Annotated in this window: 50 protein-coding genes and 1 pseudogene (1 of these 51 only partly in view); 31 read left to right on the forward strand and 20 right to left on the reverse strand. The window is 67.3% G+C overall.

The genetic code is table 11. The annotated features are described in order from the left end of the window. Window positions 1–730, reverse strand: the 5' portion of a protein-coding gene (locus tag GOALK_RS07645; RefSeq protein WP_006358228.1) for a YhjD/YihY/BrkB family envelope integrity protein. The gene continues 173 nt to the left of window position 1, outside the view; 730 of the gene's 903 nt are visible here — the first part of the coding sequence; it begins with the start codon at window positions 728–730; the stop codon falls past the left edge of the window. A 48-nt stretch (window positions 731–778) separates the two neighbouring features. On the opposite strand from GOALK_RS07645, the gene GOALK_RS07650 reads away from it, so the two are divergent. Next, the gene (locus GOALK_RS07650; RefSeq protein WP_006358229.1) at window positions 779–1,297 is read left to right on the forward strand and encodes a TIGR04338 family metallohydrolase; all 519 of its coding nucleotides are present in this window, start codon (window positions 779–781) and stop codon (window positions 1,295–1,297) included. Window positions 1,298–1,305: 8 nt separating this feature from the next. On the opposite strand, the gene GOALK_RS07655 is transcribed toward GOALK_RS07650, so the two are convergent. The 3 genes from GOALK_RS07655 to GOALK_RS07665 all read right to left on the reverse strand — a co-directional run bounded on the left by GOALK_RS07655 (window position 1,306) and on the right by GOALK_RS07665 (window position 6,156). Beyond that, window positions 1,306–2,565 (reverse strand): oxygenase MpaB family protein, encoded by a 1,260-nt coding sequence (locus tag GOALK_RS07655; protein WP_006358230.1) that lies wholly within the window; start codon window positions 2,563–2,565, stop codon window positions 1,306–1,308. 127 nt (window positions 2,566–2,692) lie between these two features. After that, window positions 2,693–4,744 (reverse strand): CocE/NonD family hydrolase, encoded by a 2,052-nt coding sequence (locus GOALK_RS07660; protein WP_006358231.1) that lies wholly within the window; start codon window positions 4,742–4,744, stop codon window positions 2,693–2,695. 224 nt (window positions 4,745–4,968) lie between these two features. Continuing rightward, a complete protein-coding gene (locus tag GOALK_RS07665; RefSeq protein WP_006358232.1) occupies window positions 4,969–6,156 on the reverse strand; it encodes a glycoside hydrolase family 76 protein in 1,188 nt (395 codons plus the stop codon). Between the two features lie 273 nt (window positions 6,157–6,429). On the opposite strand from GOALK_RS07665, the gene rplJ reads away from it, so the two are divergent. Then, a complete protein-coding gene (gene rplJ, locus GOALK_RS07670; protein ID WP_006358233.1) occupies window positions 6,430–6,954 on the forward strand; it encodes a 50S ribosomal protein L10 in 525 nt (174 codons plus the stop codon). 80 nt (window positions 6,955–7,034) lie between these two features. Next, window positions 7,035–7,424 (forward strand): 50S ribosomal protein L7/L12, encoded by a 390-nt coding sequence (rplL, locus tag GOALK_RS07675; RefSeq protein WP_006358234.1) that lies wholly within the window; start codon window positions 7,035–7,037, stop codon window positions 7,422–7,424. 163 nt (window positions 7,425–7,587) lie between these two features. Here the strand turns inward: rplL and GOALK_RS07680 are convergent, their stop codons facing one another. Beyond that, window positions 7,588–8,514: a type IV toxin-antitoxin system AbiEi family antitoxin gene (locus GOALK_RS07680; RefSeq protein ID WP_035753266.1), complete on the reverse strand. Its 927-nt coding sequence runs from the start codon at window positions 8,512–8,514 to the stop codon at window positions 7,588–7,590. Between the two features lie 317 nt (window positions 8,515–8,831). Here GOALK_RS07680 and GOALK_RS07685 point away from each other — a divergent pair, with 317 nt between their 5' ends. The 13 genes from GOALK_RS07685 to GOALK_RS07745 all read left to right on the forward strand — a co-directional run bounded on the left by GOALK_RS07685 (window position 8,832) and on the right by GOALK_RS07745 (window position 28,710). Further along, entirely contained in the window at window positions 8,832–10,070 is a 1,239-nt protein-coding gene (locus tag GOALK_RS07685) for an ABC transporter ATP-binding protein (protein ID WP_035753406.1), read from the forward strand. Beyond that, window positions 10,067–10,873 (forward strand): MlaE family ABC transporter permease, encoded by an 807-nt coding sequence (locus tag GOALK_RS07690; protein ID WP_006358237.1) that lies wholly within the window; start codon window positions 10,067–10,069, stop codon window positions 10,871–10,873. The genes GOALK_RS07685 and GOALK_RS07690 overlap by 4 nt, the downstream gene beginning before the upstream one ends. A gap of 1 nt (window position 10,874) precedes the next feature. Then, window positions 10,875–11,756, forward strand: coding sequence for an MlaE family ABC transporter permease (locus tag GOALK_RS07695; RefSeq protein ID WP_006358238.1), 882 nt, complete (start codon window positions 10,875–10,877; stop codon window positions 11,754–11,756). Window positions 11,757–11,759: 3 nt separating this feature from the next. Next, complete coding sequence (locus tag GOALK_RS07700) at window positions 11,760–13,091, forward strand: MCE family protein (protein ID WP_006358239.1); 1,332 nt, start codon at window positions 11,760–11,762, stop codon at window positions 13,089–13,091. Next, a complete protein-coding gene (locus GOALK_RS07705; RefSeq protein WP_006358240.1) occupies window positions 13,088–14,170 on the forward strand; it encodes an MCE family protein in 1,083 nt (360 codons plus the stop codon). The genes GOALK_RS07700 and GOALK_RS07705 overlap by 4 nt, the downstream gene beginning before the upstream one ends. Before the next feature lie 5 nt (window positions 14,171–14,175). After that, complete coding sequence (locus GOALK_RS07710) at window positions 14,176–15,261, forward strand: MCE family protein (protein WP_006358241.1); 1,086 nt, start codon at window positions 14,176–14,178, stop codon at window positions 15,259–15,261. Continuing rightward, window positions 15,261–16,625 (forward strand): MCE family protein, encoded by a 1,365-nt coding sequence (locus tag GOALK_RS07715; protein ID WP_006358242.1) that lies wholly within the window; start codon window positions 15,261–15,263, stop codon window positions 16,623–16,625. The genes GOALK_RS07710 and GOALK_RS07715 overlap by 1 nt, the downstream gene beginning before the upstream one ends. Continuing rightward, the gene (locus GOALK_RS07720; protein ID WP_006358243.1) at window positions 16,625–17,962 is read left to right on the forward strand and encodes an MCE family protein; all 1,338 of its coding nucleotides are present in this window, start codon (window positions 16,625–16,627) and stop codon (window positions 17,960–17,962) included. The genes GOALK_RS07715 and GOALK_RS07720 overlap by 1 nt, the downstream gene beginning before the upstream one ends. After that, window positions 17,959–19,200 (forward strand): MCE family protein, encoded by a 1,242-nt coding sequence (locus GOALK_RS07725; protein ID WP_006358244.1) that lies wholly within the window; start codon window positions 17,959–17,961, stop codon window positions 19,198–19,200. The genes GOALK_RS07720 and GOALK_RS07725 overlap by 4 nt, the downstream gene beginning before the upstream one ends. Window positions 19,201–19,293: 93 nt before the next feature. Continuing rightward, the gene (locus tag GOALK_RS07730; RefSeq protein WP_006358245.1) at window positions 19,294–19,977 is read left to right on the forward strand and encodes a hypothetical protein; all 684 of its coding nucleotides are present in this window, start codon (window positions 19,294–19,296) and stop codon (window positions 19,975–19,977) included. Continuing rightward, window positions 19,977–20,879, forward strand: coding sequence for a hypothetical protein (locus GOALK_RS07735; RefSeq protein WP_006358246.1), 903 nt, complete (start codon window positions 19,977–19,979; stop codon window positions 20,877–20,879). Before GOALK_RS07730 ends, GOALK_RS07735 begins: the two co-directional genes overlap by 1 nt. A 347-nt stretch (window positions 20,880–21,226) precedes the next feature. Beyond that, a complete protein-coding gene (rpoB, locus tag GOALK_RS07740; protein WP_006358247.1) occupies window positions 21,227–24,715 on the forward strand; it encodes a DNA-directed RNA polymerase subunit beta in 3,489 nt (1,162 codons plus the stop codon). Window positions 24,716–24,753: 38 nt separating this feature from the next. Further along, a complete protein-coding gene (locus tag GOALK_RS07745) occupies window positions 24,754–28,710 on the forward strand; it encodes a DNA-directed RNA polymerase subunit beta' (RefSeq protein ID WP_006358248.1) in 3,957 nt (1,318 codons plus the stop codon). A 66-nt stretch (window positions 28,711–28,776) separates the two neighbouring features. Here the strand turns inward: GOALK_RS07745 and GOALK_RS07750 are convergent, their stop codons facing one another. The 8 genes from GOALK_RS07750 to GOALK_RS07785 form a co-directional block, all read right to left on the reverse strand. Then, entirely contained in the window at window positions 28,777–29,766 is a 990-nt protein-coding gene (locus GOALK_RS07750) for an alpha/beta hydrolase family protein (protein WP_006358249.1), read from the reverse strand. Next, on the reverse strand, window positions 29,766–30,989 hold the full coding sequence (glsA, locus tag GOALK_RS07755) for a glutaminase A (protein ID WP_006358250.1): 1,224 nt from the start codon (window positions 30,987–30,989) through the stop codon (window positions 29,766–29,768). Before glsA ends, GOALK_RS07750 begins: the two co-directional genes overlap by 1 nt. Before the next feature lie 26 nt (window positions 30,990–31,015). Then, the gene (locus tag GOALK_RS07760) at window positions 31,016–31,393 is read right to left on the reverse strand and encodes a VOC family protein (RefSeq protein WP_006358251.1); all 378 of its coding nucleotides are present in this window, start codon (window positions 31,391–31,393) and stop codon (window positions 31,016–31,018) included. Between the two features lie 183 nt (window positions 31,394–31,576). Beyond that, window positions 31,577–32,458, reverse strand: coding sequence for an endonuclease domain-containing protein (locus GOALK_RS07765; RefSeq protein ID WP_006358252.1), 882 nt, complete (start codon window positions 32,456–32,458; stop codon window positions 31,577–31,579). Between the two features lie 140 nt (window positions 32,459–32,598). Further along, window positions 32,599–33,540 carry an AlbA family DNA-binding domain-containing protein gene (locus GOALK_RS07770; RefSeq protein WP_006358253.1) on the reverse strand — a complete coding sequence of 314 codons (942 nt, stop codon included), beginning with the start codon at window positions 33,538–33,540 and terminating at the stop codon, window positions 32,599–32,601. 69 nt (window positions 33,541–33,609) lie between these two features. Then, on the reverse strand, window positions 33,610–33,933 hold the full coding sequence (locus tag GOALK_RS07775; RefSeq protein WP_006358254.1) for a hypothetical protein: 324 nt from the start codon (window positions 33,931–33,933) through the stop codon (window positions 33,610–33,612). A gap of 230 nt (window positions 33,934–34,163) precedes the next feature. Beyond that, window positions 34,164–34,718, reverse strand: a complete 555-nt coding sequence (locus tag GOALK_RS07780; RefSeq protein WP_006358255.1) for an RNA polymerase sigma factor — start codon at window positions 34,716–34,718, stop codon at window positions 34,164–34,166. 2 nt (window positions 34,719–34,720) lie between these two features. Beyond that, window positions 34,721–35,092, reverse strand: a complete 372-nt coding sequence (locus GOALK_RS07785) for a hypothetical protein (RefSeq protein WP_006358256.1) — start codon at window positions 35,090–35,092, stop codon at window positions 34,721–34,723. 228 nt (window positions 35,093–35,320) lie between these two features. Between GOALK_RS07785 and GOALK_RS07790 the strand changes: the two genes are divergently transcribed. From GOALK_RS07790 to GOALK_RS07815, 6 genes are all read left to right on the forward strand, one after another. Next, window positions 35,321–36,703, forward strand: a complete 1,383-nt coding sequence (locus tag GOALK_RS07790; RefSeq protein ID WP_230461901.1) for a dynamin family protein — start codon at window positions 35,321–35,323, stop codon at window positions 36,701–36,703. 34 nt (window positions 36,704–36,737) lie between these two features. Beyond that, complete coding sequence (locus tag GOALK_RS07795; protein WP_006358258.1) at window positions 36,738–38,573, forward strand: dynamin family protein; 1,836 nt, start codon at window positions 36,738–36,740, stop codon at window positions 38,571–38,573. 55 nt (window positions 38,574–38,628) lie between these two features. Continuing rightward, window positions 38,629–40,419: an Hsp70 family protein gene (locus tag GOALK_RS07800; RefSeq protein ID WP_006358259.1), complete on the forward strand. Its 1,791-nt coding sequence runs from the start codon at window positions 38,629–38,631 to the stop codon at window positions 40,417–40,419. Window positions 40,420–40,544: 125 nt separating this feature from the next. Continuing rightward, window positions 40,545–40,988, forward strand: a complete 444-nt coding sequence (locus GOALK_RS07805; protein WP_006358260.1) for a hypothetical protein — start codon at window positions 40,545–40,547, stop codon at window positions 40,986–40,988. Then, complete coding sequence (locus GOALK_RS07810; RefSeq protein WP_006358261.1) at window positions 40,985–41,878, forward strand: universal stress protein; 894 nt, start codon at window positions 40,985–40,987, stop codon at window positions 41,876–41,878. The genes GOALK_RS07805 and GOALK_RS07810 overlap by 4 nt, the downstream gene beginning before the upstream one ends. Further along, window positions 41,875–42,414 carry a flavodoxin domain-containing protein gene (locus GOALK_RS07815; RefSeq protein WP_006358262.1) on the forward strand — a complete coding sequence of 180 codons (540 nt, stop codon included), beginning with the start codon at window positions 41,875–41,877 and terminating at the stop codon, window positions 42,412–42,414. Before GOALK_RS07810 ends, GOALK_RS07815 begins: the two co-directional genes overlap by 4 nt. 11 nt (window positions 42,415–42,425) lie before the next feature. Here GOALK_RS07815 and GOALK_RS07820 read toward each other — a convergent pair whose 3' ends face one another. Beyond that, window positions 42,426–42,971: a hypothetical protein gene (locus tag GOALK_RS07820; RefSeq protein ID WP_230461902.1), complete on the reverse strand. Its 546-nt coding sequence runs from the start codon at window positions 42,969–42,971 to the stop codon at window positions 42,426–42,428. Window positions 42,972–43,121: 150 nt separating this feature from the next. Here GOALK_RS07820 and ppsA point away from each other — a divergent pair, with 150 nt between their 5' ends. After that, window positions 43,122–45,419 carry a phosphoenolpyruvate synthase gene (ppsA, locus tag GOALK_RS07825; RefSeq protein ID WP_006358264.1) on the forward strand — a complete coding sequence of 766 codons (2,298 nt, stop codon included), beginning with the start codon at window positions 43,122–43,124 and terminating at the stop codon, window positions 45,417–45,419. Between the two features lie 62 nt (window positions 45,420–45,481). Next, on the forward strand, window positions 45,482–45,865 hold the full coding sequence (locus GOALK_RS07830) for a hypothetical protein (protein WP_006358265.1): 384 nt from the start codon (window positions 45,482–45,484) through the stop codon (window positions 45,863–45,865). 20 nt (window positions 45,866–45,885) lie between these two features. Here the strand turns inward: GOALK_RS07830 and GOALK_RS07835 are convergent, their stop codons facing one another. Both GOALK_RS07835 and GOALK_RS07840 read right to left on the reverse strand, forming a co-directional pair. Beyond that, entirely contained in the window at window positions 45,886–46,446 is a 561-nt protein-coding gene (locus tag GOALK_RS07835) for an Rv1733c family protein (protein ID WP_040004057.1), read from the reverse strand. Further along, window positions 46,424–47,110, reverse strand: a pseudogene (locus GOALK_RS07840) (DUF4389 domain-containing protein); the annotation flags it as partial. The gene GOALK_RS07835 and the pseudogene GOALK_RS07840, both read right to left, overlap by 23 nt. Before the next feature lie 337 nt (window positions 47,111–47,447). Between GOALK_RS07840 and GOALK_RS07845 the strand changes: the two are divergent. After that, window positions 47,448–48,185 (forward strand): hypothetical protein, encoded by a 738-nt coding sequence (locus GOALK_RS07845; RefSeq protein ID WP_006358268.1) that lies wholly within the window; start codon window positions 47,448–47,450, stop codon window positions 48,183–48,185. Between the two features lie 40 nt (window positions 48,186–48,225). Beyond that, window positions 48,226–49,350, forward strand: a complete 1,125-nt coding sequence (locus GOALK_RS07850) for a DNA polymerase IV (RefSeq protein WP_006358269.1) — start codon at window positions 48,226–48,228, stop codon at window positions 49,348–49,350. Between the two features lie 4 nt (window positions 49,351–49,354). Here GOALK_RS07850 and GOALK_RS07855 read toward each other — a convergent pair whose 3' ends face one another. Both GOALK_RS07855 and GOALK_RS07860 read right to left on the reverse strand, forming a co-directional pair. Beyond that, window positions 49,355–50,545, reverse strand: coding sequence for an alkaline phosphatase family protein (locus tag GOALK_RS07855; protein WP_006358270.1), 1,191 nt, complete (start codon window positions 50,543–50,545; stop codon window positions 49,355–49,357). Further along, window positions 50,542–51,402, reverse strand: coding sequence for a GNAT family N-acetyltransferase (locus GOALK_RS07860; protein WP_006358271.1), 861 nt, complete (start codon window positions 51,400–51,402; stop codon window positions 50,542–50,544). Before GOALK_RS07860 ends, GOALK_RS07855 begins: the two co-directional genes overlap by 4 nt. Window positions 51,403–51,489: 87 nt before the next feature. Between GOALK_RS07860 and GOALK_RS07865 the strand changes: the two genes are divergently transcribed. From GOALK_RS07865 to GOALK_RS07880, 4 genes are all read left to right on the forward strand, one after another. Next, complete coding sequence (locus tag GOALK_RS07865; RefSeq protein WP_006358272.1) at window positions 51,490–52,011, forward strand: hypothetical protein; 522 nt, start codon at window positions 51,490–51,492, stop codon at window positions 52,009–52,011. A gap of 91 nt (window positions 52,012–52,102) precedes the next feature. Continuing rightward, complete coding sequence (locus GOALK_RS07870; protein ID WP_006358273.1) at window positions 52,103–52,819, forward strand: YcnI family copper-binding membrane protein; 717 nt, start codon at window positions 52,103–52,105, stop codon at window positions 52,817–52,819. Beyond that, window positions 52,812–53,360: a copper resistance CopC family protein gene (locus tag GOALK_RS07875; protein ID WP_006358274.1), complete on the forward strand. Its 549-nt coding sequence runs from the start codon at window positions 52,812–52,814 to the stop codon at window positions 53,358–53,360. The genes GOALK_RS07870 and GOALK_RS07875 overlap by 8 nt, the downstream gene beginning before the upstream one ends. Before the next feature lie 3 nt (window positions 53,361–53,363). Further along, window positions 53,364–54,251, forward strand: a complete 888-nt coding sequence (locus GOALK_RS07880) for a CopD family protein (protein ID WP_040004058.1) — start codon at window positions 53,364–53,366, stop codon at window positions 54,249–54,251. Window positions 54,252–54,317: 66 nt separating this feature from the next. On the opposite strand, the gene GOALK_RS07885 is transcribed toward GOALK_RS07880, so the two are convergent. Next, on the reverse strand, window positions 54,318–55,235 hold the full coding sequence (locus GOALK_RS07885; RefSeq protein ID WP_006358276.1) for an alpha/beta fold hydrolase: 918 nt from the start codon (window positions 55,233–55,235) through the stop codon (window positions 54,318–54,320). A 30-nt stretch (window positions 55,236–55,265) separates the two neighbouring features. Between GOALK_RS07885 and GOALK_RS07890 the strand changes: the two genes are divergently transcribed. After that, window positions 55,266–56,165 carry an alpha/beta fold hydrolase gene (locus GOALK_RS07890; protein WP_006358277.1) on the forward strand — a complete coding sequence of 300 codons (900 nt, stop codon included), beginning with the start codon at window positions 55,266–55,268 and terminating at the stop codon, window positions 56,163–56,165. A gap of 231 nt (window positions 56,166–56,396) precedes the next feature. Here GOALK_RS07890 and GOALK_RS07895 read toward each other — a convergent pair whose 3' ends face one another. Then, window positions 56,397–57,635, reverse strand: a complete 1,239-nt coding sequence (locus tag GOALK_RS07895; protein ID WP_006358278.1) for an HNH endonuclease — start codon at window positions 57,633–57,635, stop codon at window positions 56,397–56,399. Window positions 57,636–57,671: the final 36 nt, after the last annotated feature.

Genomic DNA, 57,671 nt, shown 5'->3' on the forward strand with positions numbered 1-57,671 from the left:
CGAACACGATGCCGAGAGTGCCGAAATAGCGGATCGTTCCCGACGCCAACGTGGGCAGCACGAGCCGGCTGCCGGCCAGCAGGGCAGTGATCAGCAGCCCCGTGACCACACCGTTGAGGGCGAGAAGACGCAGCGGGACCTGGGTGGACACCAGCAAGCGCGGGATGGCGGTGAAGGTGCCCGACCAGATCGTCACCGTCACTCCGAAGACCAGCACGATGCCGAGGAGGCCGCTGCCGCCGAGGTGGAGGCCGAACAGTGTCTCGGCGTGCAGGCCGGTCGACAGCCCCTGCGCGGTGACCGCGGTCGGGATGAGGAACAGCACGATCACCCAGCGCCAGAAAGCTCGCCACGGCAGTTTGGTGACGCCCCAGATCGCGACATACATTCGGCCGAGTGCACGTGACAGGGAGGTGGCGCCGGCGATGGTCATGAGTGCGCCGATGATCCCGAAGGTGGCGAACGACTGCGGGTTGTCCACCGAGTTGTGGTCGAGCTTGCTCACCGGGATGCCGAGCCCGCTCAGGGCGTCGTCGACGACGTCGCTGCCCGGGAGCGTGAGCAGCAGGATGACGATGGGCAGGATCGAGGTGAAGGCCTGCGCGGCGAGGGTCATCGCGCGGTCGGTGATGTCGCCGCGCGCGATGTCGGTGAGGATGCGCAGGCTCAGCGTCGCGCCCGGCAGTCGCAGCACACGTTCGCCGATCGCGTGCAGGTCGGGACGGCGCATGAGGACTCCCATCGGGTACGGCGGACCCTCATCATCATTGGCGATGCCATGAGTCCGCGTGACACCGGGCGTGCCCGGTACTACGACGCCGAGCGACTCGTCTTCCGACTCTTCGACACCGCGTCCTCCTCGCGCACCGTGCAGCTGGCCGGAACCGAACTCACGCTGCCCGCCGAGGCCCGGTTCGCCTCGATCGACGCGGTGCGCGACTACGTGGGACTGGTGCTGGAGTTGCCGAGCGTACGGTCGCGGTTCCCACGCGCCGCCGAGCCGGTGTCGGTGCGCGAGCGGCGCGGCCAGAGCTCGGCACACTACGCCCGGTCGACGACGATCTCCGGTGACAAGTTGCTCAGCGCGGAGATCGCGATCCCGTCGTCGGCGGAGGGCCGGTGGGCGCTACGCGAGCTCGTGGTGCTGCACGAGCTCGCCCATCACCTCGACGACTCCAAGGGGCCGGGGCACGGACGCGGCTTCGTGCTCACCTTCATCGAACTCGTGGGCCTCGTCCTCGGCCCCGAGGCGGCCTTCGTGTTCCGCGTGGTGCTGGCCGATTCCGGGATCGGCTGATCGGGCGCCTAGTGCCCGGTGATCTCCTTCGCGGCATGGCCGACGGTGGCCTCACCGCCGGTCATGATCCGCATGAACTCGCGCTGTTCGGCGGCGCCGCGGATCGCTGCACGTTCGCGTCCGCCGGGGCGTTGCGCCTGCACCGAACGGATGATGTTCACCGGGAACCGGATCGCCGGATACCACGGTGGGACGAACGGCAGTCCGAGTGTGCGCATCGCCGCGGGTCCCAGGAAGCCGCTGGTGACCGAGAGGTGTTGTGCGCGAGCGATCTTGCGACGTAACTTCGGGAACCGCGAGTAGTTCCACTGCAGCGGATCGTCGGCCATGGGCACCGAGAGCTGTTTGGTCGTCTCGTCGGGGGTGGAGAGGACGTACGAGGTCTGGAGCAGCACGCGGATCGCGTCGCGAAAGCCCGTGGGCAGGAACTCGTCCTGCACGCCGAGTAGCCATCCCGCGTACCGGGTGAGGTGCGCGACGGCGTCATATTCACTGGGGCGGTTGACGAGTCCCATCATGACCACGCCCAGGCTGGGCGAGACGAGTGCTCCGACGAGCGTCGCGGCCATGTCCGTCTGATTGATGGGGAGCCCCCAGGTATCGGAATCCCAGTCGGGTAGTGCCGCGACGTGGCGCCGGACCATCGCGTGGATCAGGCGGACGCGCAGCGTCGACCGGTAACCGATTCCCTGTGGCAGCAAACCGTTTTCGGTGATGACGTCGGTGGCCCACTGGGTGGTCTCGGCGAACCGTGTGTTCGAGCCCTTCTCGAGGGCGCCGGTGCGCAGCAGCGTCTGGTTGAAACCGGCGAACTGGTAGCCGCCGAGTAGGGCGACGTCACGCGCCACGTACAGGCCGTCGGCGCCTCCGCTGCGCATGACCCGCGCGCCCTTCTCGATCAGGTCGCGGTCGACCCAGGTGGGTACGGTTTCCACCTCGGTGAAGAACTCGCGCAGCGGGGCCGGGGCGTCGTCGATCGAGTCGATGCCGTTGACGAGTGCCCGCTCGAACAGCGGACGGGACCGGGCCATTCCGGCGGTGTGCATCCACTCGACCAGGCGATCCGCCGGCTCGTCGCCGATCGTCAGGAGTTCACCGAGATGACGGAACAGTTCGCGGTCGGGTTTGCGCAGACCCAGCAGGGGTCCGACGAGCCGCAGGCCGATCGGGATCTTGCAGGGTCCGTCCGGGTGGCGGGACGGGATAGTCGGTGCGGGGGTGCTCGGCGGCGCCTGCGGCGGCGTGGTGGCAACCCGTGCGGTGGTCATCGGACGTGCACTCCGATCGGAGGTTCTGGGTAACGGCTGTCACCCAAAACGTAGGTCGGAGGTACGACGGTGTCAATGGGACGAACAAAAAGAACCGTCCCAAATTGCAGGTAGGGGCGCTGCGCAGCTAGAGCTGCACCGCCTCGGGTGCGTCGGCGCACAGTCCCTCACCCGCGAGCAACGTGAGGTAGCTCGGATGGTCGGGGTCGAGGACCAGGCGCTGCCTGCGGCCGCGTGCCTTGATCAGGTCGGGCACCACCGTGAGGTAGCGGGGCAGGCTCGCCGCGTAGACGTCGACGCGTAGGCGGTGCCCCGGCTGCAGGACCGCGTCGGTCGGGACCAGGTCGACGTCGATGCGGACCGGCTCGTCGGCGGGCACCGGCAGCTTGCGCTTGTGCGACAGGTAGTGGTGCGCCGAGAGCAGGCTGCCGTCGGCCGCGTAGGTCGACTTGCTGCGGTCCAGTGCGCGATTCGACGCGGAGAGGGCGCCGTTGGTGAGCACCGTCGACGTGCCGTCGGGCGCAACGTCGTTCACGGTCACCGCCCAGATCGCCTCGTGGGCGGTGGTTGCGACGTTGAGTCGCAGGTTCATCGCGCCGCTGATCGGGGTGGCCTCGAGAACCGGGCCGGTGGTGAACGACAACGCGCCCCGCTCCTGGAAGCGTGCGTCCTTGGCGTAATCGGCGCCGAGGACCATCGTGGCGCCGGCGGTCACCTGGGTCATGTCGCGCGATCGGAGACCGCGGATGTCGGGGCGGATGTGCAACGACGAGACACCCTGTGCGGGAGTCGAACCCAGCGAGCCGTCGTGTACCGCATGGTCGGCGGTCGACGAGGCATCGGCCGTCAGGTACAACCGCTTCGGCTCGACGCCCGGGCGGGGGAAGTTCTGTCCGGCGGTCCACGCACCTCCCTGCTGCAGCATCGTGACCGGCCCGTAGTGCTCGACGCCGTTGCGGTGCCCCTTGAGCCAGCGGTCGAACCAGGCGCGTTCGAGGACGTCCAGACGCGGTGGCGCGAACTTGCCGCCGTATCCCGAACCGACGTCGAGGTGATAGCCGTCGCCGACGATCATCTGCTTGCGGCCCGGTTCCATGTTCAGCCGCTCGTAGACGCCGGTTGCACTGCGGCCGAACAGGTCATGCCAGGCGCCGACGGTGAACGTGGGTGCCTCGATGCGGTCGACGATCGGGTCGCGTTCGTCGAAATACGGGTCGTCGAAGATGCGCGGGTCGCGGGCGGTGAGGAAACCCCAGAGCAGCGAGGGGATCTCGGTGGCCGGCGACTTCACCCGGTCGATGGCCCACCTCAACGCGTGACCGCTGGTGATGTCCCGAATGATGTTGGCGGGGTTGGGCACCCACTTGAGCATGTTCACCGCCGACAGCCACACCGGGATGAACGCCGAAGGCATGCCGCCGGTGATGTAGATGTCGCGGACGATGTCGTCGCAACCCTCCACTGCGAAGACGGCTTTCAGCTGCGGCGGGCGCTTGTCCGCGGCCTGTAGCGAGTTGATCGCCGAATACGACCAGCCGGCCAGGCCGACGGTGCCGTCGCACCAGTCCTGCTCGCTGACCCAGTCGATGATCTCGACGGAGTCCTCCTGCTCGCGCGGGCCGAGGATCTGCCACTTGCCGTGGCTCGCACCGGTGCCGCGGACGTCGACGACGACCTGTACGTAGCCGCTGCGCACCAGGTTGCGGTTGATGCCGAAGACGTCGAAGACGCCCCCCGACAGCGTCTGGGTGAGGGTGGTGAGGCCCTCGAGTGCGGTACCGGCCGCATCGATCGACGCCGACGCGGTGTGCAACGCCTTGCCGAGGACGGGAGCGTGCAGCGCCTGGTCGACGAAGTCGATGGCGGCCCGGTTGTACGGGTTGATGTTGATGATCGCGGGGTACGGGGTGAGGACCGTCTGGCCGAACCGGTTGGCCGGACGGATCACGGTGGCACGCAGGACGACCCCGTCGCTCATGGTGATCGAGACGTCGCGGTCGATGACGACGCGCGGGTACAGCTGCTTGCCGTCGACCTGTTCACGCCAGCGGATGCCGTCGGCTCCTCCGGTGGGGTCGCCGAGGGGGAGGGTACCGAAATGGGGTGCTTCCGTGGGACGTCGCGAAGGCGAAGGGGCCGGCCGCGCACGGCGTTCCGCGGGATCCAACTGATACGTCATGGTGCACCACCCTGCCTGGGGTGAGAGGTGTCGCACCGCGAGTGCTGCTGGTCGAGATGGCCGGGTGGACACCGACACCCCTTCGTGTCGGTCGTGGGCGCCGGACCCGCTCCGCTGGCGGCGGATGTCAGTGTGTTCCAGGTCACCTCACGCGTTCGCTGAAGAATAGCTCAGCGCCGGTATCGGATGGCTAACCAGGTGGCCTCGGTTTGGCCATCGGAGGTCTACGGCCGGTCACATTCCGGTAGCGACAGGTCGATCGCGGCCGCCGCCTCGAGGACCATCCACGCCGACAGCTGCACCGACAGATCGCGTTCGGGGACCTCCGAGGGCATCACCGCACCCGCCACGAACTGGGCTTTCTTGCCGGCGGCCGTAGGGATGACGGCCCTGCTGCGCCAGTCGCTGCCGAACACGACGCGGCCGCGGACCTCGGTGCGGTTCGCCCACGCCGCATCGGCACTCGAGGCCACGATTCGGGCTGCCCGGGCACGCAATTCATCCGATCCGTCGACATCCGGGAGGTCGGTGGCGATGAGCCCGAGATAACGGGCGAGCACCCCGTGGAACAGGCCGCCGTCGCCACCGCCGCCGCCCTTGATCACCCCGTCGGTGCAGGAGTGCTTCTCGACGGCACCGAGGAGGCGGGCCAGACGGTCCAGATGGCGCTGTCCGCCGGTCGCGCGGAAGGCCTCGAGTTCGGCGCCGAGGACGACGCCCTGACAGTAGGTATAGGTGCCGGTCTCGGCCTTCAGCGAACCGTCGGGCTGCTTCTTCAGGCCGTCGATGACGAGGTGCGTCTTCGGGTCGATGAGGTTGGCGTCCATCCAGTCACACATCGCGACCGCGCGTTCGACGTGACCGGTACGGGCGACCAGGATGGCCGCGGGGCCGTTCGCCGGGGCGTTGAAGAACTGGTCGGTGGTGCGCCAGGGGATACCGCCCCCGTCCTCGGGAACCCAGGCGTCGAGCATGCGCCGGGTCAGGACCTCCAGGCCGCGTCGATGGTCGAGGTCGAGGTGACGGTCGGCGCGTTCGATCGCCAGTCCCAGCCACGCCATGTCGTCGTAGTAGTTGTTCGTCCACCGTCCGAGGTTGCGCACCTTGATCCCGCGCAACACCCGGTTGGCGTCGTCGGCGACATCGGGGTCGAAGGAGCGGTCTCCGTGTGCGGAACCTTCGGGTCTGTGGATCGCGGCGTCGACGAGGAGGTCGACGAGATGTGCGTGCCACCAGTAGTGCCAGGATCCGAGATGCGCCGCGACGAACCCGATCGGCCAGGCGACCGCCGCCGTCCGCGTCGCCGGCAGCCAGAAGGCGCGCTGCAGATGCCGCGCCGCGACGGCGTCCATGGCGGCCTGCGCGCGCTCGTTGGCGTCGTGCGCGTCGGTCGATTTGGTTTGTTCCCCCACAAGGACGTAGCCTAGTCGTCGGTGTGATGCACAACCGTGCGTCGTATCGGTTCAACCAGAGACCGTTGGTCGTCGGGAACTCCCGAACGAAGGCGCGACGAAGTCGCCGGCCCACGCAGGATGAACGAGGAATGTGGTCCCACACATCAGTGTGCGTCTTCACGCCCCGTGCCTGCGTGCCGGGGCGTTTGTCATTTCCGCCCTCGATCGCCTCCACGGCCCGTCGCTCAGTTGAACCCGACCAACTCAAGTGACGAGGAGAGGAGGCGAAGTATGGCCAAGTCCGAAAAGGTCGCCGCTGTTGCGGAGATCGCAGAGCAGTTCAAGGGCTCCTCGGCGGCAGTGGTCACGGAATACCGTGGACTCACCGTCACCCAGATCTCCCAGCTGCGACGTTCCCTCGGCGAGGGTGCAACCTACTCCGTCGCCAAGAACACCCTGGTGAAGCGTGCCGCAGCTGATGCGGGCGTGGAAGGGCTCGACGAGCTGTTCACCGGTCCGACCGCCATCGCCTTCATCGAAGGTGAGCCGGTTGTGGCCGCGAAGGCGATCAAGACGTTCGCCAAGGACAACAAGGCTCTGGTCATCAAGGGCGGGTACATGGACGGCCGCGCGCTGTCCGTTGCCGAGATCGAGCAGATCGCCGACCTTGAGACCCGTGAGGTCTTGCTGGCCAAGCTCGCCGGCGCCATGAAGGGCAACTTGGCTAAGGCAGCCGGTCTGTTCAACCAGCCGGCATCGCAGGTCGCGCGTCTCGCAGCGGCCCTGCAGGAGAAGAAGAACGAAGCCGGCGAATAACTCGCCGCACCAAGCCAATCCCCGGACCGTACGGGGATGCACACCAACCCCGTACGGGGACTTACAGGAAGGACGCCACCATGGCGAAGCTCACCGCTGACGAGCTCATCGAGCAGTTCAAGGAACTGACCCTGCTGGAGCTCAGCGATTTCGTGAAGAAGTTCGAAGAGGTCTTCGAGGTCACCGCGGCCGCTCCGGTCGCCGTTGCCGCTGCCGGTGCCCCGGCTGCTGCCGGTGGCGAGGCCGCTGCCGAGCAGGACGAGTTCGACGTCATCCTCGAGGGTGCCGGCGACAAGAAGATCCAGGTCATCAAGGTCGTCCGCGAGGTCGTCTCGGGTCTGGGCCTGAAGGAAGCCAAGGACCTCGTCGAGGGTGCTCCGAAGGCTCTCCTGGAGAAGGTCGACAAGGACGCCGCCGAGGCTGCCAAGGCCAAGCTCGAAGAGGCCGGCGCCAAGGTTTCCGTCAAGTAAGACTCTTCTTACGCGACTCACGAGCCCGGGACAGCATTGCTGTCCCGGGCTTGTTGCTGTTTGGGCACTCGACTCTCGTGGCGGCCTGACTTCCAGACCTCATTTCGACGTTGCGACCTCGATCGAAGTCGCAGCGTCGAAATGAAGTCTGAGAGTGGCTCGCTCAGGCGGCCGCGAGCCCCAACTTCACGAGCCAGGGTCTCAGGAGGCCGACCAGCTCTCCTCGTTCGAGCTCGGCCCACGTCCAGCGGACCACCATGATCCCCATGGCTCGCAGGGCGTCCTCGCGCCGCTTCTCGCGTAGCAGTGCCTCTCGTGGGGTCTCTCCGGGGCGCATTCCGTACTTCTGGAGTCCGTCGAACTCGCCGACGAGCCGACCGTCCCAGTCGAAGTCCGCCCGCGCCTCGCCCTGTGATGTCCGGAACCTGTGCTGCAGGCGTGGGACGGGGAGTCCGGCTGCGATCATCTGGGCGCGGCTCCACGATTCACCTACGCTCTCCGACGACGAGTCGGCGAACGACAGGGCGCGTCGTGCGATTCTGGTCCCGGGCCGCCGTGATCGTGCGTCGAGGATGGCTGTCATGGCCGATGGATCGGCCTTCATCGCCAGCGCTCGGTCGAAGGCCACGAGTGCTTGCGCGAAGTCGCCGTTCGTCGCGACGTCGACCGCAGTGCGCTCGAGTGTCGTCACCTCGATCCCGTCGACGATCTTGATCTCGGCGGATGTCAGCGGACCGTTGTGCACATGTCGGTGGCCGCGCACGAAACCGCCCGCGTTCGACTTCTTGGTGAGATGGACAGCTTCGCGGTCGGGGTGGAGGAGTTCCAGGCCGAGGATGGCTGCGGCCGAATCATGACTCAGCGTCGTCGTGCCGCGATCGCGCGCCGAGGTCGCCACCGCGATGGACCGCAGGCGATGGGCCGCGGTGGGATCGGCAGTGTCGGGGGTGGCTTCCACGTAGACCCCTGGCGCCAGTCGGATCAAGTCGCCCCCGTCCACCGCCGCTGCGACGGTGTCGTCGGTGATGCCGACCCGCAGCGTCGATTCGCGCCGTATGAGTCCGTGTCGATCGGTCGGGAACCAAGTCATGAGGATTGGACGCACGAGGCGCCTTCTCGGTTCAATTTCCATCGCCGAAACGGACACTTCCCGAGTGACCTGGGACTCTGCGTCCGGCATCACATCCGGCGCTGATGTCCGACTTCCCTCACTTCGTTCCATCGGCTAATGTCATCGACGCAGCGAGAGTTACCGGCTGGTAGCTTTCGCGGGCGCAAGCTGAGTGACTCCGGTCGCATGGTTGGTGGTCCCTGGTCGGTTACAGTGACCCCAACCACAAATGCCACCGGTGGGTGTGCGGTCACACCGTGGCCGCCTTCGGGGGCAGCGATCGTCTGGAGGAAGTTGTGGGTGTAGAGGTCAGTGTCGAGGGGCTCACCAAGTCGTTCGGTTCTCAGAACATTTGGCGTGATGTCACTCTGACCCTCCCGGAGGGGGAAGTCTCCGCGCTGCTCGGTCCGTCGGGTACCGGTAAGTCGGTGTTCCTGAAGACCTTGATCGGTCTGCTGCATCCCGAGCAGGGTTCGGTGATCATCGACGGCACCGACATCACGCAGTGTTCGGCCAAGGAACTCTATGAGATCCGCAAGCTGTTCGGTGTGCTGTTCCAGGACGGTGCGCTGTTCGGTTCGATGAGCCTGTTCGACAACATCGCGTTCCCGCTTCGTGAGCACACGAAGAAGAAGGAGAACGAGGTCCGCGACATCGTGATGGAGAAGATCGACCTGGTCGGTTTGACCGGTGCCGAGGACAAGCTCCCCGGTGAGATCTCCGGTGGTATGCGCAAGCGTGCCGGTCTGGCCCGCGCGCTGGTGCTGGATCCGCAGATCATCCTGTGCGACGAGCCGGACTCGGGTCTGGATCCGGTGCGTACCGCCTACATCTCGCAGCTGTTGATCGACATCAATGCGCAGATCGACGCGACGATCCTGATCGTGACGCACAACATCAACATCGCCCGGACGATCCCGGACAACATCGGCATGCTCTTCCGCAAGGAGCTGGTGATGTTCGGTCCGCGCGAGCAGTTGCTCACCTCGGAGCAGCCGGTGGTCAAGCAGTTCCTCTCCGGTGATCGTTTCGGTCCGATCGGCATGTCCGAGGAGAAGGACGAGGCCGTCCAGAAGCAGGAAGAGGCCATGCAGGCCGCGGGTATCTCCGGTGGTGGTACCAAGGAGGACTTCACCGAGATCATCCCGCAGGTGCAGCCCAATCCCGGTATGCCCGAACGTAAGGCGATCGCCCGTCACCGTGAGCGCGTCCACGCGATGCTGCCCGACCTGCCGGAGAACGCGCAGGAAGCGATCCGCCGCAGCCAGGAGCAGGAAGACCAGATCCGCGAGGAGAGCCGCGCGCACGCCGAGGACATGGCGGGCGGCGGCGGCGGACGCCACGGCGGAGACAACGAGTGGACCAGCGCTCCCGCCGGGAACGTGGCCGTCGCCGACGCCAAGACCGACGTCATCGACTACGGCGGCAGCGATGCGCCCACCGAACAGTGGCAGACGCCCGGTGGCGGCGACGCACTGACCAAGCCCAGTCATCGTGCTGCTGACGGGAACGAAGGGCGGACCATCCAGGGATGACCAATGCCACCACGCGTGGCGTCGACCGAATCGCGCAGGCCGGAACAGGTGCTCTCGCCCAGACCGGCAATATCGTTCAGCTCTTCGTCGATGTTGCACGCCAGACCTTTGTGCGCCCGTTTCAGTGGCGGGAGTTCATCCAGCAGGCGTGGTTCATCGCCAGTGTGACGATCCTGCCGACCGCCCTGATCGCGATTCCGTTCGGCGCAATCGTCTCCTTGCAGACGGGTTCGCTGATCAAACAGCTCGGCGCCGAGTCGTACACCGGCGCGGCCAGCGTGTTGGTCGTCATCCAGCAGGGGTCGCCACTGGTGACCTCGCTCCTCATCGCGGGTGCGGCCGGATCGGCGGTTGCCGCCGACCTCGGTTCGCGCACCATCCGTGAGGAGATCGACGCCATGGAGGTGCTGGGCATCAACCCGATCCAGCGCCTCGTGGTCCCACGTGTGCTGGCCATGGTCCTGGTCGCGATGCTGCTCAACGGCCTCGTCGCCGTGATCGGTATCGGTGGTGGTTACTTCTTCAACGTGGTGGTGCAGGGCGGCACCCCGGGCGCCTATCTGGCGTCGTTCGGTGCGCTCGCCCAGCTGCCCGACCTGTACGTGTCGACGCTGAAGGCAGCCATCTTCGGTGTGCTGGCCGGCGTCGTCGCCTCCTACAAGGGGCTCAACCCCAAGGGTGGCCCGAAGGGTGTGGGTGACGCCGTCAACCAGAGCGTCGTCATCACATTCCTGCTGCTGTTCCTCGCCAACCTGATCATCACGGCGGTCTACCTGCAGATCGTCCCACCGAAGGGGAGCTAGCGTGACCGATGGTGGCGGCGGCGTGACGATCGCCAAGAGCAGGCCTGAGTACTACATGTACGAGGCCCGCAAACAGCTGGGCAAACCGCTCAAGGTGCTCGACGGTGCCGGCGAGCAGATGTCGTTCTACGGCCGCACGCTGGCGTGGATGCCGAAGACGCTGGTGCATTACACCCGTGAGGTCCTGCGCCTGCTCGCCGAAGTGGCCTTCGGTTCGGGCGGACTCGCGGTCATCGGCGGAACCATCGGCGTGATGGTGCTGATGTCGGGCTTCACCGGCGTCGTCGTCGGCTTGCAGGGTTACGCCGCACTCGACCAGATCGGGTCGCAGGCCCTGACCGGCTTCCTGTCGGCCTACGTGAACACCCGTGAGGTGGCGCCCCTCGTCGCAGGCCTCGCCCTGTCCGCGACCGTCGGCTGTGGCTTCACCGCCCAGCTCGGCGCCATGCGTATCTCCGAGGAGATCGACGCCCTGGAGACGATGGCCGTGCCGTCGATCCCGTTCCTGGTGTCGACCCGCGTGATCGCCGGCTTCATCGCCGTCATTCCGCTGTACGTGCTGGGTCTGTTGTCGGCGTATCTCGCCTCGAGAGTGGTGACGACCGTCTTCAACGGGCAGTCCGGCGGCTCCTACGACCATTACTTCAACCTGTTCCTGCCGCCGGCCGACGTGCTCTGGTCGTTCGGCAAGGTGCTGGTCTTCGCCTTCGTCATCATCCTGGTGCACTGCTACTACGGCTACTACGCATCCGGGGGTCCCGCAGGTGTGGGCGTGGCCGTCGGTCACGCGGTCCGAGCGGCGCTGGTCCTCATCGCCGTCCTCGACTTCTTCCTGGGACTCGCGATCTGGGGCACCACCACGACCGTGCGAGTGGGGGGTTAGCAGATGGCGGTCCTGCGCCGACGACTGCTCGGCTTGGTCTTCTTCATCGTGGTCGCACTGTTCCTCACCGCGACCATCACCAAGTTCAACAAGACGTTCCAAGACTTCACCGACGTCACCCTGCTGACCGACTCCACCGGCAACGCGCTTCCCGCGAACGCCGACGTGAAGGCGCGCGGCATGGTCGTCGGCGAGGTCCGCGAGGTCAAGCCGGCGCCCGACGGTTCGGTGGAGGTCATCCTCGGCCTCGATCCGACCAAGGCCTCGGAGCTGTCCGACAAGACCACCGCGCGCATCCTGCCGAAGACGCTCTTCGGTGAGCGGTACGTGGCGTTGCAGGTTCCCGAGGACAACAACGGTCCGACGCTGAAGAACGGCGCAACCATCGAGACCGACAAGAGCGGCAATGCTCTCGAGGTCCAGCAGTTGTTCGACGACCTGCTGCCGGTGCTCGAGGCGATCCCGCCGCAGGATCTCAACGCCACGCTCACCTCGCTGTCGAAGGCGCTGTCGGGTCGCGGCGAGCAGATCGGCACCACGCTCGAGGAGCTCGACCAGATCTTCGGCGAGGTCAACAAGAACCTGCCCGACCTCGAGGGCACCCTCGAGGGCCTGGCCACCTTCTCGCAGACCTACTCGCAGGCGCTGCCCGACGTCGTCGACGCGCTGGACTCGTTCCGCACCACGTCGAACACCATCGTCGGACGGCAGGGCGATCTGCGGACCCTGATCGCCACGCTCGGTGTGGCCTCCGATGACCTCACCGGTTGGCTCCGCCAGAACCGAACCGACCTGATCGACCTCGCCGTCGATTCCGAACAACTGCTCGTCGGGCTGGCCAAGCAGTCTCCGACGTTCGTGTGCACGTTCCGCAATTTCGCCGGTCTGATCCCCGAGTCTCGAGTCATCGTGGGCGAGGGCACCAAGAACCCGGGCGTGCGCGTGAACCTGCAGTTCGTCAATCCCCGTGGCCGATACCTACCGAACCAGGACGAACCCCGCTTCATGGACCTCGATCCACCCGCCGTGTGCTACGAGCCCGCCAAAAACGGTCGCCCGTTCCCGCAGTACCCGGGTGGCGGCCTCGCCGACGGCAGCTACCAGCCGCCGTCACGCAACGCAGGCCCGCGCACCGTCAAGACGCTCCCGCAGCCGCAGTTCAGCGGCATCCCCGCGGGATCGGTCGAGCCCAACCCGTTCGATGACCCGGACTACCGCAAGCAGCTCCAGGTCATCTACGGCGCGACCACCGGTGAGACGCCGGAGTCGGTGCCGACCTGGGTCACGATGCTCGCCGGCGGCGCCCTCCAGGGAGCGAAGGTCGACATCAAATGAGGTCGATCATCGCGCCCCTCGTCAAGCTGATCGTCTTCGCGGTCGTCACCGTGGTCACCACCAGCCTGCTCGCGCTGACCATCGCGAACGCCGGTGGTGACGGTGACGCGAAGTTCAAGGCCGTCTTCACCGACGCCACGCTGCTCAATGCGGGCGACGACGTCCGCATCGCGGGCGTCCGGGTGGGACAGGTGGAGAAGGTCGAGGTCTACGACCGCAACCGGGCCATGGTCTCGTTCAACGTCGACCGTGACCGGCTGCCGGACGGCACCCAGCTCTACATCCGCTACCGCAACCTCACCGGTCTCCGGTACCTCGGTCTGGAGCGGGGGGCGGGCGACCCGACGAAGACCGTGGCGCAGGGCCACACGTTCGGGCTGGAGCCGGGCCGCACCGACACGCATCCGCCGGTGAACCTCACCGAACTGTTCAACGGGTTCCGTCCGCTGTTCCAGCAGCTGTCGGCCGAAGACGTCAACAAGCTGACAGAGCAGATCATCGCGATCTTCGACGGTCAGGGCGGCTCGATCACGCGCCTGGTCAGCGACACCGCGGACCTGACGAATGCGATCGCCGACAAGGACAAGGTCATCGGTGACCTGATCGGCAACCTCACCAAGGTGCTCGACACGGTCAACCGCAACGACGCGCAGTTCACCAGCCTCCTCGACAACACCGAGAAGCTGGTGACCGGCCTTGCCGCACAGCGCGGTTCGGTGGGCTCGGCAATCTCGTCGGTGTCCAACCTGACCTCGGTGACCGCGAACATCCTCGGTGCGACGCGACCCTCCATCCAGGGCGACATCGCCGGTCTGAAGTCGCTCGCCGATCAGATCAACAAGCGCGACAAGGACATCGAGCAGACGCTGACCAACCTGCCGATCAAGCTGCAGAAGATCGGCCGGGCCGCGACCTTCGGTTCCTGGTTCCAGTTCTATCTGTGCGGCATCGACATCGTCGCCGGCAACGGCAAGTCGACGGTGCTGACACAACCGCTGGTGCCGTTGCCCGACATCAATCACGTGCTCTACACCAGCGCCGCGACGCGCTGCTGGACCGACGAGAAGCCAGGGGGGTGACCACGATGGCAGACCAGAACGACAACCAGGACGACGCAGCCCGGGCGGATGCGCCGAAGAAGCACCCCCATCGCCGGTTCGGTGGTCGACGCAGTCCGGTGAGCATCGGTGCCATCGGCATCCTGATCCTGATGATGCTGGGACTCAGCGCGTTCTACCTGACCGACGTCCCGTTGCTCGGTGCCGGAGCCCGCTACACCGCGAAGTTCTCCGAGGCCGCCGGGCTCAAGCCCGGTAACGAGGTGCGCGTCGCCGGTGTGAAGGTCGGTGAGGTCGACGCGGTGAAGCTCAACGGCGACAAGGTCGACGTGACCTTCAAGGTGGAGAACACCTGGATCGGCGACCAGACGCAGGCGTCGATCCAGATCAAGACGATCCTGGGTCAGAAGTTCCTGTCGCTGAACCCGCGCGGCAGCGAGCCCGCCGATCCCGACGTCCCGCTGACCGACACGGTCGCCCCGTACGACGTCATCGAGGCGTTCTCGGCCGCCGCGAATCAGATCGAGGACTTCGACAACGACCAGCTGGCCGAGTCGATGCGCGTGCTCTCCGACGCCTTCTCGGGCACCGCGGGCACCACCGGTCCGGCGCTCGACGGGCTGGCGCGTCTGTCCAACACGATCGCCAGCCGCGACCAGGAGGTGCAGAAGCTCCTCGCCGCCACCAAGGACACGTCGAAGCTGCTGGCCGACCGCAACGAGGAGTTCGTGCGCCTCATCGGCGGTGCGGGACAGCTCCTCGACGAGCTCAACAACCGGCAGCAGGCCATCTCCGCGCTGCTCGCGAGCACGACGAGCCTCGGCGACTCGCTCACCGGCATCGTGCGCGACAACGAGGAGCAGATCGGGCCGGCGCTCGACGCGCTGAAGGGCGTCAATGAACTGCTGCAGCGTCAGAACCAGAACATCCGGGACTCGATCAAGTACATGGCGCCGTTCTACCGGCTCTACGCCAACGCGCTCGGCAACGGCCGCTGGCTCGAGTCGACCGTGGTGAACCTCCTGCCGCCGGCCCTGCCGCAACAGAACACCACACGTCCGCCGAACAAGAAGACGCTGGAACAGAACAACGGCGGAACGGAGGCAGGCTGATGACCGCGCCAGACCTCACACAGACCTCCGGTCCCGGCCGGTGGTTCACACCGCGCCACATCGTGGCGCTCGTCCTCGGGCTGATCATCGCGCTGGTTGTCGCCGGCGCGCTGTGGTGGGTGTTCTCTTCGATGGGGACCACCAAGATCACCGCGACATTCAAGCGTTCCGTCGGCATCTACGAGGGTTCCGACGTGCGCATCCTCGGCGTCGCCGTGGGCAAGGTCGACTCGGTGACTCCACAGGGCGACACCGTGAAGGTGACGATGACCGTCGACCGCGGCATCACGCTGCCCGAGGACGTCCGTGCCGTGCAGGTGATCCCGTCCGTGGTTGCCGACCGCTACATCCAGCTGACCCCCGCCTACTCCGGCGGACCGAAGGCCTCCCGCGACATCACCCTCGATGTGAACCAGACGATGGTTCCGGTGGAGGTCGACGAGTTGTATCGCAGCGTCAAGGAACTGTCGGACGCGCTCGGTCCCGACGGCGCCAACAAGCAGGACGGCACCGGCCGCCAGGGCGCGGTGAGCGAACTCGTCGCGACCAGTGCCGCCAACCTCGAGGGCAACGGCGAGAAGCTCGGCGAGGCCATCGAGAACCTGTCGAAGGCCACCACGACCCTCAGCGATTCGCGGGGCAACCTCTTCGACACCGTCAAGAACCTCAACACCTTCGTCGGCGCGCTGCGCGAGAACGATGCCCAGGTGCGGCAGTTCAACACGCAGATGGCGTCGTTCAACAAGTTCCTCGCCGGCGAACGCGACCAGCTCGCGTCGGCCCTGAACAAGCTGTCGTTCGCCCTCGGCGACGTGGCGGAGTTCCTCGACGACAACCGCGAGCAGATCGGCGAGACCGTCAAGGACCTGCAGCCGACGACGCAGGCGCTGCTCGACGAGAAGAACAACCTCAAAGAGGTCCTCACCGTCCTGCCGATCACCATCAGCAATCTGATCAACGCCTACGACGCGGAGTCGGGAACCCTGTCGATGCGCCTGACGATCCCGGATCTGCAGGACCTGATCGGTGCGCAGTGCCGCCTGCTCGACCTCGGTCAGTTGCTCCCGGGCAACCCGCAGGCCACGCAGTTCAGCAACACGCTGCGTCCGCTGATCAGCCAGTGTGAGGCGCTCGGCAAGCAGATCACCGACGGTGTGCTCGAGCCGCTGCTGCCCGTGCTGCCCTTCGGCATCATGAGCAACAACAAGCTGCAGAAGGCGCCCGTGCCCGGCACGGTTCCCGGTAACCCGGATCCCGAGATCGGAACCCCGTCGTCGCGGACTCCCGCGCCGCCGGCGGCACGCGCACCCGCATCGTCGTCGACCACCAAGTCGACCACCCCACGTCCTCGGGGAGGCAACTGATGAACCGACGCACCATGCGGATGACGCTGGCCGGCGCGGTCCTGTCGCTGACCGTGCTGGTGTCGGGTTGTATGTCCAACGGCATCCAGTCGCTGCCGCTACCCGGCGGCGTCGACACCGGCGACAACGCACGCACCTACAAGATCCAGTTCGACGACGTGCTCGACCTGGTGCCCCAGTCGATGGTCAAGCGGGACGGCATCCCCGTCGGCCGCGTGACCGCGGTCGAGGTGCCTGATGACCAGTGGTTCGCCCAGGTCACGGTCGAGGTCAAGAACGAGGTCGACCTGTCCGACAAGGCCGAGGCGAGCGTTCAGCAGACCTCGCTGCTCGGCGAGAAGTTCGTGTCCCTGTCCGAGCCGGACGGCAGCGCCGACGCGCCGCGGCAGAACCCGGCCCAGCCGATCCCCACGTCGCGAACCCGTACCGCGACCGACATCGAGCAGGTTCTCGGAGCGCTGGCGCTGCTGCTGACCGGCGGCGGCATCAACCAGATCCAGCCGATCGTCACCGAGCTGAACAAGACGCTCGACGGCCGGGCCGGCAAGGTCCGCGACCTCATCGACCAGACCGAGAAGCTCATCGCCGGCCTCAACCGCCAGCGTGACGACATCATCGGCGCGATCGACGGCCTCGCCGACCTGTCCGAACGGACCGCGGCGCAGACCGATCAGATCGACCGCATCCTCAAGCAGCTGCCCGAGGGCATCGAGGTGCTGGAGGAGCAGCGTCCGCAGTTCGTCGACCTGCTGACCAAGCTCGACCAGCTCGGTCAGGTCGGCACCGACGTGCTCGGCAAGTCGCGCAAGGCGCTGATCAACGACCTCAAGGCACTGCGTCCCGTGCTCACCCAGCTCGCCGCTGCTGCGCCCGATGCGATCACCGCCGCACCGCTGGTCCTGACCCATCCGTTCCCGGACTGGCTGCTGCCCGGTGTCAAGGGCGACTCGACCAACCTGTTCATGACGTTGGACCTCCGGCTCCTCAACCAGCTCGAGGCGCTCGGCGTGGGGCAGGGGACACCGAAGTACTCGCCCCCGGCCCGGGTGAAGGTGCCTGTCGATCCGCGGAACCCGTACTACAACGGCAACGGACCGCGCTACGGCTGGCCGACGATCACCCTGTTGCCGCCCGGCCCTAACTGGCGTCCCGGACCGAACACCCCGCCGTCCGGCGGTCGCTACCCGGCGGCATCGTTCTCCCGGTCCGCCGACGGCGCCGGCCCGATGCCCACACCCGCCAAACCCGGACAGGGCGTTCTCGACGGCCCGCTCGCGGCGATGGGTCTGGCGCCGAAGTCGCAGACCCCTGAGGCACCGACAGGAGCAGGACGATGATCAGCAAGCTCGTCAAGATCCAGCTGATCGTGTTCGTCGTCGTCGGCCTGGTGGCGCTGGTCTATGTGGGCGCGAAGTACGCGCGACTCGACAAGCTGGCCGGCGTCGGCATGTACTCGGTCACCGCGCAGCTGCCCGACTCCGGCGGCATCTTCACCAACGCCGAGGTCACCTACCAGGGTGTGCCGGTGGGGCGCGTCGGCGGACTCACGCTGACCAAGTCCGGCGTCGACGTGAAGCTCGACATCGACAAGGGCGGCCCGGACATCCCGGCGTCGGCGACCGCCGTCGTCGCCTCGCGATCGGCGATCGGTGAGCAGTACGTCGACCTGCAGCCGACGACCTCGTCGGGTCCGTACCTCAAGGCGGGCGACGTCATCACCAAGTACCAGCTGCCCGAGCCGCTCGAGGACGTCGTGAAGTCGGCCATCGACTTCACCTCGTCGATCCCGGTCGACGACCTGCACACGGTCATCACCGAACTCGGCAAGGCGTTCAACGGTCAGAGTGAGAACCTCACCCGCCTGGTCGATTCGCTCGGCAAGCTGTCGCGCGCGGGCGTCGACAACCTGCCCGAGGTCGTCTCGCTCATCCAGGATTCCAATGTCGTGCTCGCCACGCAGGCAGACCAGTCGGATGCGATCCTCACGTGGTCGCGGAACCTCGACCTGGTCACCGCGACCCTCGCGAGCTCCGACCCCGACCTCCGACGTCTGCTCACCACCGGCACGCTGTCGGCCACGCAGATCTCCGAGCTGATCCAGAAGAACGGCAACGACATCTCCAAGGTGGTGAAGGATCTCGCCGAGGTGTCCCGCACCATCGAGCCGGCGACCTACAACATCTCGACGACCTTCGCGATGCTCTCCGCTCTGTCGGCGGGCAGCCACTCACCGGCACCCGGCGACGGCCAGATCCACTTCGGCGTCGTCCTCGAGACCAACAACCCGGCGGCCTGTACGCGGGGCTATGGCGGCACCGACGCGATCATGGCGGAGATGCGGCGCAAGAACCCGAACTTCGACAAGCACTACGACGCCTTCCCGTTCAACACGGAGGCCAAGTGCACTGTGCCGCTGGGCAACCCGACGGGTGTGCGCAGTGCGGAGCGTGCGAAGTACGCCAACCCGGCGTACCCGCAGCCGTGGGATTCCACGCCGAAGAAGGACCCCGACAAGCTGAACCTCAACCCGCTGGCCCAGCAGCTCGCAGCGCTGCTCGGCGTGCGGCCCAAGTAGACGACGCAGGCCTTCCAGGGCTCCGGTTCCGCTTCGTGCGGACACTCGGGCCTTGGCCTGCGCTCAGGAGCGATCTATACAGTGTCTTCTGCTATGACTGGCACCCCCGAACCCACAGGTTCTGCATCGACCGGCTCGACCGATCCGGATGCAGGTCCGACCGAGAAGAACACCGGCACCCGACCCGCGCTGAGGCGGCTCGCAGGCGTCGCGCCGCTTGCGCTGGCGATCGTCGCGGTGATCGCGGCGGTGGTGTGCGTGGCCGTGTTCGGAGTGCGTGCCTACGACGTCTATGCCAACCAGTACCCGGCGCAGCAGACGCGTGACGACGCGACCCAGGCGGCCGAACAGGCCGTCCTCAACATCACCACGATCGATCCCGCCGACCTCGACGGTTTCCGGGAGCGCGCCGAGGCGTCGCTGACCGGCAAGGCCAAGAACGAGGTGCTCGGCGGCAAGGACGGGAGCGTCCTCGACATGCTGTCGAATGCCGGCCCGGACGCCGCCAAGCTGAGCGCCCGCCTGGTGCGCAGCGCGCCGAGCGAGGTCAACCCCGACGAGGGCAAGGCGAAGGTCCTCGTCTACGTCATCACGACCCTCGAGCGGCCCGGCCAGCCCGGCGTCGACGAGACGCGCGGATTCGACGTCAGCATGATCAAGGACGGCGACACCTGGAAGGCCGAGAACCTCCTCGGCCTGGAAGGCATCGCCTACGCCGACGCGGGACAGTCGGGTAACGGACAGGCGCCCGCGCCGGCACCGGGAGGCGGAAACTGATGGCCCAGAACCCGAAGAAGCCCGCAGGCAAGCGTCGTCCGACGCCGAAGGTCGCCGGACACACCCGTGCCACGCAGCCCGGGCAGACACCCGATGCCCCCGAGGTCGATGCGTCGGCACCCGCGCTCCCTGAGGTGCAAGGAGCGAAAGCCGCCGGGCCGGGCGAGCGGAGCGAGTCGACGAGCCACGAAGGGTCCGGTGACGACACCTCGAGCTCCGTCGACGCCGCCGACACCGACACCGCCCCCGCGAAGCCCGACCTCACCAAGCCGAAGACCAGGCCCGTCTCCCGGGTCTCGACCCTGCGTCCCAGCGCAGCCGGCAGAACCGATGAGGACACCTCGTCGAACCGCCCGATGGGCCGGCCCGGCCGGCAGGGGAGTGCCGAGGGCAGGAAGAAGCGTACGGCCCCGCTCGCGGCGATCCTCGCCGCGGCCGCGGTGGTCCTCGGCATCGTCGCCGTGGTCCTCGCCTTCCATCCCGGTGCCGACGTGGGTCCCAACAAGGCCTTCGTCGACCAGGAGGCCACGTCGCAGTTGACCGGGCAGGCGCAGGAACGGATCTGCGCGATCTTCGGTTACGAGCACACCGAGCTCGACGCCTGGCAGAAGCGTGCCCAGGATGCGTTGACCGGTCAGGCGCGGGAAGAGTTCGACAAGACCTTCAAGGCGCAGAAGGACCTGATCACCCAGACGAAGACCGGTGCCGAGTGCCGGGTCGACGCCCTCGGCGTCAAGGATCTGACCGGCGGCGGCGACGGCGCCCACGCGACCGTTATCGCGAACATGATCATCAGCGAGACGCAGAACAGCATGGCCACCAACAGCGGTGCCCCGCGTGCGCAGTTCGCCATGGTCAAGGAGGGCGACACGTGGCGGATCCAGGGCGTCGAGCCCTTCTGATCCGGGCGTGACCGCCAGGCGGTCGGACGACTCCGGGGACAAGTTCGCGAAATTGGCGCGTACCGCTTGACGTTTCGGCGTTGTCAGGCCAGGCTGTGACCAGCGATTGACGTGCAGGCAGCCACCCGTGCGAAATCGTTTCTCGACGGACTTGACAAAGGACGTCTATTTTCTGCTACAGTTGGACGTTGCGCTGGCTGCCTCCTGTCCATCTATCGATCCTTCTTCGGCCACTCCTTGTATGTGTGTGCTGCGGTGATCGCCGATCTCAGGGTGTCACCAGCGAACGGCCCATCAAGCCACCGCACATCTAGGTTGTGAATAACGTCGTGTTGGAAGGACGCATCTTGGCAGTCAACCGCCAGTCCACCTCAACAATCCCCGGCGCGCCGCATCGCGCGTCGTTTGCAAAGATCAGCGAGCCGCTGGAGGTTCCCGGCCTCCTCGACCTCCAACTCGATTCCTTCGAATGGCTCGTCGGGTCCCCGGAGTGGCGCGCCAAGGCGATCGCCCGCGGAGAAGAGAACCCGACGGGCGGGCTGGAGGACATCCTCCACGAGCTGTCCCCGATCGAGGACTTCTCCGGGTCGATGTCCCTGTCGTTCTCCGAGCCGCACTTCGACGAGGTCAAGGCCTCCGTCGAGGAGTGCAAGGACAAGGACATGACCTACGCGGCGCCGCTGTTCGTCACCGCTGAGTTCATCAACAACAACACCGGTGAGATCAAGTCGCAGACCGTCTTCATGGGCGACTTCCCGATCATGACCGACAAGGGCAGTTTCATCATCAACGGCACCGAGCGTGTCGTGGTGAGCCAGCTGGTCCGCAGCCCCGGTGTGTACTTCGACGCCGCGATCGACAAGGCCACCGAGAAGACCCTGCACACCGTCAAGGTGATCCCGGGTCGCGGTGCGTGGCTGGAGTTCGACGTCGACAAGCGCGACACCGTGGGTGTGCGTATCGACCGCAAGCGCCGTCAGCCGGTCACCGTGCTGCTCAAGGCCCTCGGCTTCACCACCGAGGAGATCACCGAGCGCTTCGGCTTCTCCGAGATCATGATGTCGACCCTGGAGAAGGACAACACCGCCAACCAGGACGAGGCGCTGCTCGAGGTCTACCGCAAGCTGCGTCCGGGTGAGCCGCCGACCAAGGAGTCCGCGGAGAACCTCCTGGAGAACCTGTTCTTCAAGGACAAGCGCTACGACCTCGCCCGTGTGGGCCGCTACAAGGTCAACAAGAAGCTGGGTCTGACGGGCAACCCGATGACCGGCGAGTCGACCCTGACCCGCGAGGACATCATCGCGACCGTCGAGTACCTGGTGCGTCTGCACGAGGCCGACCCGCACACGACCACCTACATGACCGTCCCCGGTGGTGTGGAGGTTCCCGTCGAGGTCGACGACATCGACCACTTCGGCAACCGTCGTCTGCGTACCGTCGGCGAGCTGATCCAGAACCAGATCCGCGTGGGCCTCTCGCGTATGGAGCGTGTCGTGCGTGAGCGCATGACCACCCAGGACGTCGAGGCGATCACCCCGCAGACCCTGATCAACATCCGTCCCGTCGTGGCGGCGATCAAGGAGTTCTTCGGCACCAGCCAGCTGTCGCAGTTCATGGACCAGAACAACCCGCTGTCGGGTCTGACCCACAAGCGTCGTCTGTCGGCGTTGGGCCCGGGCGGTCTGAGTCGTGAGCGTGCCGGCCTCGAGGTGCGCGACGTCCACCCGTCGCACTACGGCCGTATGTGCCCGATCGAGACCCCTGAGGGTCCGAACATCGGTCTGATCGGTTCGCTCTCGGTGTACGCACGGGTCAACCCGTTCGGTTTCATCGAGACCCCGTACCGCAAGGTCGTCGACGGTGTCGTCACCGACGAGATCCAGTACATGACCGCTGACGAGGAGGATCGCTTCCTCATCGGTCAGGCCAACACCAACTTCGACGGCAGCGGCCGTATCACCGACGAGCGTGTGCTGGTGCGCAAGAAGGGCTCTGAGGTGGAGTTCGTGGGCGCCACCGATGTCGAGTACCTCGACGTCTCGCCGCGCCAGATGGTGTCGGTCGCGACCGCGATGATCCCGTTCCTCGAGCACGACGACGCGAACCGCGCCCTGATGGGTGCGAACATGCAGCGTCAGGCCGTGCCGCTGGTGCGCAACGAGTCGCCGCTGGTCGGTACCGGTATGGAGCTCCGTGCCGCCGTCGACGCCGGTGACGTCATCGTGTCGTCCAAGACCGGTGTGGTGGAAGAGGTCTCGGCCGACTACATCACCGTCATGTCCGACGACGGCACCCGTGACACCTACCGGATGCGCAAGTTCGCGCGTTCGAACCACGGCACCTGCGCCAACCAGCGTCCGATCGTGGACGAGGGCCAGCGCGTGGAGGCCGGCCAGGTCCTCGCCGACGGCCCCTGCACCGAGAACGGTGAGATGGCGCTCGGCAAGAACCTGCTCGTGGCGATCATGCCGTGGGAGGGCCACAACTACGAGGACGCGATCATCCTGTCGCAGCGACTCGTGGAAGAGGACGTCCTGACCTCGATCCACATCGAGGAGCACGAGATCGACGCCCGCGACACCAAGCTCGGTGCCGAGGAGATCACCCGGGACATCCCGAACGTCTCCGACGAGGTCCTCGCCGACCTCGACGAGCGCGGCATCGTGCGCATCGGTGCCGAGGTCCGCGACGGCGACATCCTGGTCGGCAAGGTCACCCCGAAGGGCGAGACCGAGCTGACCCCGGAAGAGCGTCTGCTGCGTGCCATCTTCGGTGAGAAGGCCCGTGAGGTTCGCGACACCTCGCTGAAGGTGCCCCACGGCGAGACCGGCAAGGTCATCGGCGTGCGCGTGTTCAGCCGCGACGACGACGACGATCTCGCGCCGGGCGTCAACGAGCTGGTCCGCGTCTACGTGGCCCAGAAGCGCAAGATCCAGGACGGCGACAAGCTCGCCGGTCGTCACGGCAACAAGGGCGTCATCGGCAAGATCCTCCCCCAGGAGGACATGCCGTTCCTGCCCGACGGCACCCCGGTCGACATCATCCTGAACACCCACGGTGTCCCGCGTCGTATGAACATCGGTCAGATCCTGGAGACCCACCTCGGGTGGATCGCCAAGGCCGGCTGGAACATCAACGTGGCCGAGGGCGTCCCGGAGTGGGCCTCGAACCTGCCCGAGGACATGTACTCGGCGGAGCCCGACACCAACACCGCCACCCCGGTGTTCGACGGTGCGCGTGAGGAGGAGCTGACCGGACTGCTGTCCTCGACGCTGCCCAACCGCGACGGTGAGGTCATGGTCAACGGCGACGGCAAGGCGACGCTGTTCGACGGTCGTTCCGGCGAGCCGTTCCCGTACCCCGTGGCGGTCGGCTACATGTACATCATCAAGCTGCACCACCTGGTCGACGACAAGATCCACGCTCGTTCGACCGGTCCGTACTCGATGATCACCCAGCAGCCGCTGGGTGGTAAGGCGCAGTTCGGTGGTCAGCGCTTCGGTGAGATGGAGTGTTGGGCGATGCAGGCGTACGGCGCCGCCTACACCCTGCAGGAGCTGCTCACCATCAAGTCGGACGACGTGGTGGGCCGCGTGAAGGTCTACGAGGCGATCGTCAAGGGCGAGAACATCCCGGAACCGGGTATCCCCGAGTCGTTCAAGGTGCTTCTGAAGGAACTTCAGTCGCTCTGCCTGAACGTCGAGGTGCTCAGCTCCGACGGTGCCGCCATCGAGATGCACGACACCGACGACGAGGACCTGGAGCGCGCTGCTGCCAACCTCGGAATCAACCTGTCGCGCAACGAGTCGGCAACCGTCGACGACCTCGCCAACTGATCCTCACCACTGACAACAGAGCTCTGGAAAGGTAACAAGTGCTCGACGTCAACTTTTTCGACGAACTGAAGATCGGCCTGGCCACGGCCGACGACATCCACAACTGGTCATACGGTGAGGTCAAGAAGCCGGAGACGATCAACTACCGCACGCTCAAGCCCGAGAAGGACGGCCTGTTCTGCGAGAAGATCTTCGGACCGACCCGCGACTGGGAGTGTTACTGCGGTAAGTACAAGCGCGTCCGCTTCAAGGGCATCATCTGCGAGCGCTGCGGCGTCGAGGTGACCAAGGCCAAGGTGCGCCGTGAGCGCATGGGCCACATCGAACTGGCCGCCCCGGTCACGCACATCTGGTACTTCAAGGGTGTGCCGAGCCGGCTGGGCTACCTGCTCGACCTGGCGCCGAAGGATCTCGAGAAGATCATCTACTTCGCCGCCTACGTGATCACCGCCGTCGACGACGAACTGCGTCACAACGAGCTCTCGACCCTCGAGGCCGAGATGGAGGTCGAGAAGAAGGCCGTCGCCGATCAGCGCGACGCCGACCTGAACGAGCGTCAGCAGAAGCTCGAGCAGGATCTCGCCGAGCTCGAGGCCGAGGGTGCCAAGGCCGACGTGCGCCGCAAGGTGCGCGACGGTGCCGAGCGCGAGATGCGTCGTATGCGCGACTCCGCTCAGCGTGAGCTCGACGGTCTCGAGGAGATCTGGGACAAGTTCGTCAAGCTCGCCCCGGGCGACCTCATCATCGACGAGAAGCTGTACCGCCAGCTCGAAGAGCGCTACGGCGAGTACTTCCAGGGTTCGATGGGTGCCGAGGCGATCAAGAAGCTCCTCGAGACCTTCGACATCGACGCCGAGGCCGAGTCGCTCCGCGAGACCATCCGCAGCGGCAAGGGCCAGAAGAAGCTCCGTGCTCTCAAGCGCCTGAAGGTCGTCGCCGCGTTCCAGCAGTCGGGCAACTCGCCGCTGGGCATGGTCCTCGACGCCGTGCCGGTGATCCCGCCGGAGCTGCGTCCGATGGTTCAGCTCGACGGTGGCCGCTTCGCGACCTCCGACCTGAACGACCTGTACCGCCGCGTCATCAACCGCAACAACCGCCTCAAGCGTCTGATCGACCTCGGTGCCCCTGAGATCATCGTGAACAACGAGAAGCGGATGCTGCAGGAGTCGGTCGACGCCCTGTTCGACAACGGCCGTCGTGGCCGTCCGGTCACCGGCCCGGGCAACCGCCCGCTGAAGTCCCTGAGCGATCTGCTCAAGGGCAAGCAGGGTCGCTTCCGTCAGAACCTCCTCGGCAAGCGTGTCGACTACTCGGGCCGTTCGGTCATCGTCGTCGGCCCGCAGCTGAAGCTGCACCAGTGTGGTCTGCCGAAGCTGATGGCTCTCGAGCTGTTCAAGCCGTTCGTGATGAAGCGTCTGGTCGACCTGAACCAGGCCCAGAACATCAAGTCGGCCAAGCGCATGGTCGAGCGTCAGCGCCCCGCGGTGTGGGACGTCCTCGAAGAGGTCATCTCCGAGCACCCGGTTCTGCTGAACCGTGCACCGACGCTGCACCGCCTCGGCATCCAGGCCTTCGAGCCGCAGCTGGTGGAGGGCAAGGCCATCCAGCTGCACCCGCTCGTGTGTGAGGCCTTCAACGCCGACTTCGACGGTGACCAGATGGCCGTGCACCTCCCGCTGTCCGCGGAGGCGCAGGCCGAGGCACGCATCCTGATGCTGTCGTCGAACAACATCCTGTCGCCGGCATCGGGCCGCCCGCTCGCCATGCCGCGTCTGGACATGGTGACCGGTCTGTACTACCTGACCTCCCTCAAGGAGGGTGCGGAAGGCGAGTACACCCCGGCGACCGCCGACGACATCGAACGCGGTGTCTACTCGAGCCCGGCCGAGGCCATCATGGCCGTCGACCGCGGTCAGCTCACCGTCCAGTCGCGCATCAAGGTGCGTCTGACCGGTCAGCGTCCGCCGGCCGAGGTCGAGGCCGAGCTGTTCCCCGAGGGATGGCGTTTCGGTCAGCCGTGGACCACCATCACCACGCTGGGCCGCGTGCTCTTCAACGAGCTGCTGCCGATCGAGTACCCGTTCGTCGACGAGCAGATGCCGAAGAAGCGTCAGGCCGCGATCATCAACGATCTCGCCGAGCGCTACCCGATGATCGTGGTCGCCCAGACCGTCGACAAGCTCAAGGACGTCGGCTTCTACTGGGCCACCCGTTCGGGCGTCACCGTGTCGATGGCCGACGTGCTCGTGCCGCCGCAGAAGGCGGAGATCCTCGACCGTTACGAGGAGCGCGCCGACGGCCTGGAGCGCAAGTTCCAGCGCGGTGCCCTCACGCCGGACGAGCGTCGCGACGCACTGGTGGAGATCTGGAAGCAGGCCACCGAAGAAGTCGGTAAGGCCATGGAGGAGTACTACCCCGAAGACAACCCGATCATCATGATCCCGAAGTCAGGTGCCACCGGTAACCTGACGCAGGTTCGTAACCTGTCGGGCATGAAGGGTCTGGTGACCAACCCGAAGGGTGAGTTCATCCCGCGTCCGATCAAGTCCTCGTTCCGCGAGGGCCTGACCGTCGCCGAGTACTTCATCAACACGCACGGTGCCCGTAAGGGTCTGGCGGACACGGCTCTCCGTACCGCCGACTCGGGTTACCTGACCCGTCGTCTGGTCGACGTGTCGCAGGACGTCATCGTTCGCGAGACCGACTGTGGCACCGAGCGCGGCATCAACGTGCCGCTGGGTGAGAAGCAGCCGGACGGCTCGATCATCCGCGACGCGCATGTCGAGACCTCGGCGTACGCACGCACCCTGGCCGCCGATGCGGTCGACGCCGACGGCAACGTCGTCGTCGAGCGCGGCCACGATCTCGGCGACCCGGCCATCGAGGCTCTCCTCGCGGCCGGCATCGCCCAGGTCAAGGTCCGGTCGGTCCTCACCTGTGCCACCGGCACCGGTGTGTGTGCGCACTGCTACGGCCGTTCGATGGCCACCGGCAAGCTCGTCGACATCGGTGAGGCCGTCGGTATCATCGCGGCCCAGTCGATCGGTGAGCCCGGTACCCAGCTGACGATGCGTACGTTCCACCAGGGTGGCGTCGGTGACGACATCACCGGTGGTCTGCCTCGTGTCCAGGAGCTCTTCGAGGCCCGCGTCCCCAAGGGCGTCGCGCCGATCGCGGAGGTCTCCGGCCGGATTCGCCTCGAGGACGACGACCGCTTCTACAAGATCACGATCATCCCGGACGACGGTTCCGAAGAGGTCGTCATCGACAAGATCTCGAAGCGTCAGCGTCTGCGCGTGTTCAAGCACGACGACGGAACCGAGCGGCTCCTCGCCGACGGTGACCACGTCGAGGTCGGCCAGCAGCTCATGGAGGGCTCGGCCAACCCGCACGAGGTCCTGCGTGTCATGGGTCCCCGTCAGGTGCAGATCCACCTGGTCAACGAGGTCCAGGAGGTCTACCGCAGCCAGGGTGTGTCGATCCACGACAAGCACATCGAGACGATCGTTCGTCAGATGCTGCGTCGCGTGACGATCATCGATCACGGTGCGACCGAGTTCCTGCCCGGTTCGCTCGTCGAGCGTGCCGAGTTCGAGGCGGCCAACCGTCAGGTGGTCACCGAGGGTGGCGAGCCCGCAGCCGGACGTCCGGTGCTCATGGGTATCACCAAGGCCTCGCTCGCGACCGAGTCGTGGCTGTCGGCGGCGTCGTTCCAGGAGACCACGCGTGTCCTGACCGACGCGGCGATCAACAGCCGCAGCGACAAGCTGATCGGTCTGAAGGAGAACGTGATCATCGGTAAGCTGATCCCGGCCGGTACCGGTATCAACCGTTACCGCAACATCCAGGTTCAGCCCACCGAAGAGGCACGTGCCGCGGCCTACGCGGTGCCGTCGTACGACGACACCTACTACAGCCCGGACGGCACCTTCGGTGCTCCGGCCGGCGCTGCGGTGCCGCTGGACGACTACGGTTTCTCCAACGAATACCGGTAAGCCGTAATTCAGCTGAAAAGCCCTCGCACTCGTTGAGTGCGAGGGCTTTTCGCTGTCCGGGGTATCTCAGCGCACGGGGAGGGTGGTGACGGTGCGGGTCGAGAGGAGGAGGTCGTAGTAGCGTCCGCCGGGGTAGTAGGTCGGGGTTACGGTGCCGGCCACCATGTCCGACGACCATCCGGTGGCCAGGGTGCGGATGACCCGGCCGTTGCGGGGTCGCGGCACGGCGAGTTCGGAGGCTTCACCGATCAGGTCGGTGGACTCGCCTTCGGCATCGATGTGGATGCCGGTGACCAGCCGCGAGCCGAGGAACTCCTGCCGGGTCGTCCGCTCGAGGACCGCCACCCCGGACTCGAAGGAGTTGGACACCGACGGCTGCGAGGCGATCACCCTGATGGGGAGCCGGTCGGCGCCGAGTGATGCTGCGGCGGAGGCGAAGTGGCCGCCGAAGAATGAGTTGACGGGGTCGAACAGCATGAGTCCCGCCAGACGCCGGTAGGCGACCGGGTCCGTTCGGCGGAGTGCATCGGCCGCGACCACCACGAACTCGCCGCCGGCCGAATGGCCGGCGAACACCATCCGGTACGGCATCGTCACGTCGGGCCGGTGGGCGGCGTCCCGTGCCCGGACGAGACTGGCACCGAGCGGGCTGTCGGCGTCCCGGCCCGACCCGAATACCCCGCCGATGGTGCGGGCGAAGGCCGCGTTGTCGGCGATGTTGTACGCGACGGCGCACCCGCCGAGGTTCACCGAGTCGAGTGTCGGGCTCACGACGAGGAAGCCTGAGTTCGCATAGGAGCGCGCCAGGGCATCGAGATTCGCTGCGCTGCGGGAGAAGCCGTGTTGGAGCCAGACGAGCGCGGTGGGCCGGCCGGCGGGGAAATACCATCGCGTGTCGACCCGCACGGGTTTGCCCGCGCATTCGGTGGCCACAGACGACGACACGTCCACGGGACGCGTGGCCGGCGCGGCCGGAACGGCTGCCGGTGTCACCCCGAGAAGCACGATGGCGGCGAGGGTCGCGATCCAGGGCACGCGGAACCGTGTCGGGTTCATCATTTCTCGTCGGTGTCCTGGTCGTCGGTGCCTTCGTCCATCAGTTCGTTCGGGTCCTCGATGTGGGTGTCGTGGTCGTCACCCAGGCGCTTGGCGACCTCGCGCAGCAGTCCGCGGGCGGCGTCGTCCATGACGCGGACGTGGGTGAGGTCGATGATCACCTTGTCGGTCGAAAAGCCTTCACACGCACGGCTTGCGATGATCTCGGCACCCGCGAAGCGCACGTCGCCCTGGAGTTGGACGACGGTCGCGCCGTCGTCTTCGTCGACTGACCGCAGCGCCGGCATGCCCGATGGAGCGACGTGCATCATGTGCAATTCCATGTCGCGGGAAAGCCTTTCGAACACGGCGACACCGCGCACGCTGTTGCCCTGTTCGTCGAGCCGCGGTGACCACACCGCGACCCCGACCTGACCGGGGAGGACACCCAGGATCGCTCCGCTCACACCGCTTTTCGCCGGTATCCCGACCCTCGCCATCCAGCTGCCGCTGCCGTCGTACATGCCGCAGGTGGCCATCACCGACAGCAGGTGCCGGGTGATCCAGCCCTCGAGGAGACGTTCGTCGCCCTTGGTGGTGGACAGGCCGCCGTTGGCGAGAACCGAACCCATGACCGCGAGGTCGCGGCAGCTGACCTTGATCGCGCACTGGGCGGCGTACCCGTCGACGACCTCGTCGGGTTCGTATTCGAGCTTGCCCGCAGATCGCAACAGATATGCGAGCGCGGTGTTGTGGTCGTCGGAGGCGAGTTCGGCGGAGTGAACCTCGGTGTCGATGGACAGTTCGCGCCCGGCGAGGGTGCCCACCATGTCGACGATCCGGTCGACCCGTTCGGTGGCGCCGTCGCCGTCGACCATGCCGTGGACGGCGATGGCGCCGGCGTTGATGAGCGCGTTGCGCGGTCGGCCGGTCTCGGCCTCCAGGGAGATCTCGTTGAAGGCGTCACCGGACGGTTCGGTGTCCACGCGGTCGAGAACGCCGTCGAGCCCCCGGTCCCGCAGCGCGAGTGCGTAGGCGGGCAGCTTCGCGATGGACTGCATGGAGAACTCGTGGTCGGCGTCGCCCGCGGTGTAGACGGTTCCGTCGACGGTTGCCAGCGCGATGCCGAAGGACGACGGATCCGCCCGCTCGAGTTCACGATTGCCGGACATGACGTCCCCGGCGTCGTCGTCGCGGCAGTCCCGGAGAACCTGATGGAGATAGTCGTCGATGGGGGATCGCATATCCCACCGTAGCTGCGCCGATCGTGTCAGCCGGCGTTGTCTCGGTAGGGCAGGTACTGAGCCGACCACTGGTTGCCGTCCGGGTCGGTGAAGTAGACGAAGTGACCCCACGGCTGGACGTCGACCTCACTGGCCTCGACACCCGCGGCGAGCAGCTGTTCACGGGCGGCGTCGATGTCGGTGACGCAGATGATGAGCGGGCCGGTGGTCCCGGGCGCTCGATCCGTGATGCCCTTGCCGAACGCGATCGAGCAGTTCGACCCGGGCGGGGTCATCTGGACGAAGCGGACCTCGTCACTCACGGTGTGGTCGTGATCGGGGTTGAATCCGATCGACTCGTAGAACGCCTTGGTGCGATCGACGTCTGTGACGGGCAGGGTGACGACTTCGAGCGTCCAGTTCATGGTTCCTCCTGATGTCGTGGCTTTCGGTCTGAGACTCACGATTCCAGGTATCGAGGACGATTCCGGTCCGCATTTCACGGCATCTCGGAGATGGTGTCGAACGATCGACACCCCCCTCGCAGTCCCAATGGTGCTTCGCGTCCCGCTGACGGGCGTCGAGGGCACTGTGCCCCCGGTAGATGCTCAGGGGGACGCGAGGTGGGCGCGGCGGGGGTCGTTGCCACGACGAATGCGGTGCCGGTCGGGGCGGGTGACCGCGCGGATGTCTTCGAGTACCTGATCCCAGCCGTAGAGCACGTCGTCGTAGGTCAGGCGCATCGTGATCCACCGGTCGATGGTCGTCATCCGATCCCGCCGTCGGTCATTCCGGAAGGCGTTCTCGTCGGAATGGTAGGACCGGCCATCGCACTCGATGAGCAGCGCCCCGGTCCGCAGATCGGCGTGTTCGCGGCCACCGATCGATGGTTGGACGTCGACACGAAAACCCGCTGCCCGCAGTCGAAGCCGGGCTATCGATTCGGTGCCGGACTGCGAGCGCTCGTCGCACCTTGCGAACATCGCTGCCACGGTCTTGGACACGGTTCCCATCTGGGCCTGTATGTCGGGGACAGTCCACCCGGTGGTGTTGAGCATCGAGTCGACCACCGCGATCCATTCCTCTGCACCCAGGCATCGGGCAGCACAGTTGAGAGCTGTCGGGATCGCATCGACTGCCGTCGTCACCGGCAGTGGGCGTCCGAAACCCTGGCACCACCGGAACGGACCAGTGGGCCGGGCGGCGGATTTCATGTGCTTGCTGCGCCGAACATGCGTCTCACTGTGCCCGGGTGGAATCCAGATCCCGGGGCTTCCGTGCGCCTGATGGAACCGCAGCGCACTGACACACGAGAGTGCTCCACCGGCAGTCACCGCGGATACGACCCGCGAGTCGGCGCCAGGTGATCGGACCCATCCGCGGGTGACGGAGATGAGAGTGCCGGCCCGGCGTGCCTGTGCGATGTCATCTCGCGACCAGTCCATCGCCGACAATTCCGCGAGCGTGAAAACGCCTGATTCGGTGCCCATACCGGTTTGGACGCACCACGCCGCCGCCGGGTTTCACGATTCGTGCGGCGGGCGATGTGCCCGATCAGATGTGGTGTCCCTGTGGTTGGCTGCCGAGGGCACTGTGCCCTCGGAGTGCCGTCAGGGGGATGCGAGCATGATTACGAACTCGCCGAGAACCGCACCGCCGCCTGCACGTGAGCGGCAACAGCGCGTCCGACGCCGAGCGGCCAGCGGTACATGACGTATTCGGCGGCCTGGTCGACGTTCAGTTGCCGGCTGGAGTTGCCTGCGCGCACCCAGAACTCGGGCACGGCGTTGTTCTTCGTGCCGCGCAGATAGACCGGGCGCGGCGACGGGGTGCACTCCACCCGGCACACCAGCGCCTCCGCAGGGCCCTCGGAGTCGGCGTCTCCAGAGGGACGAGCCATCTTCTCGAAAGAGATGCCCACCTCGGCGGCGGTGCTCTGACCGAGCATCGTGGTGAGTAGGTCCCGCAGCCACAGTTCGAACCGGTCGGCGTCGGGCTGGCGGAGCAACGTGAAATCGGCGTCGAGACCCAGGGGAGTGCCGTCGTCGTCGACGCCGATCAGCAGGTTCCCGCCGTCGGAGTTGAGGAATGCGGCCACCGTCTTGACGATCACCGCCTCGAGTGCGGGATCGCGTTGCTTGGTGCGCAGGTTCATGCGGGCGGTCGACTTGAACTCGACCCGTTCGGATTCGCCGGACTCCAGGATCTCGGCGACCGAGATGTCGGTCGGGGTCTGCAGCCGAGCCGCGATCAACGCGTAGGCGCCGACCGCGACGATCGAACTCACCAGTCCGAGCACGATGGTCACCGGGCTCCAGATGTCCATGCGGTGGTCGACGGCGCCGGCGATGAACAAGCCGACGGCAGTGCCGACGATCGAGAGCACCATGCAGGTGGTCGTGTTCAGCCGTGCCCGTCGACGCAACAGCCACTTCGCGACGGACCCGAAGAGCCAGGCCACCATCAGGACGAGGACCAGCGCGGTCGCGGTCGCCCACACCGGTATGGCGAACTCCAGGGATCCGATGTTTCCGCGATCGGGGTCGGCCAACTTGCTCAGGTCGGTTCGCACTCGGACAGTCTAGAAAGGGCGAAATCCCGGCCGCGATGCGCGACCGGGATTCCTTCGAGGAGTGGACTGTCAGACCGCGTCGCCGCCGTCGATGCTGCCGAAGTCGCCGACCTCGACGTTGCCCTCGTCGTCGACCGCGGTGTCGAAGGTGCCGTCGCCATCGGTGTCGGCGACCGCGAGGTCGGTGTAGCCGTCTCCATCGGTGTCGGCCTCGATGACGTCGATCTCGCCGTCGGAGTCGGTGTCGTAGGCGATGGAATCGGCCTGGCCGTCGCCGTCGGTGTCGAGGACGGCGTCGGTGACGCCGTCGCCGTCCACGTCGGTCAGGGCGGCGTCGATGGTGCCGTCGCCGTCGGTGTCGACGAGTACTGCGTCTTCGGGGATCTCGCTCATGATGTTTCCTTCCAGGGAATGCTGTGGGTGATGGATTTTCGTGCTCTGGTTACTTGGAGACGAACTCGGCGGTGTTTGTTCCCTGGGAGGAGTCGATCATCCGATGAGATGACCTGGCCGCCGATGAGCACGAGGATGAGCGTAATCGCGCACCAGGTGGTCAACCCAGAATTCAGGTGGCTGAAACGTGCTCGGACAGAGCGTAATTCGTTAGCGGAGGGCAACGACTGCTATCGCAGATCCGCAAGCAGGTCCGCGAGGACGGACCGTGCCCGCGAGATGCGGCTGCGCACGGTCTGCAGGCCGATACCCTGCGCCTCGGCGATCTCCGAATAGCTCAGCTCGCCGTAGACCCGCAGCACGAAGGTGGCCCGGTAGGCGTCCGGGACCTGCGACAACGCCTCCTGGATGCGATCGGACACGACGACCTGCTGCGCGACGTCGAGCGAGCTCACCGGGTCGTGGTCGTCGATGTCGTCGGCGTCGGATCGTTTGCGGATGCGCGCGAGCGCCGCATTCGATCCGATCCGGTACAGCCATGTCGACACCTGCGCGTCGCCCCGGAAGCTTCCGATCGCGCGCCACGCGGCGACCAATGCGTCCTGGAGGGCATCCTCGGCGTCGTGCTGGTTGCCGGTGATGCGTAAACAGATGGCCCACAACCGGTCCCGGTGCTGTTCGACGAGCATGGTGAAGGCCTGTGGGTCGCCGGAGCGCGCACGCGCGAGAAGGTCTGCGCCCGGATCGGATTCGTCGGTCAACGAATGCACCTCAGAAGTGTCCATCCTCAGAAGTCGTCACCGAGGGCCGAGTCGTCGAAAGTCGTTCCCCCGAATGACTCGTCGCCGGCGTCGTCGTCGCTGCCGAAGGCGTCTGGGGTGTCGAGGGTGGCGTCCAGGTCTCCACCGAGATCGTCGTCGAATCCCACGAGTTCGGCATCGGGGGAGCCGTCGGACGATTCCTCGTCGAGCGGGCCCGGTCCGGGCGCGGCGGTCAGGTCCTCGGTCAGTTCGTGGGACGGATCAAAGGCGGTCTCCACCGCAGAATCCCAGGTCGTGGCCGGTACGGCCAGCTCGCTCGGCGGATCGCTCTCGCGTAGCCAGGACTCGAAGTCGTCCCCGTCGAGCGGGTCGTCCCAACTGGTGGTGTTGTCGGTCATGGTGTTCGACTCCTGCTCGGATCTGCGACGCACGCGGCGTCGGCCCGGATACCGTCATCCGGTCGACTGTCAGGGCGTCGACGGTAATGGACAATTCTCGTCACGTGACTTGGAGTGTCGACGACGCGGAAATGTTCCCGGCGGCACCGACACGGCGCAGAATCGGAAACGGCGCAACGTCACGAGGCAGTGTCCGTGAACTGGAGGACCGATGGCGTGGAGCAACACATGACCGTGCGGGGTCGCGTGGAGCAGTTGCTCGACGAGGTCACTCCCCTCGCGCCCGATCCCGCGCTGATCGGTGTCCTGCGCGCGCAACTGGCGAACCCGCTCACCGTCGCGCTCGTCGGACGCGTCAGCGCCGGCAAGTCGACGCTGCTGAACGCCCTCGTCGGCGACCGCGTCGCACCCACCGAGCGCGCCGAGTGCACGAAGGTCGCCGCCCTGTACACCGAGGGCAACCCGCAGCGCGTCGAGGTCGTCGGCCTCGACGGCACCGTCACCGAGAGCCCCGGAACCATACGCGGCGACCTCGGACGGAGACCCGAGGACATCGACCACGCCGTCGTCTACACCCCGTCCCGCCTGCTCCGCGAGCGATTCCGGGTCATCGACACCCCCGGGCTGTCCGGGTTCACCGACACCGCCGAGATCGCCACCCGCCGCGTCTTCTCCGGGGAGGGTCGGCTGCCGCGACCCGACGTCATCCTGTTCCTCCTCGACGACGCGGCGGGTCCCAAGTCCGACGAGGTGCAGTTCCTCGCCGACGCCGGGGCGTCGGCGCAGAACACGATCCTGGTCATCTCCCACGCCGACCTGATCGCCGCGGACAACCCGATGCTCAAGGCGCAGGAGATCGCCCGACGCGTCTGGCGGCGGTTCCCGGCGATCGCGGGTGCAGTGGTCGCAGTGTCGGGACTCATGGCCGAGGCCGGGGTCTGCGGCGTCACCGAACGGGAGACCGCACAGATCTCCCGTCGCGGACTCCTCGAATCCTGGGAGTTGCTGACCATCCTCGACGGCGCGGCGCCGCCACCACCGGGACTCGACGTCGACCTGCTGGGCAGACTCGAAGAACTGGTCGGTACCTACGCGATGGATGCCGGCGCCGACGTCGCCCGCCAGGGTGCGCGCGCGTATTGCGAATGGCTGCACCGAGTCTCGGGCATCGACGAACTGCGCCTCGCGATCGGACGACGCTTCCTCGCGGTCGGCGACATCCTCAAGGCCCGCACCGCACTGGCCGAACTCCGCGAGGCCGCATATCGCGCTACGCGCCGCGATGCCTTCCTGGAGGCGATCGAGGAGGCCGAGACCGCTCCCGAGCTGCACCGGTTGCGCGAGGTCGCCGCGCTCGAGGCCCTCGCCCGCTGGCAACCCGACAGCGACCTCATCGGCGAGCTGACCCTCGTCGTCGCGAGTCGCGATGTGCGCCTGCTGTTGTCGCTGCCGCCCAATGCCGCGCCACCGCAGATCGCCGACGCCGCGAAGGAACGGGCCACCGACTGCCGCACGCGACGGGCCTTCGCCGCGACATCCGCCGAGAAGGAGGCGTTGCTGGTTCTCGAACAGACCTATCAGCTGGTGCGCCGTGGGCGGTGGACCACATGAGCCGGGGAACAGTCGTGAAACGAGGAGCGGGGCAGTGAGTCTCGAGAAGGCGCCCGCCAAGTCCGCGGTCCCCACCCCCGACGCCACGCTGCGAGCCGCCGTGGACATGCTGCGCAAGCACGGCGAGGACGCCATCGCCGACCGTGCTCTCCGCGTGACGGACCGGCCCGCACCGCAGGGCACCGTCGTGGTGATCGGCGAGGTCAGCCGCGGCAAGAGCTCTCTCGTCAACACCCTCGTCGGTGTGAACGGACTGGCTCCGGTCGACACCGAGATCACCACCTCGGTCTACGTCCGGTTCACCCCCGCGACCGAGGACCTGCCGGTCAATTCGGCACTCATCGAGTTCCCTGGTGCCACCCATCGCATCCCGGTCGCCGACCTCGCCGACTGGATCACCGTCGGCGGTCACTACGCCGCTGGGGTTCCCGCCGAACGCCTCGCGCCCGGCACCGCAGTCGATTCCGTTCTCGTGCCGCCGGTCTCGGCGCGCGTCGGGATCGACTCGCCGTTGCTCCCGGGCGTCACGATCGTCGACACCCCCGGCGTCGGATCGTTGGTTCCCGAACACGTCGAAGCCGCGGTCAGTGCGGCCCGCGGCGCCTCGGTGCTCGTGATGGTGTGCGACGCGACGGCACCGCTGTCGGCCCCCGAACTCGCCTTCCTCAGCAGCGTCAGCGAGGAGGTCGCCTCGGTGGTCCTGGTGGTCACGAAGACCGATCTGGTGATGCGGCAGTGGCGGACGATCGTCGCCGAGAACCGGAAACTCATCGGTGCCAATGCGCCTCGCTTCGCGCACATCCCGATCATCGGCATCTCCAACCGCATCGCCGAGCAGGCCGCCGCCATCACCGATCCCGAACGCCGCGAACGTGCCCTCGCCGCGTCGGGCATCCCCGAACTCGTCGACGCCCTCACGCCGCTGGTCGCCGAAGGTGCGGCCTCGCCGGAACGCAATGCGCTGCAGCTGACCTTCTCCGGCCTCGACGATGTCCGCAAACGCCTGGTTCTGGAGATGAAGGCGGCCACTGCGACCCCCGCCGAGCGCGCCGACATCGAGGCCGAACGGGATCGGTTGCAGCGCCTCAAGGATCGACGACGCGAGTGGCGCGCGCGGCTCAACCAGGACATCACCGCCGCGTCGTTGCAGACCGACGACCTGATCCGCGACCGCTTCGACAAACTCCTCGGCCAGTGGTCGACGCGCATCGACAAGCTCCGCTTCTACGAACCGCACCGCGCCGGACAGGAATTGATCGGGCAGATGACCGTCGACCTCGAGGCCGCCGCCCGCGAGGTCAGTGCGTTCTTCGTCGCCGGGATCGAGCGGATCGCGGACAACCTCTTCGCCGACGCCACCATCTCGGGCGAACTCGTCGACCGGATCTCCGGCAATGTGTCCGACCTCAAGCTGCGTGAGCAGGAGAAGATCTCGCCGTGGAAGAACATGGTCGACCCGGTGCTCCTGTCGATCGTCGCCGCCGGCGGACCGCTGGCCATCATCCCGGTGGTCAACGTGGTGGCCGTGCCCGTGTGGGCCGGGGTGGTGGTCGGCTTCCGGGCGTCGAAGGTCGGCAAGGAGAACCACCGCAAGTGGCTGACCAAGGCGGTCAACGACATGAAGGCCGACGTGCGGTCGCAACTGCAGTCGATCAAGTCCGAGGCGAGCGCCGACCTGCAGATCGCCTACGACGAACTGCTGGAACGACTCCTCGCCGAGTCGGCGAAGATCATCAACGACGCCGCGGTCGAGGCCAAGAAGTCGGCCGCCGACCGGGAGAAGACCGCCGCCGATCTGCGCACCCAGATCGTGGCGGTCGACAACGTCCGCAAAGCGATCGCCCGGGTCCTCCGGGCGCCCACCGGATGAACGCCGGTCAGTTGTGTAACCATGTGCCTCAGGGTGGATGGTGGGAGGTGGTCAGGTGACACAGGAGAGCCGCCGGCGACTCTGCATCGACTTCGGAACCAGCAACACCGCGGCCGCCTACCGCGTGGGGCCGGCCGAACCGGTCATCGTGCCCCTGGGTTCGGGTGGTCCGGCGATGCCGTCCGCGGTGTTCGCCGACGACGGCGGGATCGTCGTCGGGCACGACGCCGTGCGTCGTCGCGTGCAGGCCCCCGATGCCTACGAGGACTCCCCGAAGTCGCGGATCGACGAGGGCGAGATCGAACTCGGCGACCGGTTCTGGCCGATCGAGGACCTCATCGGCGCGGTCCTGCGGCATGCGCACCAGGCCGCGCTGCGCCACAGCGGACTTCCCGACTTCGACTCGATCATCCTGACCCACCCCGACAAGTGGAGCGAACGCCGCAAGGGGGTGCTCAGACGCGCCGCCGAGCGCGCCGGTATCTCCGCCGACCGGCTGCGCATCGCCTCCGAATCCCTGGCCGCCGCTTGGTATTACGTCTACCGCGGACATGACGTCACGGGCGACGAGCGGATGTGCGTCTTCGACTTCGGCGCAGGCACCTGCGACGTCGCCGTCCTCATCCGCGCCGGGGCCGACGGCTTCACCGTCACCGGATCCGGCGGCGACAACAACCTCGGCGGCCGCGACCTCGACGCCCGCATGACGAGATGGGTGCTCGAGGAAGCCGCCGAGATCGACCCCGGACTTCCGGCCCGCCTTCGCGCACCGGCCGCCGCCATCGCCCTCGCCGACCACGTCCGGTCCGCCAAGGAAGCCCTCTCCGACACCGCGCAGGCCGTCATCGAACTGCCCGGCACCCGGCACACGCTGCTGCTGACCCGCCGCGAGTTCGAGTCGATGATCGCGCCGTTCGTCGAACGCGCCGTCGAACTGACCCGCGACGCCATCGCCCGCGCCGACGCCGCCGGCACCGGACCGAAGGGGCCCGTCATCGTCTACGTCACCGGCGGGACCAGCTCCATCCCGATGCTGCAGTCGGCCCTGTCGTCGGTGGGTCGCGTCGCCCGGATCGGCGACCCCAAGGTCGTCGTTGCCCAGGGCGGCCTGCTGCGATCGACCAACGTCGACGTCCACGGGGCTGCCGCTGCCCAGCAGTACGCGGCGCGGCCTACCGATCCGCCGATGTCGGCGACCGCGGTCGACGCCTCCGCACGCCGCATCGCGTTCCCGACCGTCCCGCCCGGCACCGTGATCACCGGTGTCCTCGCCCGCAACGGTCAGGTCGTGCGCGCGGGCGAGCCGCTGGCGACGCTCGACTCGCCGTCGGGCCGGCTCACGGTCGACGCCCCGGTGGCGGGCACCCTGCACGGACTCGACCTGCGTCCCGGGGTCGTCGCACAACCGGGCGTCGTCTTCGGTGCCGTCGGTGCGGCCGATCTCCGGCCCGAACAGTGGTCGCAGCTCCACCGTGCCCCGGCCGGGATCACCGCCGCCCAGCCGGCGTACGCGCAACCCCAACCGATGTATCCGCCGCCCCAGCAGCGCCAACCCCAGTCCCCGTACCCGCCGCGACAACCCGGTACCCCGGCTGCGGGACATGCTGGTGCACACCCCGTTCCGGCGTCCCCGGGCATCAACACCTACGCCCTCGCCGGCCTGATCCTCGGCATCCTCGGGTTCCCGATCTGCCTCGGCACGATCGTCGGCATGGCGCTCACCGTGATCGGCATCAACCGGGCGGAGGGCGGTCGTGACGCCCTGCTGATGACCGCCCTCGGCGTCAACATCCTCGGCACGATCGCCTGGGTGGTGTTCCTGATCTGGATCTTCGTCACCGGCTGAGGGCAACCGAACCGCCACGGCAGTGGGACCTTCGGACCGGCCGAGATGACCTTCGACTCAGGTTCGACGCCGGGGTCCGCGACCACCATGAGAGGTGCCGGCGTCGTCGACCCCTCGGAGCAGCCGTGACCACCTCGAAGTCGTTGTCGGACCATCGGGTCGACGCCCGGCGCAGGCAAGTCGGCTACTCGGTGAGTATCGCCGTGAACGCCGTACTGCTGGTGGCCCTTCTCGGTTGGCCGGGTTGGGAGTCGGTTCCGTTCCTCACCGACGACTTCGGCCGCATCATCGGCTGGGTCGTCGCCGCGCTGGTCGCCGGGATCGTCGCCAACGCCATGTACCTCATCGCCGACCCGCCGATCGTCGAGATGATCGGTGAACTCGCCATCGACACGTTCGGGCTCATTGCGCTGGTCCGTCTCTGGCAGGTCTTCCCATTCGACTTCGGCGACTCCGGGATTCCCTGGTCGACGGTCGCGCGCGTCGTGCTCGCCGTGGGTATCGCCGGTACCGCGATCGCGATGGTCGTCGTCATCGTGCAGACCGCTCTACGAAGGAGATCACCATGACCGATTCGACCGCACCGATCGTCGTCGGAGTCGACGGCTCCGACTGTGCACTGATGGCCGTCCGCTGGGCTGCGGCGGCCGCATCCCGCGAAAACCGTCCGCTGCTCGTGCTGTCCGCGGTCGGCATCTTCCCGGGGGCGTACGCGCCGACCGCGATGATGACGTCGGATGTCGTCGTCGAGGCGATGCAGTCCGATGCCCGGCGCGCGGTCGAGGCCGGGACGGCGGTGGCGAAGGAGACGGCCCCCGATGTGCCGGTCGACGGCACGGTCGTCGGCGGCTCGCCGGTGCTCGCGCTCCGGCACGCGTCCGCTCAGGCGCACAGCCTGGTCGTGGGCAGGCGCGGCGTCGGCGGCGTCCGCGGATTGTTGCTCGGTTCCGTGAGCAATGACGCGGCGATCCACGCCGAATGCCCGGTCATCGTCGTCGGCGGCCCATCACCGACCGCCGGGCCCGTGGTGGTCGGCGTCGACGGTTCGCCGACCTCCACCGCCGCGATCGGTCACGCCTTCCGGCAGGCCGACCTGCTGCAGACGTCGCTGCTCGCGGTGCACACGTTCGGCGGCTTCTCCGGCACCGCGTTCTACGGCGACCAGCACCAGATCATCCGGCAGCTCCGGGACGAGGCGGAGGAGCTGCTGGGCGAACAGCTCGCCGGGTACCCGGAGGACTACCCGGACGTCAAGATCGAGCGCCGGGTCGAGATCGGTTCTCCCGCCGATGCTCTCGTCGATGCCGCCGAGACCGCTCAGCTGGTCGTCGTGGGCACACGCGGCCGCGGCGGAATCCGCGGTCTGCTGCTGGGATCGACCAGCCGGGCTGTCCTGCAGGTCGCGCAGTGCCCGGTGATGGTCACCCACACCGCCCCCCTGACGCGGAGGTCGTGGTGAGGGCTAAGCGCACCGTGGTCGCCTACGCGAGCGCGAACGGATCGACGAAGGAGATCGCCGACCGGGTCGCCGACGGTCTGCGTGCCGCCGGCGCCACGGTTCATCTGTGCGATCTCACCGCCGCCGGTCCGCCGGACCACACCGCCATCGGTGCCGACCATCTCGTCATCGGCAGCGCGATCCACAACGGCCAGTGGCTCTCCGCGGCGGAGCGCTTCGCCGAGATGGTGGCGAACGAACGCGACGGCCCCGTGTGGGCGTTCTCGGTCTCCTCGGTCGGCGAGACCTCCACCTTCCTGTCACCGCGGGTGGCGCGCTTCCTCCGGCCACGCACTCCGCTGCCGCGAGCGGTCGCGGCAATCGAGGCGAGCGGGACCCTGCGGGATCATCGGAAGTTCGCCGGGGCCATCGCCAAGGGCGACTGGCCGGGCGTCGGCCGGATCGTGTTCCGTCTCATGGGCGGCCATTACGGAGACGCCCGGGATTGGGGCGACGTCGATCACTGGTGTCGGCAGATCGTCGACGACAACCGGTGAGCCGCGGCGGATCACACCGGTTGCCACCACGACCCATCTGAATCACCATGAGCGCCGTCGAGCAGTGATGCGCGCGTGCTCTCGCCGACGACGTGGAAGCGGATGGAGTCCCGGCGGCTCACGACCATCAGCGGCCACCACAGGGCACGCACGTAGTCGACCGCGCTGTCGTAGCCGTCCCACTCGTAGACGCCCCGGTACATGTGCTTGTGGTCGGCCGTCATCCACAGTTTCGACACGAATCCGTCGAATCCGGCGAACAAGACCGTGTTGCAAGCGCTTTCGAGCCGGAACAGTCGATGTGCGACCCGGTTGCCTCCCACCCCGCGCAACTGGAAGGCGACGATGAGGCTGACCGGTTCGGTGACCGGGCCGTTGTCGTGAACGGTCTCCCGGTAGACGGTGGCCTGCGTGCCATCGGCGAAGGCGATGACGCGACCGAGGTTCGCCGACGGCTGATGCAGTCGCCGCTGCCGTAGCGATCGCACGACGTCCACCAGGCATCGTCCGAAGGCGCTCAGCGCCTGCGGCCACGGGAGCGGTTGTGGGGTGGACATCTCATGCACCGTTCTTCCGGTCGGCACCTCCGCGGGGACCCGACACAGCCATTCGACGCCGCGCACGCACCACGACGAAGAGACCTTGGTCATCTCGGTCGTCGCCGTTGGTCACTAGGGCTCGCGCCGCAAGAAGAGAATGGTGAGCGTATGAGGCATGTACTGACCTTCGCGGAGCTGGGACTCGAGCAGATGATGGTGGTCGGCGGCAAAGCGGCCAACCTGGGAGAACTCGTCACGGCCGGACTGCCGGTCCCCGACGGTTTCGCGCTGACCGCCGACGCGTTCGCGGAGTCGATGCGGGACGGCGGGGTGCACGAGGACCTGGTCGCCACCCATCGCGAGGCCCTGTCGGCGGTCGGTGACGATGCCCGGCTCGCCGACCTGAGCCGCCGGATGGCCGAGATGGTCACCAAGGTCGGCATCACCCCGAGGATCGTCGACGAGGTGCTCGCCGCATACCGGAGCCTCGACTCGGATGCCGGCCCGAACGGGTCTGGCGCCAACGTGGCGGTGCGGTCGTCGGCGGTCGGGGAGGACGGCAAGGATGCGTCGTTCGCGGGCATGAACGCGTCCTTCACCAATGTCGGCTCCGCCGACGAGCTTCTGGGTGCGATCGTGCGGTGCTGGGCGTCGCTGTTCTCGCCGCGGGTCGTCTCCTATCGAGCTGAGAAGGGTCTGTCCTCGGATCCGCTCATGGCGGTGGTGGTGCAGAAGATGGTGTCCTCGGAGGTCGCCGGGATCGTCTTCACCGCCGACCCCGTCACCGGCGACCTCGACCATCTCGTCGTCGAAGCCGTCGAAGGACTCGGCGAGGCGGTGGTGTCCGGTGCGGTCACCCCCGACACCTTCCTGGTCGCGAGGGCGGACTGTTCGGTTCTAGAGACCAGCATGGGCAACCAGGAATTCCGGATCGTGCGGGGCAGCGACGGTCACGACCGCCGCGAGCCGGTGGCGCCCGGGAGGACCACGCCGGTCATCGACCCGACGACCGTCCAGACGATCGCGCGGATGGCGCTGCGAGCCGAACGTCACTACGCGCGCCCGCAGGACATGGAGTGGGCCATCGATCCGCAGCACCGGATCTGGATCGTCCAGTCCCGGCCGATCACCACCGGTGTGGACACCTCGGACGAGTCGTCGAAGCCGGTTCTGCTCCGCGGTCTCGCCGCCGCCCCGGGCATCGCCAGCGGCGAGGTCCGCATCCTGCATTCCCCGCGTGACGGGCACCAACTCATCGACGGCGAGGTGCTCGTCGCGCCGATGACCGACCCCGACTGGTTGCCGACCATCCGCCGCGCCTCGGCCGTGGTCACCGATCGCGGCGGGATCACCTGTCACGCCGCGATCGTCGCCCGCGAGGTCGGCGTCCCGTGCATCGTCGGAACCCGAACGGGCACCAAGGTTCTCACGGCCGGATCGGTGGTGACGGTCGACGGTGGCTCCGGTGAGGTCAGGTCCGGTCGCGTCGCACCGCAGCGGGCCACGGTCACCGAGGTCTCGGCGTCATCGGGGGCGCAGGGGCAGCCGGCGGTGGTGACGGCGACCAAGATCTACGTGAACCTCGGGTCGCCCGAGCACGCCGCCGAGGTCGGCGCGACCGGCGTCGACGGCGTGGGTCTGCTCCGCGCCGAATTCATGCTGACCGAGGCGCTGTCGGGGCGTCATCCGCGTGCGGTCATCGCCGCCGGCGAGACCGAGGCGGCCATCTCGGCCATGGCGGACGCCCTGGGACGCATCGCCGGTCCGTTCGGCACCCGGCCGGTGGTGTACCGGACAACCGACCTGCGCACCAACGAGTTCCGCGGACTCGAGGGCGGGCAGGAGTTCGAACCCGAGGAACGCAACCCGATGATCGGCTTCCGCGGCTGCTATCGGTACGTCTCGGAGCCCGAGGTGTTCCGGCTCGAACTCGCGGCGCTCGCGCGGGCCCGGGAGACGCACCCCAATCTGCACGTGATGCTGCCCTTCGTCCGGACCCGCTGGGAACTCGAACGCTGCCTCGAACTCATCGACGAGAGTCCGCTCGGCCGCCAACGCGGCCTGCATCGCTGGGTGATGGCCGAGGTGCCGTCGGTGATGTACTGGCTCCCCGAATACGTCGAGGCCGGCATCGACGGGGTGTCGATCGGCAGCAACGACCTCACCCAGCTGATCCTCGGCGTCGACCGCGACTCCGAATCCTGCGCCGAACTGTTCGACGGCAGCGACCCGGCCGTCCTCGACGCCATCGCGACGATCATCTCCACCGCCCGCCGCTGCGGGATCACCTCGTCGCTGTGCGGGCAGGCGCCGTCGACCAACCCGGACTTCGCCGAGCGCCTCGTGCGGATGGGGATCACCTCCGTGTCGGTCAATCCCGACGCCATCGCCACGACCCGTCTGCACGTCGCCCGCGCCGAACAGCGACTGCTCGTCGAAGCCGTCCTCGACGCACCCGGACGGTAGGTGTCGGATGTTTGTCTGCCCCACCATCGCGGCGGTCTCGGAGAACGAAGGGAGGATGGCAGATGAGAGCTGTTGAGCGCGCCGCCATTCGTGTCCACATCCTGGGTATCGGCCTGAACGAAGACGCGTCAGACCATCGGATGCTCGACGAACTCCATCGCCGCGGCTACCGCCTCCAGTCGCGCGAGCTCCGGTCGGTTCTGAACGAACTCGTCGGACGCGGGCTCGTCGGTGTCCGAGAGGCATCGGCGGGGTACCCGGGGCGTCGAACCTACGAGACCACCCCGGCCGGCCGGATGTCCTGGGCGGAGGAATGCCGGGCCCTGAGCAAACTCACGCACGAGGTGTTCGGGACCCGCGTACCTCCGCTGCCGCCACAGGTCGGCATCGACGATTCGCAGGCATGGTTGTCGACGCGGGACCTCGAGGACGCCGAAGACGGCTGAGCAGGAGGTTCCGCGGAATCTCACCGGTGGCTGTCGATGTCCAACTCGAGCCACTCGGCCTCCCATCGACGCATCCGGTGCCGGTCGGCGGCCGCCCGGACCAGCAAGACCAGCCCCCACCAGCCCATGGCGGTCAGCATCACGACGCCGAGCCCCGCCATGACGCCCTCGACGACGGCGTCCGTGTGGGTGACCGGCGGGTCCGCGACGCGCTGCTCGTCGTCGAGCCAGATGAGGCGGACCCGGCCGACGCGGTCCTGCCGTTCGGAGTCCACGGCGGCGGTTCGGCGTGCGCCGTCGGGCCGCCGCCAGGCGACGATCGTCGGGCTGTCGTCCTGCTTCGGAGTCGTGATGACGGTGGCGCTCACCGAATGCCGCGGTCCCTGGACCTCGGCGGCGGCTTTGTGTGCCGCGTAGGTGTTGCCGCCGACGGTGAGGGCGGCGAGTAGACCTGCCAGCGCCGACACGCAGAGAGCCAGCAGCACAGTGGTTTCCAGCCGATCCAGCGGCCGGACCAGCCGGTTCGACGAAGCGTGCATCAGCCGCCAGCTGTGCAGTTCACGGGCGAGGAACCGCAACATCGCGGACTCCTGTCGAGGTGGTCGGTTCGTCCCCGCCCTGATCGAGCCGGAAGGGTGGGTACTCGTCACACATCAGCGCCGCATACGCCCACACCCGGTACTGCCAGCGATTGATGCCCATCGCGAAGTCGAACAGCCCGCGCGGGTAGGTGCCGGTGAAGAGCAGCGCGACTGCGGCGAAGAACACCACGAAGGCCAGCACGGGCGCGATGGTCACACGGTCGTCGTCGCCTTGTGCCGCGTAGCCGACGGCCAGCGGCCCGCCCAGCCATCCGCCGGCGAGCACCGCGAGGACCAGGTAGTGGGGGATCGCCAGCAACCACCACTTCACCAGCACGAGGCCGCGGGACAATCGCTCGGGATAGACGACGTCGAAGTCGGCGGGATAGTCGGTTCGGCGCAGCGCGAACGGCGGATACCGATCGGTGGCCAACGCGGAGTGCGTGTAAAAGGCGACGCGCCAGTTCCAGCGGATGACACCCACGTTGAAGTCGAACAGTCCGCGCGGATAGCGGCCGGTGAACAGGATCGCGAAGCCGGCCACGACCGTGCCGAAGAAGAACGCGATGTCCAGCACGACCAGGACCAGGAAGTGCGGGATCGCCAGCAACCATTTGAGCAGCCAGAGCCATCGCGACAGCGGTTCGTCGAGATGTCCGGTCAGCGTCACTGCGTGCATCGTCTCGAGTCCTCCCGTCGAAGCCCTCTGATCGAGTGAAACCCGCCGGGCCCGGGAAAGGAAGGGTCTTCGGTGGTGTGTAGAGGGTCGATGTGCCGACCGCGACTGGGTAATAGGGCCCAAGACGCATTCGTCGGTGTTCCGGAATGACCGATTTTTCCATCATCAGTCGTTCGACTCACACTTTTCCGTAATTCCAGCTATGGTGATCGTGCGCTTCGTTAACGGCATCGAAGGGGGTGCTCGGGGCGTAGGGGGTCAACACCGGGGTGGGCAGATTCCACGCCGGAGCATTTGTGGTCTACGTGTGTGGAGGGCTCAGTTGACCAGTACTCTCTCGGCGCGCGCGTCTAAGCGCAGCACCAGAAAATTTCTCGAACCATCGGCCATCGCCGAAGCCGTCGCCATCGAGCAACACATCGTGTTGCCCGGATATCAGGCGCTGACCCACTATTCGTCGACCTTCGGGCTGACCGAACATCTGGTCCGGGAGATCGACGAGGCGGTGCGACGCCATCAGGCGATCGTCGCCCAACTTCGGCGGATGCATGCGGATGCGCTTGCCGCGGAAACCATTTCGTCCGCACATCAAGAGGCGATGGCTGCGCTGGGGCTCCTCGAGCCCAGCCGGGCCGAGGCCGTCGGCGTCACCCCGCCGCGGCCGGTGCAGGTGTGCCACATCATCCAGTCATATCCGGGTCGCCTCGGGGATCCCGCCTCGCGGGCGATCGTCTCGCTGGCCTTCCTGGTCGTCGCGGTGCATGCCCTGACCGATCCGACGAACTGCGGAACCGCCTCCCCCGCACTCAATCTGGTGCCGCCACCGCTGCACCGCGACCGTGCGCTGCTCGAGAAGGTGCTCGTCCACGCGGTGGCCGCGCTCGACGAGCCGTCGATCGCGGAACTGACCGGGTTCATCGCCGAGGCCAGTGCGTCGTTCGCCGGCTGGTCGACCGAGACGCAGCGCGGCTTGTCGGTGCTGCGCTACAACCCGCATTCGCTGCGCTCGTCGTGCCGAGGCGTGGGACTCGGCGAGATCGACGTCCGTATCGCTGTCTGACGGCGCCGTCTGATCGCCGGTCCGTGGTTACCCTGACGGGGTGACCACGTCGGTTTCGCAACGCTACCGGTGGCTGTTGCACGTCGACCTCGACCAGTTCCAGGTCTCGGTCGAACGACTGCGCAGTCCGGAGCTCGTCGGTGTCCCGGTCATCGTCGGCGGCAACGGCGACCCGACCGAGGCCCGCAAGGTCGTGACCTGCGCGTCGTATGAAGCGCGGGACGTCGGCGTGCGGGCCGGGATGCCGCTGCGTGCTGCCTACAAGAAGTTGCCTGATGCGGTGTACCTCCCGCTGGACATGGGGGCGTACGACGCCGCATCGGCCGACGTCATGGACGTGCTGCGCGGAACCGGCCACCCCGTCGAGGTGTGGGGCTGGGACGAGGCGTACCTCGGCGTCGGCGTGCGGGGCGCCGAGGTCGAGGAGTTCGACGACGCCGGCATCGTCGACTTCGCCGAACGGGTCCGGCACGAGATCCTCGACCGGTGCGGCTTGACGAGCTGCGTCGGCATCAGCGACAACAAGCAGCGCGCCAAGATGGCCACCGGTTTCGCCAAGCGGCCGCCCGGCGCCACACCCGACGACGGCGTGGGTGCGCCGCGCGTGTTCCTGCTCGACGACCGCAACTGGCTGGACCTGATGGGGGAGAGGCCGACTCGCGACCTGTGGAGCGTGGGACCGAAGACGTCGGCCAAACTCGCCGCCACCGGCGTCGAGACCGTCAACGACCTGATCGCCGCACCTCGCGACGATCTGATCGCCACCTTCGGTCCGCACCAGGGCAACTGGCTGTACGTCCTGTGCCGCGGCGGCGGGGATTCGACGATCACCGCCGAACCGTGGCTCGCCCGGTCGCACTCCAAGTCTCGGACCTTCGCCACCGACATCGCGGACCCGTCCGAGATGCGTACCGCGGCCGCCGAACTCTTGCGTGAGCTGCTCGATCAGGTGATCGCCGAGGAACGCCTACCGTTCCGCGTCGCGGTGACCGTCCGGACCACGACCTTCTACACGCGCACCAAGTCCCGGAAACTCCCTGCGCCGAGTCTCGACTTCGACCAGCTCGAAGCGGTGGTCGCCGACCTGCTCACCAAGTTCGACATCGATCACCCGGTCCGTCTCCTCGGCGTGCGCCTCGACCTGGTGACCGACGAGGAGAACTGACTGACTATCCCTGCGCAACCAGCAGTGGCACAAGCTGTTCGGCGGCCGTCCAGGCGCCGTGGTGGCCGATCATCATCGACTCCATCGTCTCGTTCTTCGACCGCGTCAACGTGACCGATTCCCGAGCCACCGCGACCACATCCCCGATCCGATTCGCCACCGCATCGGTCACCTCGCGGCCGAACCAGCCCTCGTCGAGGGTCTGCTCGCGCGAGACGACGTGTGCGGCATCGCCCAGATGCCCCGACCATGCCTTCAGCACGTCGTCGGCAGCACCGGGCGTCGCGTACACATGCCGCGCTCGCGCCTCGCCGGCCACGGCGTCGACACCCTCGAGAAGCCCTGGCGCGGTGTCGATGTCGATGGCGCGGTCGGCAGTGATCATGCCGTGATCGCCGGTGACGAGCAGTGTTGTGCCGGACGGCAACTCCGCGGCGAGCTCGGCCACCAGCTGGTCGACGAGCCGGAGCTTCTCCAGCCACGCCGACGACCCCGGGCCGTGGATGTGTCCCGCCATGTCCAACTCGCTGTAGTAGGCGTAGACGAACCGACGATGGCGACTGTGTCCCCGCACCGCCGCCAGGACGCCGTCGCGCACCCCGTCGGGCGTCACTGCCGGTACGTACTGGCCGGGCGCGCGGAACGCCGCCAGGGTCAGGCCGGACCCGCGGAACTCGCCGGGCATCACGTACGTCACCCGAACACCTTTGTCGGCAAGCGTTTCCAGGCTCCCGGGATGTGTACGCACCAGCGCAGGAGGATAGGTGACCAGCGCCGACGGTCCCTGCGCGTCATCGAGACTCCAGCGCAGCGAGTTCAGCACCCGTCGGGAACCCCGTGTCCGGCAGTCGTCGTCGGGCCGGAAGCTGTAGCCGATGATCCCGTGCACGCCGCAGGGTGCGCCGACCGTCAGACTCAGGATGCTGGTCGCCGTCGTCGCCGGGAATCCCGCACGCAGAGTGGTCGCGGTCAGCTCCCGCAGGGTCGGCGCGAACTCCGCGTACTCCTCGAGCAGCGTCGCGCCCAGTCCGTCGATCAGCAGAACCACCACCGAATCGCCCGGAGGCACAACGAGATCCGCGCTGTCAGAAACGCTCAGGGCGACCGACGCTGCCGGCAGAACGTCGGCGAGAGTGTGCGGGTACCGCCCCCAGTCGGCGGGTGTCAGTTCGTCGGGAGTCAGTTCGCCGCTCACCGCACCCCCGAGCCCGCCGGACCGAACACGTAGTGACCCGACCGCAGAAACCGCACCGACCGTCGGGCATCACCCTCGAGAAGCAACGGCGACATCGCATCCCGCAGCACGATCCGCCACCGCGCCGCGTCGAGCGGATGACTCACCCGCATCGCTTCGACGTCCCGCGGCAACGCCACCACCACTGTCGCGTCGGGGTCCAACCGCTCGTGATGGGCGACCGGACGCGACCGATCGGAATCGTCGATCACCGGCACCGCACCGCCGGCGATCAGCGCCTCGACACTTCCGACGCCGTCCACGCTGCTGGGCAGTTCGTCGTGCAGCGCCCACGACATCAACACCCGATCCGAGTCCACGCCGCCGCCCAACTCATCACCGAGCTCGCCGTAGAAGTCCTCGTAGTAGTGGATGGGCTCGGCGCCCAGCTTGGTGATGTTGAAATACGCATTGCGCGCGACCAGCGGATCGAAGGTCCACGTGATCGTCGTGAGTCCACGTGCCAGCGCCCACTGCCGCTGATGCATCTTCAGCAGGTAACCCACATGGTGGCCGCGGCCGCGTCGGGAGACCCCGGTGATGTGGCTGTGCAGGGCCTCACCGGCCGGTGCCGACAGGAACGCCACGCTTCCACCGGCCAGGTGATCACCGATGAAGGCGCCGGAGACGTAGTTGCCCGAATGCGACAACGCCCGCAGCATGTCGATGCCCACCGGGCGTCTCGTCGGGTCGGGTCGCCAGACGTCGTCGAAGACCCGCATCAGTTCTTCGAGTTCGTCGGGGGAGGACAGCTCGCGAACCTCGACGGAACCGAATCCAGCTGGGCGTACCTCGACAGGAGCCGGTGAATGCGACATGTCCTCGATTGTTTCACCGCGTCCGGCGGGAGTTGGCCGGGTTGGGCGACTCCGTCCGACCCGGACCCACTCCTTAGGATGGGGGCCATGTCACCCACCGTCCGCACGCCCGACGCGTTCACGCGCGTCGCCGCGGCCGGTGTGGTGCCCACCGTCGCGATCGCCGCGCACGGTGCAGCCGGCGGACATGCGCTCAGCTCGGGCGGTGTGGTTCTCACCGTCGCGATCGGCGTGGCCGCGGCGATGCTCCTGCAGCTGGCGACCCGGGGCCGACGCCTGGTCCCGGCTGCTGCATCGGCCGTCGGCGTCCTGACTGCCGCGCAGGTCGCGAGCCACTGGTCGCTCGCCGCCGACGCCGCGCACGTCACCCACGACGCCCCCGCGCTGCCGATGTTGCTGACGCACTTCGTCGCGATACCGCTCAGCGCGGTACTGATCGTCGTCGGTGCGCAGCTGCTGGCCGTCATCGGGTCGGTCTTCGCGTTCCTCACCCCGCCCGCCGTACTGCGCGTGCCCGGTGCGCGCCCGGTCTTCTGGACTCAACCCGCTGTTGTCGCCGGTCCCGCCGTCGGCGGCACCGGTGTTCGCGGACCTCCGCTCGGACTCTGACGCCGCGCCGCCACACCGAACCCGCGACGGTTCGGTGCTGTCGTGCGCGCGTTACGCATCGAATGTCCGAACTCTTGAGAAAAGAATCCAGATGAAGAAGCTTGTCTCGTCGCGGGCCACGGTCGCCCGCCGTCTCGTCCTTCCCGCCGCCGCTGCCGCCGTCGTCGGCGTCTCCTCCCTCACCGGCGCGGGCGCGGCATCGGCGCATGTCAGCGCCAACGCCCCGACCGTGACCCAGGGCGGGTACGGCGTGGTCAACCTGGTCGTCCCCAACGAGTCCGAGGTGGCGCCGACGACGTCGATCCGGGTCACCCTCCCCGGTCTGAAGTCGGCCCGCCCGGAGGTGATGGCCGGATGGAAGACCGTCGTCACCAAGAAGGACGACCTGGTCACCGAACTCACCTGGACCGCCGAGCCGGGTTCGCCGGGCATCCCCGTCGGACAGTTCGCGCAGTTCAGCTTCGCCGGCGGTCCCTTCCCCGAGCAGGAGACCGTCGAACTGCCGACGCTGCAGACCTACGCCGACGGTGAGAAGGCCGACTGGAACCAGCCGACCCCGGCCGACGGCACCGAGCCCGAGAAGCCCGCACCGATGATCACCATCCCCGTGGGCGAGGCCGGGCACGGCCAGCACCACGCCGCCCCCGAGACCACGGACGCGGCTGCGTCGCAAACGGCGGAGACCGCCCAGGCCGACTCCGCAGCCCGCTGGCTCGGCGGCATCGGACTGGTCGTCGGCGCGCTGGGCACCGTCTTCGGTGTCGCGGCGCTGATGGTGGTCCGACGCAACGGTCGCGGCAATGCGTAAGCGCGTGATGCCGCTGAGCCGGTCCATCCTGCTGACCTTGGCCGCGCTGGCGTGCCTGGGCCTGGTCGGTACCTGGTCGGCGCCCGCCGCCTCGGCGCATTCGCGGCTCGTCTCCTCCGACCCCGCCGACGGTGCGAGGCTGCCCGCCGGTCCGCAGACCGTCACGCTGACCTTCAACGAGGGCATCCAGTCCGCGTATGCGGTGCTCAACGTCGTCGGACCCGATGAGCACTTCTGGCAGTCCGGCGACCCGAAGGTCGACGGCAGCAAGGTGAGCGTCGGCATGGGTGAACTCGGGCCGACCGGCAAGTACACGATCAACTACCGGGTGACCTCCGCCGACGGACACGTCATCAGCGGGCAGCGCAGCTTCGAGCTGACGGTCGCCGGCAACGGCGAACCGGGCCCGCTCGCCGACGCCTCCGCCGATCAGTCCGACGACGGAATCCCGGTGTGGTACTTCATCGTCGGCGCCGTCGTGGTCCTGGTGCTAGGTCTTGGAATCGTGTTCTGGCTGACCCGTCCCAAGACTCGGAGCTGACGCGTGAGGGTCGTGGCCGGTGTGCCGGTCCTGTTCGCCGGACTGCTGGTGAGCTGGTTGCTCGCCCGCCCCGACGGACCCGACACGGTCGCACTGCCCGCGACCCTCGCGCTCGGCGTCTCGGTCGTGGTACTCGGCCTCGGGCTGCTGCCGACGGTCGACGCCGAACCGGCGTCGACCTGGATCGGTGCGCTCGCCGGTGTCTGGGTGGTGGCGACGCTGATCAGCGCCTGGGTGCGTACCGCTGACAGGTCCGGCAAGGACGTGTTCGACGTGAGTGCCGCCGACTTCGGTGACGTCCTGACCTCCGGTGCCTCTGAGATGGTCGCGCTGGTCACGGGCTTGCTCATCGTCATGTGGGCGGTACTCGACCTGTTGACCGCCGTCGAGGTCCCGGTTCTGGTGGTCGGAGCGCTCGCAGCGATCGGTGTGCTGGCCACCGCGATCGCCGGTCACGCCGGCAACAACGCCATCGGCCCGTTCCTCGTCGGCGCGCATGCGCTGGCCGCCGCCTGGTGGTGCGGACTGCTCGCCGCGATGGTCCTCTCCGTGCGCGGCCGGTCCGGGTGGGCGCGCAGTCTGCCGGTGTTCTCGCAGCGGGCGCCGTGGGCGGTCGGGGTGATCGCGGTGACCGGCGTGGTCGCCGCTCTAACCGAGATCGACGGACTGTCGGCACTGGGCACCACCGGTTACGGGCGGATTCTGGTGGCGAAGGGCGTGATGCTGGCGGCGTTGGTGGGAGTCGCCGCCTGGCATCGACGACGCTGGGTGCCTGCCGTCGAGCGCCATCGCCAGACCGAGACCGCGTCCATCCGGAACGCCGTCGTCGAACTGATGCTGATGGCCGCCGTGCTGGGTCTGGCCGCCGGATTGTCGGCGACCGCACCCTGACCTCTTGATGCCTGAGGTGCGAGGAGCGCAAGCGACGAGCCGCGAAGGCCAGGTGAGGTCGACCGCCTACTTCAACGCCCGCGACTGATCCCAGATAGCGAGCAGCTCGTCGATGATGTCGGTGGCCATGTGCAGCGTGCTGAGGTGGCTCTCGCCGGCCAGCTCGAACAGCTTGGCGTCGGGGAGCAACGACACCACGTGCTGGCCGTGTGCGTACGGGATGATGTGATCGTGGTCGCCATGCCACCAGCGCACGGGCACTCCGACGTCGGAGACGCGGAATCCCCAGTCCTTGGCGAAGACGACGACATCGGCGAACGGTGCCTCCATCGCGCGGCGCCCGCCGTGGAGCAGGTCGTTGAGGAACATGGCCCGGAACTCGGGGCGCGCCAGTAGTTCTCGGTCGGCTTCGGGGGAGAAGCGGCCGTAGACGGTGATGGCCGGTTCGGCGATCGGCCGCGCGAAGCGCAGTGCGATGCTGAGGACCTGTCCGATCTGCGCCCCCGCGACGTCGACCGCCGGCGCCAGGAACGAGCCGAGCTTCATCGCCCCGCCGGGGATGCGGTCGGGTCCGACGGTCGGGGCGACGCCGCCGAGGATGCCCGCGGCGACCACCCGGTCGGGCATCGCGTGCGCCACTCCGAGTGTGTACGGTCCGCCGCCGGAGAGGCCGATGATGGCGAACTCGTCGATGCCGAGTGCTTCGAGTACGGTCTCGAGGTCGGGGGCGAAGGCGGCGATGTTCTCGTACCGGTGCGGCGTCGACGACCCGACGCCCGGCCGGTCCAGCCCGATCAGGCGAACCCCCCGCTCAGCGGCATATCCACGAGCTTCGACGGGGATCTGGCGGCGAGCGCCGGGCGTCCCGTGGAGCCAGATGATGGCCCGTCCGGTAGCTGATCCGTATTCGGCGAACCCGATGCGACGATCACCGTCGGCCACGGCGATCGACCCCTCGATTTTCGGACGGGCGATGTCGATCATGTGACCAGCATCTCACGTAGCGTTATATGCGTGATCCCCGAGTTTCTCAACGGCACCGCCAGAGCAGTCCGCCATGTCTTCTCGCCCCACCCGGCCACGGACATACCCAAAGGTCAGATGCTCGACCTGCCCGGCCGGGGACGCGCCTTCGTCACCGATTCGGGACCCCGCGACGCCCCGGCGGTGTTCCTGCTCCACTCGGTGCTGACCACCGGCCTGCTGTGCTGGTACCCGACGATCCCGGTGATCAACGACCGCTACCGAGTGATCACCCTCGACGCCCGCTGGCACGGCCGCGGCATCGAGTCCGAGACCTTCGACCTCCGTGACTGCGCCGACGACGTGGTGGCCGTCGCCGACGTCCTCGGCATCGACCGCTTCGTCGCCGCCGGATTCTCGATGGGCGGCGGCATCGCCCAGCTGGTGTGGCGTCGTCATCCCGAACGGGTGTCGGGTCTCGTGCTGTGCTCGACGGGCCCGTTCTTCAGCACCCACGACCCCAAGCACCGCCAGTCGTCGGAACGGACCGGCCGCATCCTGACGCCGCTCTACCGACTGCTCCCACGGATTTCCGAGGAGAGCCTCGACAAGACGACGTCGCACACCTCCATCTGGGCTCTGCGGCAGTTCTTCTCGACGCCGCTGTCGCACCTGGGTGAATTCGGCAACGGGCTCGGGCAATTCGACTCCCGCAGCTGGTTGCACGAGATCGACGTGCCGACCGCCGTCGTGGTCTCCATCCGCGACCGCGTCGTCGAACCGGAACGGCAACAACTGCTGCTCGACGGCATCCCCGGGTCGCAGCGCTTCGAGGTCGACGGCGGTCACGCATGCTGCGTCCTCGGCGCACGGTACTTCATCCCGCCGTTCACCGAAGCGCTCGATGCGGTGAGTTCGCATGCAGCGGTAGAGGGTTCGTCCGCGGGGTGACCTCGATACGGCCCTCGGCCGGCGCTCGGGCCTACTCGGCCAGCGGTGGAACACTCCTCGGCTGGCACCTCGGGCCTACTCGGGCAGCAGGGATGCTGGTCGAGTAGGCGAGGAGTGCAGCGACGAGCCGTATCGACGCCGGCGGCGCTTCACACTGTGGAGTTGTCAAGGAACGGATGCGGTCCCGGCTGGTCGTCGGGTGCGGAAGGTGCTGCGCGTGAGTTCTGTGTGTCAGGCGGCGTCGTCGAGTCGCATGGTGCGGCGGTTGTGGGCGGGCAGCGGGCGGCGTTGGGGGTCGATGTCGGCCGGCGGGATGAGCCAGGGGTGGCGGTCGAAGCCGATCATGATGTCCCAGCCGTTGTGGTGGACCTGGGTGTGGCAGCGTTGGCAGAGCAGGCAACCGTTGTCGAGTTCAGTCTCACCGTCGTCGGACCAGTGTTGGATGTGGTGCACCTGTGTATGCGATGGTGGGGCACCGCATTTGATGCAGTTCTCGTCGCGGATGATGATCGCCTTGCGCAGGTGGGGTGGGAACAGTCGTCGTTCGCGACCCATCTGTAGGGGCACGGTCTCGCCGTCGATGATGATCTCGGTCAGGGTTCCGTCGCAGGACAGTTGCCGGGCGATGGCGTGGGTGGTCGGGCCGGTCCAGGGCAGGAATGCGGGGCTACCACCGTCGGCGGGGATGGTCAGGATCGTCTGGGCGCGCGGTGTGCCGATGGTGTCCATCGCCGCGCCTACTGCGGCTTGATCGAGCAATACTTCGAGTGCGTCGGCGCGGATCTGGGTTGCTGAGCGTCGATCGGGGGAGCCGTCGGGTTCGGGTCGTGGCAGGGAGCGTTCGTCGATCATCGAGATGAACTTCTCACCGACAGCCTGGGTGACGTTGGCGTGGATGTCGACGCGGCTGTCGTCGGTTGTGTGGTGCGACAGCGTGTCCAGTGTTCGGTCGTCACTCGCGGGGATGCCGCCCTGGTCGTCGGCGATGGTGTTGCCGATCGTCTGGGCGTGCTTGTGTATCTCGGCCGGGGTGGCACCAGACAGGGCTTGGGCGAGGAGTCCGCTTTCATAGGTGCCGCGGTCGTCGTCGGAAAGCGCTGTGGGTGAACGTTTCTCGATGATTGTCAGGCCACGGACGATGGCGTCGGCGACTTCTCCCGAGAGGGTTCCGTCGGCCGCGCAACTCTCGAGCTTGCTCAAGGTGCCGATGTTGTCGGCGATACGAATCGCACGAGTGGCGACCACTGGCGGGAATCCCATCTCGATCAGCAGCTTCTTGGTGGTCGAACCGGCCTTCTGCGCGACACGCAGATCATCGAGATCGCCTGCATGAGTGGAGATTCGGTGATCAGCCAGGTTGCGGACCTTTCTCCAGAGGTCCAGATGGGAAATTGTCTTGCGACCAGTGGGATCGTCGGTGGGTGGAGCGATTGCCGCGAGCTGGTCGAGAAGGGATTCGAGCGGTGCCATGACTCCAATGTACGCGAACATATGTTCGACTGCACG

Source organism: Gordonia alkanivorans NBRC 16433, assembly GCF_000225505.1.
Classification (GTDB): domain Bacteria; phylum Actinomycetota; class Actinomycetes; order Mycobacteriales; family Mycobacteriaceae; genus Gordonia; species Gordonia alkanivorans.

Coding starts and splice junctions, on each gene's coding strand:
- GOALK_RS07715 (WP_006358242.1), top strand. CDS start 15,261: ATGACCGCGCCAGACCTCACACAGACCTCCGGTCCCGGCCGGTGGTTC.
- GOALK_RS07830 (WP_006358265.1), top strand. CDS start 45,482: ATGAGAGCTGTTGAGCGCGCCGCCATTCGTGTCCACATCCTGGGTATC.
- GOALK_RS07775 (WP_006358254.1), bottom strand. CDS start 33,933: ATGAGCGAGATCCCCGAAGACGCAGTACTCGTCGACACCGACGGCGAC.
- GOALK_RS07810 (WP_006358261.1), top strand. CDS start 40,985: ATGACCGATTCGACCGCACCGATCGTCGTCGGAGTCGACGGCTCCGAC.
- GOALK_RS07660 (WP_006358231.1), bottom strand. CDS start 4,744: ATGACGTATCAGTTGGATCCCGCGGAACGCCGTGCGCGGCCGGCCCCT.
- GOALK_RS07720 (WP_006358243.1), top strand. CDS start 16,625: ATGAACCGACGCACCATGCGGATGACGCTGGCCGGCGCGGTCCTGTCG.
- GOALK_RS07705 (WP_006358240.1), top strand. CDS start 13,088: ATGAGGTCGATCATCGCGCCCCTCGTCAAGCTGATCGTCTTCGCGGTC.
- GOALK_RS07765 (WP_006358252.1), bottom strand. CDS start 32,458: ATGGGCACCGAATCAGGCGTTTTCACGCTCGCGGAATTGTCGGCGATG.
- GOALK_RS07865 (WP_006358272.1), top strand. CDS start 51,490: ATGTCACCCACCGTCCGCACGCCCGACGCGTTCACGCGCGTCGCCGCG.
- GOALK_RS07650 (WP_006358229.1), top strand. CDS start 779: ATGAGTCCGCGTGACACCGGGCGTGCCCGGTACTACGACGCCGAGCGA.
- rplL (WP_006358234.1), top strand. CDS start 7,035: ATGGCGAAGCTCACCGCTGACGAGCTCATCGAGCAGTTCAAGGAACTG.
- GOALK_RS07780 (WP_006358255.1), bottom strand. CDS start 34,718: ATGGACACTTCTGAGGTGCATTCGTTGACCGACGAATCCGATCCGGGC.
- GOALK_RS07680 (WP_035753266.1), bottom strand. CDS start 8,514: ATGACTTGGTTCCCGACCGATCGACACGGACTCATACGGCGCGAATCG.
- GOALK_RS07860 (WP_006358271.1), bottom strand. CDS start 51,402: ATGTCGCATTCACCGGCTCCTGTCGAGGTACGCCCAGCTGGATTCGGT.
- GOALK_RS07750 (WP_006358249.1), bottom strand. CDS start 29,766: ATGAACCCGACACGGTTCCGCGTGCCCTGGATCGCGACCCTCGCCGCC.
- GOALK_RS07785 (WP_006358256.1), bottom strand. CDS start 35,092: ATGACCGACAACACCACCAGTTGGGACGACCCGCTCGACGGGGACGAC.
- GOALK_RS07700 (WP_006358239.1), top strand. CDS start 11,760: ATGGCGGTCCTGCGCCGACGACTGCTCGGCTTGGTCTTCTTCATCGTG.
- GOALK_RS07835 (WP_040004057.1), bottom strand. CDS start 46,446: ATGTTGCGGTTCCTCGCCCGTGAACTGCACAGCTGGCGGCTGATGCAC.
- GOALK_RS07790 (WP_230461901.1), top strand. CDS start 35,321: ATGACCGTGCGGGGTCGCGTGGAGCAGTTGCTCGACGAGGTCACTCCC.
- ppsA (WP_006358264.1), top strand. CDS start 43,122: ATGAGGCATGTACTGACCTTCGCGGAGCTGGGACTCGAGCAGATGATG.
- GOALK_RS07710 (WP_006358241.1), top strand. CDS start 14,176: ATGGCAGACCAGAACGACAACCAGGACGACGCAGCCCGGGCGGATGCG.
- GOALK_RS07875 (WP_006358274.1), top strand. CDS start 52,812: ATGCGTAAGCGCGTGATGCCGCTGAGCCGGTCCATCCTGCTGACCTTG.
- GOALK_RS07760 (WP_006358251.1), bottom strand. CDS start 31,393: ATGAACTGGACGCTCGAAGTCGTCACCCTGCCCGTCACAGACGTCGAT.
- GOALK_RS07690 (WP_006358237.1), top strand. CDS start 10,067: ATGACCAATGCCACCACGCGTGGCGTCGACCGAATCGCGCAGGCCGGA.
- GOALK_RS07895 (WP_006358278.1), bottom strand. CDS start 57,635: ATGGCACCGCTCGAATCCCTTCTCGACCAGCTCGCGGCAATCGCTCCA.
- GOALK_RS07870 (WP_006358273.1), top strand. CDS start 52,103: ATGAAGAAGCTTGTCTCGTCGCGGGCCACGGTCGCCCGCCGTCTCGTC.
- GOALK_RS07820 (WP_230461902.1), bottom strand. CDS start 42,971: ATGTCCACCCCACAACCGCTCCCGTGGCCGCAGGCGCTGAGCGCCTTC.
- GOALK_RS07735 (WP_006358246.1), top strand. CDS start 19,977: ATGGCCCAGAACCCGAAGAAGCCCGCAGGCAAGCGTCGTCCGACGCCG.
- glsA (WP_006358250.1), bottom strand. CDS start 30,989: ATGCGATCCCCCATCGACGACTATCTCCATCAGGTTCTCCGGGACTGC.
- GOALK_RS07730 (WP_006358245.1), top strand. CDS start 19,294: ATGACTGGCACCCCCGAACCCACAGGTTCTGCATCGACCGGCTCGACC.
- rplJ (WP_006358233.1), top strand. CDS start 6,430: ATGGCCAAGTCCGAAAAGGTCGCCGCTGTTGCGGAGATCGCAGAGCAG.
- GOALK_RS07725 (WP_006358244.1), top strand. CDS start 17,959: ATGATCAGCAAGCTCGTCAAGATCCAGCTGATCGTGTTCGTCGTCGTC.
- GOALK_RS07655 (WP_006358230.1), bottom strand. CDS start 2,565: ATGACCACCGCACGGGTTGCCACCACGCCGCCGCAGGCGCCGCCGAGC.
- GOALK_RS07885 (WP_006358276.1), bottom strand. CDS start 55,235: ATGATCGACATCGCCCGTCCGAAAATCGAGGGGTCGATCGCCGTGGCC.